47 protein-coding genes, 1 tRNA gene and 2 pseudogenes (1 of these 50 running past the window's edge) are annotated in these 57,671 nt (G+C 43.2%); 34 read left to right on the top strand and 16 right to left on the bottom strand.

Translation table 11 applies throughout. The annotated features are described in order from the left end of the window. The 20 genes and pseudogenes from infB to CH373_RS11815 form a co-directional block, all read left to right on the top strand. Nucleotides 1–2,213: pseudogene (gene infB, locus CH373_RS11720) on the top strand (translation initiation factor IF-2); the annotation flags it as partial. 12 nt (nt 2,214–2,225) lie between these two features. Then, nucleotides 2,226–2,579 carry a 30S ribosome-binding factor RbfA gene (gene rbfA, locus CH373_RS11725; protein ID WP_100713335.1) on the top strand — a complete coding sequence of 118 codons (354 nt, stop codon included), beginning with the start codon at nt 2,226–2,228 and terminating at the stop codon, nt 2,577–2,579. Beyond that, nucleotides 2,536–3,462 carry a tRNA pseudouridine(55) synthase TruB gene (gene truB / locus CH373_RS11730; protein WP_100713334.1) on the top strand — a complete coding sequence of 309 codons (927 nt, stop codon included), beginning with the start codon at nt 2,536–2,538 and terminating at the stop codon, nt 3,460–3,462. Before rbfA ends, truB begins: the two co-directional genes overlap by 44 nt. A gap of 52 nt (nt 3,463–3,514) precedes the next feature. Beyond that, complete coding sequence (gene rpsO, locus CH373_RS11735; RefSeq protein WP_100713360.1) at nt 3,515–3,781, top strand: 30S ribosomal protein S15; 267 nt, start codon at nt 3,515–3,517, stop codon at nt 3,779–3,781. A gap of 11 nt (nt 3,782–3,792) precedes the next feature. Beyond that, a complete protein-coding gene (gene pnp / locus CH373_RS11740; RefSeq protein WP_100713333.1) occupies nt 3,793–5,880 on the top strand; it encodes a polyribonucleotide nucleotidyltransferase in 2,088 nt (695 codons plus the stop codon). Between the two features lie 13 nt (nt 5,881–5,893). Then, nucleotides 5,894–7,204 (top strand): M16 family metallopeptidase, encoded by a 1,311-nt coding sequence (locus tag CH373_RS11745; RefSeq protein ID WP_100713332.1) that lies wholly within the window; start codon nt 5,894–5,896, stop codon nt 7,202–7,204. Further along, nucleotides 7,201–7,635, top strand: coding sequence for a dUTP diphosphatase (gene dut / locus CH373_RS11750; RefSeq protein ID WP_100713331.1), 435 nt, complete (start codon nt 7,201–7,203; stop codon nt 7,633–7,635). The genes CH373_RS11745 and dut overlap by 4 nt, the downstream gene beginning before the upstream one ends. A 70-nt stretch (nt 7,636–7,705) precedes the next feature. Further along, nucleotides 7,706–10,600: a DNA translocase FtsK gene (locus tag CH373_RS11755; protein WP_100713330.1), complete on the top strand. Its 2,895-nt coding sequence runs from the start codon at nt 7,706–7,708 to the stop codon at nt 10,598–10,600. 252 nt (nt 10,601–10,852) lie between these two features. Beyond that, nucleotides 10,853–11,581 carry a LolA family protein gene (locus tag CH373_RS11760; RefSeq protein WP_100713359.1) on the top strand — a complete coding sequence of 243 codons (729 nt, stop codon included), beginning with the start codon at nt 10,853–10,855 and terminating at the stop codon, nt 11,579–11,581. A gap of 23 nt (nt 11,582–11,604) precedes the next feature. After that, a complete protein-coding gene (locus tag CH373_RS11765) occupies nt 11,605–12,741 on the top strand; it encodes a helix-turn-helix domain-containing protein (protein WP_100713329.1) in 1,137 nt (378 codons plus the stop codon). Nucleotides 12,742–12,749: 8 nt separating this feature from the next. Next, a complete protein-coding gene (rimO, locus tag CH373_RS11770) occupies nt 12,750–14,075 on the top strand; it encodes a 30S ribosomal protein S12 methylthiotransferase RimO (RefSeq protein ID WP_100713328.1) in 1,326 nt (441 codons plus the stop codon). Beyond that, nucleotides 14,072–14,806, top strand: coding sequence for a CDP-diacylglycerol--glycerol-3-phosphate 3-phosphatidyltransferase (pgsA, locus tag CH373_RS11775; RefSeq protein WP_100713327.1), 735 nt, complete (start codon nt 14,072–14,074; stop codon nt 14,804–14,806). Before rimO ends, pgsA begins: the two co-directional genes overlap by 4 nt. Continuing rightward, entirely contained in the window at nt 14,796–15,806 is a 1,011-nt protein-coding gene (gene trpD / locus CH373_RS11780) for an anthranilate phosphoribosyltransferase (protein ID WP_100713326.1), read from the top strand. Before pgsA ends, trpD begins: the two co-directional genes overlap by 11 nt. 56 nt (nt 15,807–15,862) lie before the next feature. Then, nucleotides 15,863–16,210 (top strand): preprotein translocase subunit YajC, encoded by a 348-nt coding sequence (yajC, locus tag CH373_RS11785; RefSeq protein ID WP_100713325.1) that lies wholly within the window; start codon nt 15,863–15,865, stop codon nt 16,208–16,210. A 47-nt stretch (nt 16,211–16,257) separates the two neighbouring features. Beyond that, nucleotides 16,258–16,980 carry an SRP-less Sec system protein gene (locus CH373_RS11790; RefSeq protein WP_100713324.1) on the top strand — a complete coding sequence of 241 codons (723 nt, stop codon included), beginning with the start codon at nt 16,258–16,260 and terminating at the stop codon, nt 16,978–16,980. 9 nt (nt 16,981–16,989) lie between these two features. Then, nucleotides 16,990–18,942 (top strand): protein translocase subunit SecD, encoded by a 1,953-nt coding sequence (gene secD, locus CH373_RS11795; protein ID WP_100713323.1) that lies wholly within the window; start codon nt 16,990–16,992, stop codon nt 18,940–18,942. Beyond that, on the top strand, nt 18,935–19,873 hold the full coding sequence (gene secF / locus CH373_RS11800; protein WP_100713322.1) for a protein translocase subunit SecF: 939 nt from the start codon (nt 18,935–18,937) through the stop codon (nt 19,871–19,873). Before secD ends, secF begins: the two co-directional genes overlap by 8 nt. Beyond that, nucleotides 19,870–21,123, top strand: coding sequence for a bifunctional diaminohydroxyphosphoribosylaminopyrimidine deaminase/5-amino-6-(5-phosphoribosylamino)uracil reductase RibD (locus CH373_RS11805; protein WP_100713321.1), 1,254 nt, complete (start codon nt 19,870–19,872; stop codon nt 21,121–21,123). The genes secF and CH373_RS11805 overlap by 4 nt, the downstream gene beginning before the upstream one ends. Then, nucleotides 21,108–21,719: a riboflavin synthase gene (locus tag CH373_RS11810; protein WP_100713320.1), complete on the top strand. Its 612-nt coding sequence runs from the start codon at nt 21,108–21,110 to the stop codon at nt 21,717–21,719. Before CH373_RS11805 ends, CH373_RS11810 begins: the two co-directional genes overlap by 16 nt. Before the next feature lie 93 nt (nt 21,720–21,812). Next, nucleotides 21,813–23,018 carry a bifunctional 3,4-dihydroxy-2-butanone-4-phosphate synthase/GTP cyclohydrolase II gene (locus tag CH373_RS11815; RefSeq protein ID WP_100713319.1) on the top strand — a complete coding sequence of 402 codons (1,206 nt, stop codon included), beginning with the start codon at nt 21,813–21,815 and terminating at the stop codon, nt 23,016–23,018. Nucleotides 23,019–23,042: 24 nt separating this feature from the next. On the opposite strand, the gene pdxH is transcribed toward CH373_RS11815, so the two are convergent. The 3 genes from pdxH to CH373_RS11830 all read right to left on the bottom strand — a co-directional run bounded on the left by pdxH (nt 23,043) and on the right by CH373_RS11830 (nt 25,832). Further along, nucleotides 23,043–23,684 carry a pyridoxamine 5'-phosphate oxidase gene (gene pdxH / locus CH373_RS11820; protein ID WP_100713318.1) on the bottom strand — a complete coding sequence of 214 codons (642 nt, stop codon included), beginning with the start codon at nt 23,682–23,684 and terminating at the stop codon, nt 23,043–23,045. A gap of 132 nt (nt 23,685–23,816) precedes the next feature. After that, complete coding sequence (locus CH373_RS11825) at nt 23,817–24,701, bottom strand: prepilin peptidase (RefSeq protein WP_207761455.1); 885 nt, start codon at nt 24,699–24,701, stop codon at nt 23,817–23,819. A gap of 6 nt (nt 24,702–24,707) precedes the next feature. Continuing rightward, complete coding sequence (locus CH373_RS11830; RefSeq protein WP_100713317.1) at nt 24,708–25,832, bottom strand: pyridoxal phosphate-dependent aminotransferase; 1,125 nt, start codon at nt 25,830–25,832, stop codon at nt 24,708–24,710. A 217-nt stretch (nt 25,833–26,049) separates the two neighbouring features. Between CH373_RS11830 and CH373_RS11835 the strand changes: the two genes are divergently transcribed. The 6 genes from CH373_RS11835 (at nt 26,050) to CH373_RS11860 (ending at nt 32,702) form a co-directional block, all read left to right on the top strand. Beyond that, nucleotides 26,050–29,082 carry a vWA domain-containing protein gene (locus tag CH373_RS11835; protein WP_100713316.1) on the top strand — a complete coding sequence of 1,011 codons (3,033 nt, stop codon included), beginning with the start codon at nt 26,050–26,052 and terminating at the stop codon, nt 29,080–29,082. Between the two features lie 36 nt (nt 29,083–29,118). Further along, complete coding sequence (gene smpB, locus CH373_RS11840; RefSeq protein ID WP_100713315.1) at nt 29,119–29,604, top strand: SsrA-binding protein; 486 nt, start codon at nt 29,119–29,121, stop codon at nt 29,602–29,604. A gap of 4 nt (nt 29,605–29,608) precedes the next feature. After that, nucleotides 29,609–30,988, top strand: coding sequence for a ribosome biogenesis GTPase Der (gene der / locus CH373_RS11845; RefSeq protein ID WP_100713314.1), 1,380 nt, complete (start codon nt 29,609–29,611; stop codon nt 30,986–30,988). Beyond that, complete coding sequence (gene plsY / locus CH373_RS11850) at nt 30,985–31,629, top strand: glycerol-3-phosphate 1-O-acyltransferase PlsY (RefSeq protein WP_100713313.1); 645 nt, start codon at nt 30,985–30,987, stop codon at nt 31,627–31,629. The genes der and plsY overlap by 4 nt, the downstream gene beginning before the upstream one ends. A 72-nt stretch (nt 31,630–31,701) precedes the next feature. Continuing rightward, a complete protein-coding gene (locus tag CH373_RS11855; protein WP_100713312.1) occupies nt 31,702–32,418 on the top strand; it encodes a hypothetical protein in 717 nt (238 codons plus the stop codon). A 71-nt stretch (nt 32,419–32,489) separates the two neighbouring features. Continuing rightward, on the top strand, nt 32,490–32,702 hold the full coding sequence (locus tag CH373_RS11860) for a hypothetical protein (RefSeq protein WP_100713311.1): 213 nt from the start codon (nt 32,490–32,492) through the stop codon (nt 32,700–32,702). Nucleotides 32,703–32,822: 120 nt separating this feature from the next. Here the strand turns inward: CH373_RS11860 and CH373_RS11865 are convergent, their stop codons facing one another. After that, nucleotides 32,823–33,188 carry a hypothetical protein gene (locus CH373_RS11865; RefSeq protein WP_125169945.1) on the bottom strand — a complete coding sequence of 122 codons (366 nt, stop codon included), beginning with the start codon at nt 33,186–33,188 and terminating at the stop codon, nt 32,823–32,825. Between the two features lie 201 nt (nt 33,189–33,389). Between CH373_RS11865 and CH373_RS11870 the strand changes: the two genes are divergently transcribed. After that, nucleotides 33,390–33,920: an LIC20153 family lipoprotein gene (locus CH373_RS11870; protein WP_125169943.1), complete on the top strand. Its 531-nt coding sequence runs from the start codon at nt 33,390–33,392 to the stop codon at nt 33,918–33,920. A 27-nt stretch (nt 33,921–33,947) separates the two neighbouring features. On the opposite strand, the gene CH373_RS11875 is transcribed toward CH373_RS11870, so the two are convergent. The 3 genes from CH373_RS11875 to CH373_RS11885 all read right to left on the bottom strand — a co-directional run bounded on the left by CH373_RS11875 (nt 33,948) and on the right by CH373_RS11885 (nt 38,288). Further along, nucleotides 33,948–35,150, bottom strand: a complete 1,203-nt coding sequence (locus CH373_RS11875) for an MFS transporter (RefSeq protein ID WP_100713357.1) — start codon at nt 35,148–35,150, stop codon at nt 33,948–33,950. Between the two features lie 227 nt (nt 35,151–35,377). Then, the gene (locus CH373_RS11880; RefSeq protein WP_100713308.1) at nt 35,378–36,421 is read right to left on the bottom strand and encodes a serine/threonine protein kinase; all 1,044 of its coding nucleotides are present in this window, start codon (nt 36,419–36,421) and stop codon (nt 35,378–35,380) included. Nucleotides 36,422–36,464: 43 nt separating this feature from the next. After that, nucleotides 36,465–38,288, bottom strand: coding sequence for a motility associated factor glycosyltransferase family protein (locus CH373_RS11885; RefSeq protein ID WP_100713307.1), 1,824 nt, complete (start codon nt 38,286–38,288; stop codon nt 36,465–36,467). Nucleotides 38,289–38,364: 76 nt separating this feature from the next. On the opposite strand from CH373_RS11885, the gene CH373_RS11890 reads away from it, so the two are divergent. Genes CH373_RS11890 through thiH form a run of 3 tightly spaced genes read left to right on the top strand, consistent with a single transcriptional unit; the run spans nt 38,365 to nt 43,098 of the window. Then, complete coding sequence (locus tag CH373_RS11890) at nt 38,365–41,157, top strand: chromosome segregation SMC family protein (protein ID WP_100713306.1); 2,793 nt, start codon at nt 38,365–38,367, stop codon at nt 41,155–41,157. Between the two features lie 8 nt (nt 41,158–41,165). Beyond that, complete coding sequence (locus CH373_RS11895; RefSeq protein ID WP_100713305.1) at nt 41,166–41,987, top strand: thiazole synthase; 822 nt, start codon at nt 41,166–41,168, stop codon at nt 41,985–41,987. Then, on the top strand, nt 41,968–43,098 hold the full coding sequence (thiH, locus tag CH373_RS11900) for a 2-iminoacetate synthase ThiH (protein ID WP_100713304.1): 1,131 nt from the start codon (nt 41,968–41,970) through the stop codon (nt 43,096–43,098). The genes CH373_RS11895 and thiH overlap by 20 nt, the downstream gene beginning before the upstream one ends. Before the next feature lie 7 nt (nt 43,099–43,105). Here the strand turns inward: thiH and CH373_RS11905 are convergent, their stop codons facing one another. The 3 genes from CH373_RS11905 to CH373_RS11915 all read right to left on the bottom strand — a co-directional run bounded on the left by CH373_RS11905 (nt 43,106) and on the right by CH373_RS11915 (nt 44,816). After that, the gene (locus tag CH373_RS11905; RefSeq protein WP_100713303.1) at nt 43,106–43,399 is read right to left on the bottom strand and encodes a Cys-rich protein; all 294 of its coding nucleotides are present in this window, start codon (nt 43,397–43,399) and stop codon (nt 43,106–43,108) included. Between the two features lie 20 nt (nt 43,400–43,419). After that, nucleotides 43,420–43,493, bottom strand: a tRNA-Met gene (locus CH373_RS11910). An 81-nt stretch (nt 43,494–43,574) separates the two neighbouring features. Further along, nucleotides 43,575–44,816 carry a hypothetical protein gene (locus CH373_RS11915; RefSeq protein WP_100713302.1) on the bottom strand — a complete coding sequence of 414 codons (1,242 nt, stop codon included), beginning with the start codon at nt 44,814–44,816 and terminating at the stop codon, nt 43,575–43,577. A gap of 312 nt (nt 44,817–45,128) precedes the next feature. On the opposite strand from CH373_RS11915, the gene glnA reads away from it, so the two are divergent. After that, nucleotides 45,129–46,550: a type I glutamate--ammonia ligase gene (gene glnA, locus CH373_RS11920; RefSeq protein ID WP_100713301.1), complete on the top strand. Its 1,422-nt coding sequence runs from the start codon at nt 45,129–45,131 to the stop codon at nt 46,548–46,550. Between the two features lie 121 nt (nt 46,551–46,671). Here the strand turns inward: glnA and CH373_RS11925 are convergent, their stop codons facing one another. Further along, entirely contained in the window at nt 46,672–47,433 is a 762-nt protein-coding gene (locus CH373_RS11925; protein WP_165778821.1) for a hypothetical protein, read from the bottom strand. A 221-nt stretch (nt 47,434–47,654) separates the two neighbouring features. Here CH373_RS11925 and CH373_RS11930 point away from each other — a divergent pair, with 221 nt between their 5' ends. After that, nucleotides 47,655–49,619 (top strand): alginate export family protein, encoded by a 1,965-nt coding sequence (locus CH373_RS11930; protein ID WP_243393372.1) that lies wholly within the window; start codon nt 47,655–47,657, stop codon nt 49,617–49,619. A gap of 245 nt (nt 49,620–49,864) precedes the next feature. Beyond that, a complete protein-coding gene (locus CH373_RS11935; RefSeq protein ID WP_243393373.1) occupies nt 49,865–51,277 on the top strand; it encodes a cytochrome c biogenesis protein CcdA in 1,413 nt (470 codons plus the stop codon). A gap of 103 nt (nt 51,278–51,380) precedes the next feature. Here the strand turns inward: CH373_RS11935 and CH373_RS11940 are convergent. Together CH373_RS11940 and CH373_RS11945 are read right to left on the bottom strand one after the other, a co-directional pair. Continuing rightward, nucleotides 51,381–52,289, bottom strand: a pseudogene (locus tag CH373_RS11940) (prolipoprotein diacylglyceryl transferase); the annotation flags it as partial. Between the two features lie 124 nt (nt 52,290–52,413). Beyond that, nucleotides 52,414–53,430: a M23 family metallopeptidase gene (locus CH373_RS11945; protein ID WP_100713298.1), complete on the bottom strand. Its 1,017-nt coding sequence runs from the start codon at nt 53,428–53,430 to the stop codon at nt 52,414–52,416. A gap of 54 nt (nt 53,431–53,484) precedes the next feature. On the opposite strand from CH373_RS11945, the gene pcnB reads away from it, so the two are divergent. After that, complete coding sequence (gene pcnB, locus CH373_RS11950) at nt 53,485–54,981, top strand: polynucleotide adenylyltransferase PcnB (RefSeq protein ID WP_100713354.1); 1,497 nt, start codon at nt 53,485–53,487, stop codon at nt 54,979–54,981. A gap of 45 nt (nt 54,982–55,026) precedes the next feature. Here the strand turns inward: pcnB and recJ are convergent, their stop codons facing one another. From recJ to CH373_RS11965, 3 genes are all read right to left on the bottom strand, one after another. Then, entirely contained in the window at nt 55,027–56,931 is a 1,905-nt protein-coding gene (gene recJ / locus CH373_RS11955) for a single-stranded-DNA-specific exonuclease RecJ (RefSeq protein WP_100713297.1), read from the bottom strand. A 3-nt stretch (nt 56,932–56,934) separates the two neighbouring features. Further along, on the bottom strand, nt 56,935–57,255 hold the full coding sequence (locus CH373_RS11960; RefSeq protein WP_100713296.1) for a bactofilin family protein: 321 nt from the start codon (nt 57,253–57,255) through the stop codon (nt 56,935–56,937). A 369-nt stretch (nt 57,256–57,624) separates the two neighbouring features. Beyond that, nucleotides 57,625–57,671, bottom strand: partial view of a NarK family nitrate/nitrite MFS transporter gene (locus CH373_RS11965; RefSeq protein ID WP_207761454.1) — the 3' end only. The gene runs 1,282 nt beyond the window's last position; 47 of the gene's 1,329 nt are visible here — the last part of the coding sequence; its start codon lies off the right edge, out of view; it ends in the stop codon at nt 57,625–57,627.

Here is a 57,671-nt window from a genome sequence, read left to right on the forward strand (position 1 = left end):
TGGTCAAGGCGGCCAGGGCGGCGGATTCCGTGGAGGCCAAGGCGGACGGTGGAGGATATCGTGGCGGTCAAGGCGGCCAAGGCGGAGGATTCCGTGGAGGCCAAGGCGGACCCGGTGGAGGTTATCGTGGTGGTCAAGGCGGCCAGGGCGGCGGATTCCGTGGAGGCCAAGGCGGACCCGGTGGAGGTTATCGTGGTGGTCAAGGGGGCCAAGGCGGAGGATTCCGTGGAGGCCCAGGTGGCGGAGGATTCCGACCTCAAGGTGGAACTGGTAGTCCAGGCGCAGGTGCAGAAGCAGATTTACGCGGAGCTTTAGGTGCTGCAGGTGCGGCCGGTAAGAAAAGGACAGAGAAAGATAAGACTGGCAAACCAGACGATTTTTCCGGAATGGAGAATTCGAAGTTCTTCAAACAAGCTTATAAAAAGCAAAAACAAGCTGGTCCTACTGGAGTTTCCGTACCAAAAGAAATTACATTATTAGAAAATGTTCAAGTAGGCGAACTCGCCAAAAAAATGAACCTGAAACCCGGAGAAGTCATCGGTAAGCTGATGAAGATGGGAATGATGGTTACTATTAACAACATCATCGACGCAGAGACTGCAGGAATTCTCGCAGACGAATACGGATGTAAGGTGAAAGTTGTTTCACTCTATGAGGAAACTCTCATTGAGGAAGAGAAGGATAGTCCGGATGATTATATCCACAGACCTCCTGTCGTAACGATCATGGGACACGTTGACCATGGTAAAACGAAATTGTTGGATACGATTCGCAAGTCATCGGTCATCGAAACAGAATCCGGTGGAATCACCCAGCATATTGGAGCGTATCAGGTCAAAACTGTCAAAGGTGAGATCACCTTCTTGGATACTCCTGGTCACGAGGCATTTACCTCCATGCGTGCCAGAGGAGCAAAAGTTACGGATATCGTTATCTTGGTAGTCGCGGCAGACGACGGCGTTATGCCTCAGACTTTAGAAGCAATTGCTCACGCAAAAGACGCAAAGGTCCCGATCATCGTTGCAATCAATAAAATCGATCTTCCGTCAGCAAATCCGGATAAGATCAGCCAGGAATTAGCTAATCATGGACTCCAATCCGAAGACTGGGGTGGAGATACCATGTATTGCAAGATTTCTGCGAAAGAGAATATCGGAATCGATAAACTCTTAGAAGCTGTTCTGTTGCAAGCAGAGGTCATGGACCTGAAAGCAAATCCAAAACGCCGGGCAAAAGGAACCATCGTAGAAGCCAAATTGGATCCGGGTCGCGGAGCAGTCGCTACTGTATTAATCCAAAACGGTACTCTCAGAGTTGGGGATCCTTTTGTCGCGGGAATTTATTCCGGTAGAGTAAGGGCCATGTATGATGACTACGGTCATCTTATCAAAGAAGCCGGACCTTCCTTTCCAGCTCAAGTAACTGGTCTGGACGGAGTTCCAGATGCAGGCGCACCTTTTGATGCGATGGCGGATGAAAAAGAAGCAAGGAACATTTCTCAGCACAGGATAGAATTCGAAAGAATCGGAACTGCTGGCGCTACCGGAACCAAGGTCACCCTGGACAATATGAACGAGTTCATAAAACAGGGCGCATTGAAAGATCTGAAGGTGATCATCAAAGCGGACGTTCGAGGATCTGCGGAGGCAATCAAAGAAGCTCTGGAGAAACTTTCTACTGCGGATGTAAAACTGACCGTGATTCACTCAGGAACAGGCGCGATCGTAGACACTGACGTAATGTTGGCGTCTGCGTCCAACGCATTGATCATTGGATTCCATGTTCGTGCAAATCCAAAGACTGTTTCTCTTGCGGAGAAAGAACAGGTTCAAATCAAATACTACAGCATTATCTACCAAGTAGTAGATGAAATCAAAATGGCGATGGAAGGCTTGCTCGAACCGGAACGCATCGAGGAAGTAATCGGAACTGCGGAGATTCGAGAAATCTTCAAGGTTTCCAGAATCGGAAGTATTGCCGGCTGTATGGTTACGTCTGGAAAAATTACCAAGAGCTCTGGAGTCAGAGTCATTAGTGACGGTGTGATTGCTTTTGATGGCAAGATCAAATCACTTAGAAGATTCAAGGACGAAGTCAACGAAGTGGTCAACAATTTCGAGTGCGGTATTCAGTTAGACGGGTACAACGAGTTTAAGGTAGGTGACACGATCGAAGCTTATACTGTATCCGTGATCAAGAGGAAGCTTGATTAAGGATCCGGAACTTTGAATCCGATCCGAAAAAGGAAAATCGAGGCGGAGACGGTGAGAACCGTCGCCTTGATGATCCTAAATGGCAAGGTAAAAGACCCGAGAATTCATATGGTTTCCGTGCACAGAGCGGAGATGTCCGATGACGGAAAATACATGCGAGTGTATGTGACTGCGATTTGCACTGACAAGAAAAAGGAAAAGTTGCTCGCAGGACTCAATAGTGCTTCGGGCAGATTTCAAGCGACTTTATCCACGAAAATGGGGCTTAGGGTAATGCCTAAAATGAGCTTTGTTTGGGATGAAGAATACATTCAGAGCCTAGATGAATCCCTCAGACTTACAAGAAAGCCTACAAGCCAAGATTAAGTCAGGTTTTCTGCTACTGGATAAGCCGGTAGGAATGACTTCCTCTGATCTTGTACTCAAAGCAAAGAAAACATTAAATCTTCATAAAGTAGGTCACACCGGGACACTGGACAAGGCCGCTTGCGGTTTGATCATTCTCCCCATAGGCTCTTCGACCAGTTTTTCTCAAATATTTTTGACCAAGGAAAAGGAATACTTGGCGGAAGTTCAGTTTGGCTTTTCCACTGATTCAGGAGACCGCGAAGGAATCGTACTCGAAGATTGGGAAGACCAGCGAATTCGAAACTGGTACCAAGAAAAGAAAGCACAGTTGGATAATATCTTGGCGACTGTGACTGATTGGGAAGACCAGGTCGCTCCGGAGATTTCCGCCTTGAAAGTCAGTGGAAAAAGGAGGGCCCAACTCTTTCGTGAAGGGGTTTCCGTTCCACAGAGCGTCAGGAAGATCAAGATTTATGAATTCGAGGTTTTGGAACTAGACTACAAAGGATGTAAAATTCGCACAAAGGTTTCTGCTGGAACTTATATTAGAAAACTAGTGATGGATATTGGAGAAAAAGCCGGAATTCCGATGAGCCTCCAATCTCTAACAAGAACAAAGATCGGTAAACTGGGATTAGACAAAGCTGATACCTACGATGCACTCCTTTCCGGAACCGCAATCGTCCATCCTCCCGAAGAGATCGTAGACGTTCCGTCGGTAGAAGTCCCTGGGACTCTGGTAAAAGACATTTTTCATGGAAAAAAACCGCGCTTAGAATGGATCCCTGCTCAGGAGTTCCTACTGATTTCTCCGGAAGGCCAAATACTTGCTTGGTGCAGAAGGGACGGACTTCCTGGCAGCTTCAATTACAAATATTTGAAGGTGTTCCCCAAAAATTAGCTTTATACGGGGGCTAATGCCCCAAAAACTGGCATTTAGGTACAATCAAAGTATGATAACTACGGAAGCAAAGAAGCAAATTATCTCTACATTTGCGAAAAAACAAGGAGATACTGGATCAACTGAGGTCCAAGTTGCCATTATTGACGCTCGCATCAAAGGTTTGAACGAGCATTTTAAATCACATAAGAAAGATTTTCACTCTAGAACAGGACTTCTTAAGCTCGTTAGCAAACGTAAGAAGCTACTAGAATACTTAAAACGCTCAGATCTAGATCGCTACAAAAAGTTAATCGAAACTCTCGGACTCCGTAAGTAAGGGAATCCGTTATGGCACAAAAAATCACCGGCCAATTTGGTCGTGACACCATCACTCTCGAGACAGGGGACTGGGCAAAGCAGGCCCACGGAGCCGTAGTTTATAAAACTGGAAACCTCGTATTACTTGCAACAGTTTGCGCTGCTGACGAAGCAAAAGAAGGTCAGGACTTTTTTCCACTCACTTGTGAATACACCGAGAAGTTATATTCCGTAGGTCGCTTTCCGGGCGGTTATTTCAAGAGAGAATCAAAACCTTACGAACACGAGGTTCTGATTTCCAGAATTATCGATCGTCCGATCCGACCTTTATTTCCAGAAGGCTATTTCTGCGAAGTGCAACTTCAAGTGCAGGTTCTGTCTGCTGACAACGAAGTTTCTACAGCCGGACACGCTTTGAATGCTGCGTCTGCTGCATTAGCAATTTCTGATATTCCATTCAACGGTCCGATTGCTGGCGCGAGAATCGGTAGAATTAACGGCGAATTAGTAATCAACCCGAGCACTAAAGAAATCGTAAATTCCGATTTGGACCTGATTGTGGCAGGAACCAAAACCCATATCGTAATGATAGAGGGAGAAGCAAAAGAACTCTCCAATAAAGAAATGTTGGAGGCTCTTAGATTTGCACAGGGTCATATTGCTAAATTCGTAGATTTGCAGACTGATTGGGCAAAAGAACTATCGGTAACTAAGAGAGAAGTCAAACTCAAGCAAAAAGACGAAGCTTTGTTAAGCGAAGCACGCGGCTTTGCTCTTGAAAAACTTTCCGCTGCAAATAGAAATCCTGACAAACAAGCTAGAGCGAAAGAAATTTCACAGATCAATAAGGATACTGTGGAGTATTTCAAAGCTAAAGTAGAGGAAGCGGATAAAATCAAGGATATCAAAAGCTTTCTGCACGAGTTAGAGTACGAAATCGTACGCGAACAAGTGTTGCAGGAAGGTACACGCTTTGACGGAAGAAAGTTAGACGAAATCCGTCATATCGGTGTGGAAATGAGTCCTCTACCTGGAGCTCATGGTTCGGCGGTCTTTACCAGAGGCCAAACCCAATCCTTGGGCGTAGTAACTTTGGGAACTGCATCGGATAACCAGAGATACGAAAACCTGGAAGGTCCGAAAGAAAAGAATTTTATGCTTCATTACAACTTCCCTGCGTTTTCCGTAGGAGAAGTTCGTAGATCCAGCGGTCCAGGCCGTAGAGAAATCGGACACGGAAATTTGGCGGAGAGAGCTCTGAAGCTTGTTCTGCCGAAAATGGATGATTTCCCGTATGTGATCCGCGTTGTTTCTGAAATTTTAGAATCGAACGGTTCTTCTTCTATGGCTTCCGTTTGCTCCGGATCCCTTGCATTGATGGCTGCTGGAGTCCCTATTCGTTCCGCAGTCGGTGGAATTGCGATGGGATTATTCTCCGACGAGAAAGGACGCTTTGCGGTCCTTTCCGATATCGCAGGTTTGGAAGACCACTTCGGAGATATGGACTGCAAGATTGCGGGAACTCGTTCAGGAATTACCGCCTTCCAAATGGATTTAAAGGTAACTGGAGTTGGATTCGAAGTTCTGGAAGCTGTATTTGCTCAGGCAGAGAAAGCACGCTTTCATATTTTGGATATTATGGAGAAACATATTTCCAAAGCAGCCGATTCTGTCTCTAGGACTGCACCTAGAATCATTGTCCGTCATATTCCTCGCGATCGCATCGGTGAATTAATCGGTCCGGGCGGTAAGAACGTTCGCGCGATTATCGAAGCGAGTGGCGCAGATATCAATATTGAGGACGACGGTCGAGTCACGATTGCAGGTTCCAATATGGAGTCCGCAGAGAAAGCCGCAGGAATGGTAGATGCTTTCTTTATGGAAGTAGAGGTAGGAAAAATCTACGAAGGCAAGGTGAAGAGAATCACCGACTTTGGTGCCTTTGTGGAAATTCTTCCAGGTAAAGAAGGTCTTTGCCATATTTCCAAGCTGGATTCTAAAAGAGTAAATTCGGTAAAAGACGTCGTGAAAGAAGGCGAGATGATCCGGGTTCGTGTATTAAATATCGATAAAACTGGAAAAATCGATCTCTCTCGCAGGGACGCCCTCGAAGTATAACTGAATTGAAGCTTTGGTCGGAAGAGAAGAGCCAACTCACAAATTAGTACTGCCGAACGGCTTAACTGTCGTATTTCAAAGAGCGCCTTACACAGTAAGTGTCTCTATAGGTGTATACGTAAAGTTAGGATCTCGTTCGGAGTCCGAGTCAAGTGCAGGTTACTGTCATTTCCTGGAGCATATGCTCTTTAAGGATACGGAAAAAAGAACCGCAAAACAACAAGCCGAAGATTGGGAAAGAGTCGGCGCTTATTCCAATGCCGCCACTTCCAGAGAATTTACGTACTTTTACGGAACCCTGGCCGCCAAGGATTTGGAGTTAGGTCTCGAGCTGCTTTCCGAAATGATGTTCCTACCTGTTTTCAAAGAGCAGGATGTCAAAAACGAAGCCGAAGTTGTCCTGGAAGAAATGAAAGGCTACGAGGATTCTCCTGAAGATGCGGTTCACGATTTCTACTATAATAATTTCTTTCCGGGAAATGCTCTGGGCCGAGATATTATAGGCACTGAGAAAACGATCAAGGCAGTCACTCCGACTTTATTAAGAAATTTTTATGAGTCTTACTACTGTCCTGACAATATGGTTCTTTCTCTTTCAGGAGATTTTGATCCGGAAACCATCCTTTTGACGGTTCAAAAATATTTCTCGGTTCCTCATAAGAAAGGATTGGTCGCCGCCTATGAAACTCCGATCAAAAAGTTCGGATATTTCAGAAAAGGAAACAAAGAAACCGAACAGGCCTATTTTGTGTTAGGTGGCAATGGGCTCCCCAGAAATTTTAGGGATAGCACAAGGCTTTCACTTTTGACTCACGTATTGGGAGGCGGAATGTCCTCACGTTTGTTCCAGAAAGTGAGAGAAGAGAGGGGGTTGTGTTACCATATCACTGCTTATCCTTCCTCTTACAGAGATTCCGGAATTACTTCGATTGTGTGCTCATCTTCCAGAGAAAGATTTCAGGAAAGCTTGACCGTGATTTTGGACGAATTAAAACATTTTGTCGAAGCGGGAATTACTGCAAAAGAATTGCAAGATGCAAAAACAAATCACGAAGGTAGTCTTTCTATCGGGTACGAACAGACAGACAGCCGGATGACGAATATCGCTTTGCAGGAAATTTACTACGGAAAGTATTTTACCTTCGAAGAGAGAGTGAGGGAAATCCACTCGGTTAGTCTGGAAGAGATCAACGAATTATCCAGGCAAGTATTCGCGATTCCGGAATTGCATTTATCCGTACTCGCAAAGTTAGGCGAAAAAGAAGAGGCGTCGATCCGAAGATTGATCGAATCATTTTCGTATCCAGAGGGGGGAAGGCGATGAATATTTCCGTTAAAAAAATTCGGGAGAATGCGATGCTTCCGGACAGAAAAACTTCCGGCGCCGCAGGATACGATCTTTGCACTTGCTTGGACCAGGCGATCGATTTGCCTGTGGGAGAAGTGAAGCTTGTCCCGACAGGATTGGCGTTTGCTATTCCGGAAGGATATCATTTTGAGATTCGACCTAGATCCGGATTCTCTACAAAGTTTGCGATTTTAGTACCAAATTCTCCTGGGACCATAGATTCAGATTATCGCGGTGAACTCTTTGTTCCGCTTCTGAATCTGGGAAAAGAACCATTCAGACTCGAGGCAGGGATGAGAATCGCACAACTACTGATTCGTAAAACTGTTGTGGCCGACTGGGACATCGTAGAGGAACTCCCCGAAACTGAAAGAGGTGCCGGAGGGTTCGGATCCACGGGGATTTGAAGTCAAAATTCACCTTTCATCGAATTAAGTCTCTTTTTCTTTCCTAAAATACGGCCGATTCTAAAGAAGTATGAATCGGACGGAAAATGAAGCCCTAAAAATCTGGACTTGGGAAAGAAGCAGAGCTGCCTTTCCTTACTTACTTTTATTCGCGGGCATTTTCCTTACTCTTTCTCTTGGCTCTTTTGAGTTCAGCGAGACCGGAATCAAGGCCAATCTGTTCGGCCGTCTCGGACATTTTTTGTCCTGGGGATTTTTCTATCTTTTCGGAAACGCATCTTTTGTTCCAGGTATCATGCTTTTACTTACTGGTGGAATTCTTCTAGCGAAGCCAAACCAGGATATTACTCCGAAAATACTCACGATTCCGCTGTTTTTGTTAGCGGTTGCAGTAAGCTTGAATGTATTCGGGAATCCGTCCTCTGTTCCATTTGCTGCAAACGGAGGAGTTTTGGGTCAGGCACTTGCCGTGGCCATGGAATATTTGTTCGGTGCAACCGGGCGACTGTTGCTTCACTTTGTAATATACTTTTATGGAATATTAGTTTTTATCAATGAATCTCCTCTTCATTTTCTGGGGAGAATCATGAACCAAGGAACCATATCGATCGGCGACTGGAAAAATCAGTGGACCGCTGGAGTAAATCAGGCGAGAGAAAGATCGAATGTGAATTCAGGAAGCCAGGTAAACCCCGAAAAATTGGGCTTGGAGACTATGAGCAATTTTCCTAAGGCGATGCACATGTCCTGGAAAGAGAACTTGAGTAAGTTCAGCGACACGTTTCAGTCGTCTGCGCCGGAAGCAGTTTCCGAATCTGAGATTCCACCTTGGTTCCAAAAGAGCAAAAGCGAGCGTCGAGAATCCCAGCTAGAATCTTACATACAAAGTGAAAGGGAAAAGAGCTCCAAGGTGACAAAGGTCTTGCCTTCTAAAAAATTTGTGAATTCAGGATTACTCGAAGGCTTTTTTGAAGAGGAAAGAAAGATTTTCCGATTCCAGAACGCTCCTGCGTCTCTCGTCGAAAAAGTCCATGCAGATAAATCTGAAGATCTGAATCGAAAATCCTTTGCCTGGGAAATTCTGGACCTTCGTACAAAGTCCGATCTTTCAGAAGAATTGAATTTGCACAAACAATCTGAGCTGCCGAACTACAAGGCCAGTCAGACAGATTCAAAAACAGAAATAGTACAAGAGGATCTTCGGCCCGTTGCTTTTCAGGCTGATCCTAAGGATTTGATAGAAGACTTTGAAGATTCGAACGAAGTAGAAGAAGATTCTGCTTTTGAGAATATTCAACTCTCCGAAGACGGTGCTTCACTTGTGGAGAGCGATACTGAGGAAGATATCGAAGAAGAGGATGAAGATAGCATTGAGGATGAAAGGGAATTTGAGGACGTCCAGAAAGGATCGACCTTGCAGGTTCAAAGTCCTAAGGAAGTCCTTTCCGCCTCTGACTTGAAAATCGCGGAACAGCAAATTGCAAGTAGAGAAACAGAGCAAAAATCGAAACAAGAAAACCTGCCGTTTCCTCTAGTGTCCATGATTCCAAAATTCAGATCCAAGCGTTCTGTATATCATATTCCGTTGAATCGGCTTCGCTCCAATCCTACGAAGGTGCAGGATGCACTCTTTAAAGTTGAATCTGAAAAAGTAGCGATGGAAATTCAAAACGCTTTGAAAGTGTACGGATACGATGCAAAAGTCGTCGCTTGGGAACGAGGCCCGATCATTACTCGTTATGAATTGACTCCACCTCCAGGCGTAAAATTAGGAAGGATCACATCACTTACGGATGAGCTCAGGATGTATTTGGCAGTCAAAAATGTCAGGATCGTCGCACCCATCCCCGGAAAATCTACGATCGGGATTGAAGTTCCGAATAAGCTCAGAGAAGACGTGTTTTTGGGAGATATATTAAGATCTTCTTTAACACCAAAAGCTAAAAAAGATCTAAATATTGTGATCGGAAAAGATATTTCAGGAAAACTAGTTTCGATCGATTTGAATAAACTTCCGCACTTGCTCGTTGCCGGAACCACCGGCTCAGGAAAATCGGTCTGTTTGAATGCGATGATCGCCTCCCTCGTTCTGCATCTTTCCCCTGAGGAAGTTCGCTTCATCATGATCGATCCTAAGATGGTTGAATTGACCTTATTCGAGGATATCCCGCATCTACTCATGCCGGTGATTAAAGACGCAAGAAAAGCCACAAAGGCACTTGCTTGGGTCATTCAAGAGATGGAAGCACGTTATGAGTCTGTCTCCCAATTGAAATGCAGAGACTTTAGATCTTATAATGAAAAAGTGGAAGAGCACTATCACAAAGAAGGATATTCCAAGATGCCTTATGTGGTGGTTTTCATTGATGAGCTCGCAGACTTGATGATGGTTTCCGGAAAAGATTTGGAAGATGCTATTACTCGAATCAGCCAGAAGTCAAGAGCAGTCGGAATCCACCTAGTCATGGCAACCCAGAGACCTTCCGTCGATGTGATCACTGGTTTGATCAAGGCGAACTGTCCTGCCAGAATCGCATTTCATGTGGCTCAAAAGATGGACTCTAAAATCATTCTAGATATGAACGGTGCGGAATCCCTCTTGGGTAAAGGGGATATGCTTTATAAGTCTCCTACGTCTGCCGATTTGGCCAGAATTCAGGCTCCATACATCTCTGAAGAGGAGATAGAAAAGATCGTGGAGGAGGCCAAGAGATTTGGAGCTCCAAACTACGTGGAGATGAACTTCGAGGAAGACTCTCCTTCTGAATCCATGGAAGAGATGGATGAAGAGCTGTTTGAAAAGTCTTGGGAAATTGTTAGGACAGAAAGGAAAGCGAGCGCTAGTTACCTGCAACGAAAACTAAAAATCGGCTACAACAGAGCCGCCAGAATCATGGAACTAATGGAAGAAAGGGGCTATGTAAGCGCTATCCTGGGTTCAAAAGGGCGCGAAATACTTAGATAAAAAGGTAATTCCTTTTAGTTAATTCTGCGTGTACTTTTTAGTGAAAGGCCCCACCCGATTTGGGAGGGGGCCGGAGCGGCAGCGGTGGTACCCACCCCCATTTCACAAAAATCCGATTCCGACAATCCTTTTTAGGCGGAATTCCGCCGTAGGAACTCCTTCAAATTGAATTTTCCCCTTAGAAAAAGAAACCAAGTGACAGGGAACCCGACGGGCTCCATTCTGGAAAAAAATCCCGGCTTTTTTAAGAAGATGACTAAACGTTCTCCCGTTGGAGTATTCCAGGCACTTTTCACCATTATTCTATTTTTATCTTTTCCGTTTTCTGCAGGATCCCAGCCCTCTCATAATTGGAATTCTCCTTCGGAAGTAGTAAAACAGGTTCGAAAAACTTTTTCAGAGATTCAATCGTACAAGGCGGATTTTCAGATCCAGACCGAATCTAACAAGAAGGTTCGGAATATGAGAGGAGTCTGCTATTACAAGAAAGGCGGAAAGATTCGCTACCAGTTTTCAGATCCAGCAGGAGATGAAATCGTTTCCGATGGAAAAACACTTTGGATATTTATCAAACGCCTGAATGCTGTCGGAAAGCAAGATCTTACATTAAATAAATCTAATAAATCGGGTCCTATATTCTCCACCTTTACGGAAGAGGGTCTATCTAGAATTTTCCGAAAATATCATTATAAGTTTGATTCGATTGAACAACCGCAAGTGTCCCCGAAAGACAATCGGAAATACTTCGTATTGGCTCTGGAACAAAGAGAAAAAATCGGCGGGTATGAGACGATGACCCTTTATGTTGACGCAGAAAATTATTTCATAAAGAAAGCGGTTGCCAGTGACGGAAGGGGTAAGACCACAACTGTAGAATTTTCCGGAATCGACAAGAATGCGGATCTGGAAGACGGGCAGTTCAACTATCGCCCGGATGGAAATGCAAAAATCGTAAATAATCCTTTGGTATCCGAAGAATAATTTCCCAGGAAAGGAGAGAGGAATTGAACCAGAAGCGTGTCGGGCAAATCCTTAGGGAGGCTAGGGAAGAAAAAAAGCTAACGGTAAAGGATGTTTCCAAGGACACAAACATCTCCGTGAAATATATTTTAGCTCTGGAAACGGAGGATTATTCCCAATTTCCAGGAGAGACCTTTACTATTGGGTTTCTCAAAAACTACGGCTTATATTTGAAGTTAGACACTGGAACTCTTGTAAATTTATACAGAGGAGAAAAGATCGAAGAATCTCAGGCGCCTCTAGAAGAACTAACCAAGCCTACTTCCTCTTTTTATTACGATTTCAATTTTAATTTTGATAAAAATAAGATTATCACCGCGATTTCGATCGTGATGTTGCTTGTCGCAGGCTATATCTTTTTCACCTTCTTGGACGATTCGTCTAACAGCGATGAGGAGATTGCCGAAGAAAGCCGTCGCAAACTAGAAATTCCGGAGAATATAGATTTTGTGAATCGGTCTGTTCCGGAAAACCGTCCAGAAAGTTTTATTTTGACTACTGATCAGGGTGTGAGCCTCAGCGTCTCTAATCAACAATGCAAACTCTTTATCATTGGTGTGGACCAAGGTAGCGAATCGAACACCGCACTCTTGGGATTCAACGTATATCCTGAACTGACAGTCTACAAATTCAAGTTGGGTCAAGGTCAGGAAAAAATACTGAGTTATTCTATTCCTGAAATTTCTTCTCTTCGCAGAAGCGTTAGAATCACAGCACAAAGCGTAACAGGAAGTTCCGCGAAAGTGCTGGTCGCGCTGAACGAAGAGGAAACACCTAACAATAACGGAAAGACCCAGGCTCCTTCGGGAGATAGCATGAAAACGCTCGGGGATGTTCCAATCCAAGTTACATTATATTTTTCTAAACCAAGCTACGCAGAATTCATGATCGACGGTCAGATGGGTTTCAGAGGCTTGGTACAGTCAGGAGAAACCCGCAGCTTAGAAGGAAAAGATCGCCTTGAGCTGAAAGTGGGCGACGGCTCTGCAGTGGAAATGATTCAGAACGGAAAACCAAAAGTTGTTTTAGGTCGTCCGGGAAAACTGGTCAAAAAAGTGTTCGTAAAAACTCCGAATCCGTACGATAGCACTCAGTTTATCATCAAGGAGTTGGGTGAGTAAGACTTTCGTTGGATAAGAAGTTCTTCATCACTACGCTCGGATGTCCGAAGAACACAGTGGACTCCATGAGCATGCACCATTCTCTCTTGGACGAAGGATTCGTTCCGGCTCAAAATCCGGAGGAATCTGATTTTCATTTAATTAACACATGTACTTTTATCCGATCTGCCACCGAGGAAACGATACAGACCATCCTCGGAGCTGCGAATTCTAAAAAGCAAGAAGGGCAGAAATTGGTGGTCGTAGGATGTTTTGCAGAGAGGTATCCCAAAGATATCTCCGCCGAAATTCCTGAGGTTGATCTCGTTTTTGGAACGGGCAAATATTCTCAAGCAGGTAAGATCTTAAAGGAAGCCTTTCGGAGAGATTTAGAATCTATCTCTAAGGAAGAATTCAATGCAGATCTTCTGGAGAGAATGAAACTTTCTCCTCACATAGAGAATTATTCCAAACCGTACGCGTATGTAAAAGTTTCCGATGGTTGCAACCGTGGTTGCGCATTCTGCATTATTCCTTCTCTACGCGGAAAATTCCAAGACTCCCCATTAGATTCGATACTGAGCGATACAAAAAGGGCTTTGTCAGCAGGAGCAAAGGAAATCTGTTTAGTTTCTCAGGACACCGTTTATTACGGAAAGGATAGCGATCTTTTGTTGGACATGATTCAGAAAGTGTCCGAAGTAGAAGGTCTGGAAATATTAAGGTTACTGTATTTATATCCGGACAAGAAAACGGAAAAGATTTTGAGATTGATGGGTCAAATTCCGAAAATCGCTCCTTATTTGGAATCACCATTGCAACACGTTTCTGAATCTGTACTCAAGTCCATGAATCGAAGCGGAAATTATTCCGCATTTCGTGATCTCTACAAGTTCGCCAGGGAAGTGCGTCCTGATTTGGAAATCAGGACCTCATTTATTTTGGGATTCCCGGGAGAAACTCCCGATGATGTAGATTTGATTCTGAAATTTATCGAGGAGACTCGTCCAGAAAAAGTGAACTTGTTTTCTTATTCTCCTCAAGACGGAACCAAGGGCGCAGAGTTAAAGCAGACAGTTTCCGAAAAAGAAAAGGCAAAACGAATCAACCTGGTCAGAGATTCCCACTTAAAAATCCTGCAGGAAATCCACGAGTCTAGGATAGGAAAAACGTATCCTGCGATTGTGGATGCAATTGAAGAAGGAACTGCAGTTGTGAGAAGGTTGCAGGACGCTCCGGAGATTGACGAAGTGGTTTACGTCGAAGATCCTAGTTTAAAACCGGGGATGATCGGAAAGGTGCAAATTGAATCATTTTATGAATACGATATGATAGGAACTTGGGTGACTCAGTGAAAGAAAACTTTAATCTTCCAAATACCCTCACTGTATTAAGGGTGGCATCCCTTCCTTTCTTCATTTGGTTTTTGTACCAAAAAGAACAGATTTATTATATCGCCGCGCTTGTTTTGTTTTCTGCGGCCTCGATCACTGATTTTATAGACGGGTATCTCGCCCGCAAATGGAAACAGGAAACCGAATTCGGAAAATTCCTGGATCCTTTGGCAGACAAGATCATCGTGATCGGATGTTTTGTTACCTTCATTTTTCTTCACCAGCAGATAGAACTGTGGATGGTGGCTTTGATCATCGGTAGAGATATGTTGATCACCACCTTACGATATCTTGCGATCAAGCAAGGTAGTTCCGTTCGCACCACGATGCTCGGAAAAGTAAAAACAGTATTTCAAATGGGTGCGATTTTGCTGATTCTGATCTTTTTCGTATTAATTTCTTCTAAAAAAAGAATCTTAATCAACGAAGTATATGCAAATGGCAAGGCAGCGGGGGAGAGTACGTTCAGCATAGCCACTCAGAACGCGATCGGATTTACTCGTGCCTGGACAGAGCAGGGAGTTCCTTCCTGGAACGATCTAGTCTTCGGGCTTGGCGGGTTTGTACCTTATTTCGGGATGCTCTTGACCACTTTCATTACTGTTCTCTCCGGAGTACGTTATCTCATTACAAATCGAGACGTACTGCGACTACAAGCGATCCGAAAGGTGTTTCGAAAAAATGGAAATTAGACAGGCAATTCTAAAAGCATTAGACAGAAAACATTTAGCGGTTCACGAAGCAGAAAGCGTCATGAATAGTATCATGACTGGCGAGGTCTCCGAAATCTTGCTTTCTTCCTTTTTGACAGCGATGCGTGCTAAGGGAGAGACAGTGGACGAATTGCTCGGATTTTCGCTAGCGCTTCGAAAGAATGCTCTCAAACCAAAGACAGTGTTCCCTTTCGATATGCTCGACACTTGCGGTACCGGAGGAGACGGGAAGGGCACAGTCAATATTTCCACTCTTTCCGCAATTACATTGGCTTCCCTAGGATTGAAGGTTGCCAAGCACGGAAACAGATCCGTTTCTTCTCATACAGGTTCGAGTGATATTTTGACTCGCTTGGGCTACAACACGGAAAAGGATCAGATGGATGTAGAAGCTCACCTGCTGTCCCATGGATTTACTTTTCTATTTGCTCCGATGTGGCATCCTTCTATGAGGTTTGCAGGACCGGTTCGTAAAGAATTAGGGTTTAGAACCTTATTTAATATGATTGGTCCTCTGAGTAATCCATTCGCTCCACAATACCAGGTCATTGGGGTTTATGAACCAGAGTTGATGGAAACATTCATTCGGGTATTGCAAGGACTTGGCCTAAAAAGGGCATTGGTTTGTCATTCCAGAGACGGTTTGGACGAATTCTCGGTTTTTGAAACCACGGATTTCACTTTGCTCGAAGACGGGGTCATTTCTAGAAAGGACTTCGATCCTAAAAGTCTCGGCCTAGCTAAATTGGAAGAATCAGAGGTATTTGCTAGCGGCCCTGACCAGGCCGAGGCCCTCGCCAGGAGAATTCTAAAGGGTGAAAAAATTGCAGGAACTCATGCAGTTGCCCTAAATGCGGGGGCTGGCTTATTCGCTATGGGCAAGGCGCATACTATTGCAGAAGGTTACAAAATGGCGCTGGAGCAGATTGTTTCCGGAAAAACAGGGGCCTTCTTCCAAGATTTAATTTCCAAACAGTAAGAACGGAAAATATTGGTACTAAAATTCGCTAAAAACAAAGCCAGGAAGATCAAATCATGCAGTTCGACTTAAATCATCTTTTTCTACTCGCGCAGGCAGCAGACGGCGCAGCCCCTACTTCAGGGAACCCACTTTCGCTTTTAACTTCCTCTCCTTTCGCAATGGTCGGAGTGATGTTTATTATCATGTATTTTCTCGTGATTCGCCCACAAAGAAGCGAAGAGAAAAAGAGAAAAGCAATGATAGAGAATCTTCAAAAGGGCGATCAGGTAGTTACTTCTTCTGGAATCCATGGCAAAATCGTGGAGTTTAAGGAGAACAACGAAACTGTAGTGATCGCAATCGCGAAAGATACAAACGTCACATTCAATACTAGTACCATTTTGAAGAAGAAAGAAGGGTGAATCTGTCCATCCCTTCCGATAGGTATAGTTAGAATAGCGTGTGTTATATGAATCAGATCAGGGCGTGCCTACTTTTATTTTCTTTCGTGGCCGGCTTGTCCATTTTTGGGCAAGACGGAGAAGAGCTGAATTTCCTAGACAAGGTTGGAGAACCTAAGAAAACTAGTGTCTCCAAAAAATCCTCCAAATCATCTAAGAAAAAAAGAGTAAGGAAAGGATATAAAAAGAAAAAATCTCAGAGTTCGATTGAGAAGCAGGAGAGCAGCGAGCGTCCTGATAGCGAACAAAAGAAGAAAATAGAACCGGAAAACTCCGGGATTTCTCCAGAAGATACGAACGGAAAAAACGGATCTTCTACTTCGAATTCTAATAACACGAGCCAGTCCGAATCAAGTTCGAACGGGACCAACAAAGAAGAGTCGAAGGAAACCTCCAAGCCGTATTGGGTGAACGAGGAAACTGTACTGACTTCCAGAAATCTGCCCGGATATACTGAAACAAATTCAGCCAATGCTGAAAAGGAAATCTCCTTTAAGGAAAAGTTAGGAGAGATCCTAAAAATCGGTCAGGATAAGAAAAAGGAAGAGGAAAAAAGAAAGGCAGAAGAGCGAAAGGACCAAGGTGGATTCGTCGGTTTCCTTTCCGAATATAGAAAGCCTTTGATCATACTCGTACTTGTCGTACTATTTGCATTGTACCGCTTTAGAGCAGGCGGACCAAAAATCAACCGGAGATCTCCGGTGACCATTAACAAAGTGAGAAGAGACTAGGAGCCAAAATTGAAATCCGTCCAATGGATCATTGTCCCCGTATTAGTAGTAGCAGTTTCGATTACTCTACTCTATCCTAATTTTGCAGAAAGGGAATTAGAACTCTCGGTGCGTCCCGAGTTCAAATCTCTACCAGAGGAAAAACAAAAAACTGTTTTGAAAACGTTCGAGGAACGTTGGAAGAAAGATTATAATCCAAACCAAAACTGGAAAATAGAACCGAGTCCGGCCGCCCTTCCCGAAGGATCCAATTTTTATTTGGTCAAAGGTAGATTTGTTACTTCCGCAAAAATCAATCAGATCTCTCAGGAAAACCAGGACCTGATTTTAGAACCCAAAAACAGACTGAGACCAACTCGGGTGGAAGAATATATTTTTGGCGGAAGACCTCTCGCGATTCGTCTTGGTTTGGATTTGCAAGGTGGGATGAGGGTCGTACTAAAAGGCGATTTCGAGGACTATGCTTCTAAATTGAAAGAAAGCTACGCAAAAGAAATCGAGAAGTTAAATCATACGATTTCTGATCCTAGCTCTTCTGATAAAGAGAAGAAGGAAGCAGACGACAGATTAAAAGAAATTAATAGTTATTTCGAACTTACTGCTTCTAGAAAACTCATAGAATTAGAAAAAGCGAAACTCATCATAGACAACCGTCTTACGAATCAAAACTTGACCGAGCCTCAAGTCAGGATCCAAAAAGAACAGGATTCGATAGAAGTTTCTCTGCCCGGTGTAAGCAATTCCGCTCAAATCTTGGATATTATCCGAAACACCGAAACTGTGGAATATAGACTGAAAGAACCTCCTAAAAATCCGAACAGTCAGTCGGATACTAGAGGTGTGTATCAAACCATTATCGATACTGAAGAATCCAGATTGCTCGCCGAAGAAAAGCGTGATGAAACCGATATTATCAAATTTCAGAATATTGTAAAACAGAAGCTAGGTAAATCCGAGCAAGATAACTTTTTGGCAGCGCTCGAAAAGAAATACAATATTCCGGAAAAATTTAAGTTATACGCAAGCTGGGGAAGGGGCGCAAATCCGAAAGCTCCTTTGCTTCCGAGAGAATTTATCGTATTGGAAAGAGCGATCTCCTTGGACGGAAAGGACATGAGGGACGCGCATCCTTCCTACGATAACAACAGACTTACCTATTTCGTTTCCTTTACCCTGACTTCGTCCGGAGCAGAAAAATTCTTCGAGATCACATCTAAGAACGTAGGAAGACAACTCGCGATCGTTTGGGGAGATAAGGTGATTTCTGCACCGGTGATCCGCGGGCCGATCGCAGGAGGTAATGCTCAGATCGACGGAGATTTTGGAAGAGAAGAAGCAGTCGATCTTTCCAACGTGATCAGTGAAGGTGCGCTTCCGATACCTCTTTCCGTGCTGGAAATGAGATTTATCGGACCTACTTTAGGGATCGAATCGATCGAAGTAGGTATGAAGTCCGTATTACTTGGATTCTTACTTGTAATCGTATTCATGATGATCGTCTACAGACTCTCCGGTTTGGTGGCGAATATCGCTCTACTTGTGAACATCATAGTCTTGACGGCCTTACTTTCGTTAATGGGCTTCACTTTGACTCTCCCTGGATTTGCGGGGATCATTCTCACAGTGGGTATGGCCGTGGACGCGAATGTGATTATTTACGAAAGGATTAAAGAAGAAATCCGCGACGGCAAGCACGTGACTGCGGCCGTGGCGCAAGGATTCGAGAATGCCTTCTGGACGATCATAGATAGTAACGTGACGACTTTGATCTCTGGTATCCTAATGATCAAACTCGGAAACGGTCCGATCAAAGGATTTGCAATCACCCTCTGCTGGGGTATTGTGACCTCCTTGTTCACTTCTCTCTTCTTGAGCAGATTGATTATGGATCTGCTGGTAAATAAATTAGGAGTTTCTAAACTTCAGATCGGATTCAAGAAATTGGAGTCCCAAAATGTTTGATTTTATAAAATATAAATACGTATCTATTAGCGTTTCGATCCTGCTCATCATTTTAGGATTTAGCGTAACTTATGGAAAATACGGTGGCTTTGCAACTTCCTTGGACTTTGACGGAGGGCTTCGGACAGTAATCGACTTCGAAGATTCAGTAGATCGAAGCAAACTGGAAGAATATTTTTCCTCCAAGGGCTTAGAAGCAGTTCTAGTTCTGATGGATAAGGAAAAGAATCACTACCAGATCGATATCGGTTTAGGTTCTGTAGAGAAAATCAAACAGCTTTATACCGAGAAAAAAGGATCTGTGGGAGTTGATTCCAAATCGGTACCTGCGATTGACGCTCTGATCTCTCTTGTTTCTGAAGATTTTCATCTTACAAAAGAGCAAATTCTTTCTGCAAACCAAGTGGGTTCCGTAGTAGGAGCCGAATTGACCGAGACCGGAGTAACACTTTTAGGTTTGACCTTGTTAATCATTCTGGCGTATATCAGCTTTCGATTCCAGTTCAAGTTCGCGTTGGGTGCTAGCGTCGCACTCGTGCATGACTTGGTGATCACTGTGGCTTTTATCGGTTTCTTTCAAATCAAACCGAGCATTCCGATCATTGCTGCACTTTTGACTTTGTTAGGATATTCGATTAACGATACGATCGTGATCTTTGATAGAATTCGTGAAAATGCAGGAAATCTGAAGGATACTTTCGCTCAAGTGATCAATATTTCCATCAATCAGACCCTGAGCAGAACGTTTAACACTTCTTTTGCGACTTTGATTTCTGTGGTTGCATTGATTATTGGTGGCGCAGTGGAACTCTACGACTTTGCTTACGTGCTAACATTCGGTATCGTTCTCGGGACCTATTCGTCCATTTTTATCGCGGCCCCGTTAATCGATATCTACGATACTTTGCACAAAAGGTTCAGAACCGCGTGAATTCTGCCCTCCCGACAATCGTTCGGGAGGAGCTCCTCCGACTGTCCTTTCTTTCGACCGGATTCACTACTCCGAATCCTCCGGTAGCCTGTGTAATTACAGATACTTCAAACTCTAAAATTCTTGCTCTCGGTAGAACTCAGATAGCGGGTGGGAACCACGCAGAAAGAGAAGCTTACTTAGAGTTTAGATCCAAATTCCCGAAGCTTCCTCCTCACAATGTTTTTGTGACATTGGAACCCTGTACTCATTTCGGAAAGACGCCGCCTTGTCTAGATTTGATTCTAAAAGAAAAACCTGAAACAGTATATATAGGTTGGGAGGATCCGAACCCCCTCCTAAAAGGAAGAAACGGAAACTTAGAACTGGAAAATGCAGGAATCAGAGTGGTCTTTCACCAAGAATTGGCAAAGATCGCGTCTAAATTTATATTCGGTTTTCGTAATAGAATACTGACTCGAAAACCAGCCATCTTACTAAAAGCTGCAGTAACTAAGGAAGGATTTTATACTAGTGGCACTGGACTTCGTGAAAAAATATCTTCGACCGATTCTGATTTTTTTCTCTCTTATCTCAGAGCCAAAGTGGATGCGATTTTAGTCGGCTCAGGCACAGTGCAATTTGACCATCCAGGGCTAGACTTTAAGCTACCCTCTGCCAGACCGTTGAGCGACTTGCATGGTCCAAAAAAAACGGGTGCCAATCTTGGCGCAGAGGGATTCTCCGGATTGATTTCTGAAATCCTGGACCAAGGTGCATCGGAGTCCTGTATGAAAGTTCACTTGGAAAAACTCTCCGAGTACCAACCACTTAGGATTTTTTTGCTTCCGGAGGAATCTAGAGTGAGTTCCTCTTTTTTAGAAAAACAGGAAAAGCTGAATTTGCAATATGGTAGATCTTTAGCGAGATTCTTTATCCGAGGTTCTGGAAGTACAAGTTACTTGGATCGTCTTCACAAAATTGCAGAAGGAAATGTATTTTCTTATTCCCAAAAGCTAGATCATAAAAACATAATGAATCAGTTGGAAAATTGGGGAGTGAATTTAGCGTTGGTCGAGGGAGGAAACTCTCTGTATCGCCTTTTTTCCGAAGCACTGGAAAATGAAGATAGAATTTTACGGATCCAGTCTAATCAAGTAAGCTTTCTCGAAGGGATCAAGCCGGATTGGGGAAAAGATCACATGTTAGAGTATAGAGTCGAATTAGGAACAGATTGTTGGGAGGTATTCCAAAAATGTTCACAGGATTGATTGAAGCCACCGGAGAGATCGTTCGAATCGAAAATACCGAGGACGGCAAACTTTTTTCCATTCAAACGAAATGGACTGAGCCGGATCTCAAAAAAGGGGATTCAATTTCAGTCAACGGTGCTTGTCACACTGTAACATCCTTCGAAAACAAGGGGGATCTTTTCACGTTTTATTCTTCCTTTAAAACCTTGGAACTGACGAATTTTGGGAAATTCGTCCTAGGATCCAGAGTAAATCTAGAGAGGTCTGTGCAACCCCATACTAGAATGGGGGGACATATGGTAACGGGACATATAGACACTACCGGAGAAATTCTAAGTGCGGAAAACAAGGATGAAGGAAAGGTGAAAAGGTTTCTGGTTCGCCATGATCCTGAATTCTCGAAATATCTAGCTCCTAGGGGAAGTGTCACGGTGGACGGAATTTCCCTGACAATCGTGGATTCTTCTCCTGGAGAATTTGAACTAGTAATCATACCGGAAACTCTGGAAAAAACCAATGCAGGGATTGCCTGGAAGCCAGGTGCGCGTGTAAACTTAGAAATAGACATAGTGGCCAGATACTTGGAACAATTACTGAAATCGGGGACTCGTTAGTTTTCTAACCCAATCTTTCCTTTCGTTTTTCCTAGTTGTCACCATTTATGAATGGAAAATATCCAGTCCAAGAAATGAGGTGGAACGAAGACGATGATCGGATCAATCGAACAAGCAATCGAAGATATTAAATCCGGAAAATTGATCATCTTAGTCGATTCCGAAGACCGGGAAAACGAAGGTGATTTGGTATTTGCAGCCGAATTTGCGGATAAAGAGAAAGTAAACTTTATGGCGACCCACGCCAGAGGGCTCATTTGCATGCCCATGGAATTGGAGCGTCTCCGTAAACTGGGTCTGAATCGAATGGTGGACGACCTGAGCCTGGGAGACAAGCACGGAACCGCTTTCACAGTATCTGTGGATGCGAAGCATGGTACTACTACCGGAATTTCCGCCCAAGATAGGGCGATCACCATACATGCGTTAATTAATGAAGCGACTACTTCTCATGATTTGATGAGACCTGGACATTTGTTTCCGTTGCAGGCAGTCGCGGGAGGAGTTTTGCGAAGGGCAGGTCACACTGAGGCCTCGGTGGATCTTTGCAGACAGGCAGACTTATACCCGGCCGCGGTGATTTGTGAAATCATGAACGAAGATGGAAGCATGTCTCGGCTTCCGGACCTGGAAAAATTCGCGGCGACTCACGGACTCGGAATCTATACGATAGAGGACCTGATTCGTTATCGCAGAAAAAAAGAGAATCTGATCCGGCTAGAAGTGGAGACCAAGCTCCCCACAGAGTACGGGGATTTTATTATCAGAGCGTATTCTACCATTATCGACGACAAGATTCATGTGGCTCTCGTAAAGGGAGACATCAAGAGAGACGAGCCTGTTATGGTTCGAGTGCATTCCGAGTGCTTGACCGGAGATATTTTCGGGAGTGGGCGCTGTGACTGTGGTCCTCAGCTGCATTCTGCACTCGCAATGATCGCGAGGGAAGGAAAAGGAATTTTGCTTTACATGCGCCAAGAAGGTAGGGGCATCGGGCTGATTAATAAATTAAAAGCTTATAATATGCAGGATGAAGGCTTGGACACCGTAGAGGCCAACGAAAAGCTCGGGTTCGCGCCTGATCTGAGGGACTACGGAGTCGGAGCACAGATTCTAAAAGATATAGGCGTAGAAAAAATGAAGCTGCTCACTAATAATCCTCGCAAGATCGTTGGATTGGACGGGTACGGAATCGAAGTAATAGAAAGAATTCCGATCGAGATACAGCCTACTGGAAATAATCATCATTATCTGATGACCAAGAAAATCAAGTTGGGGCATCTTCTCGGTTTAAACTGAGAAGAAAAGAATCGTAGGCGATCTTTAAGGCTGCAGTCTTACTTTTTCCCAGGTAGACTCCGATTTGGTGAAAACGATCCGATCGTGGAGTCTTCCTGTTCTTCCCTGCCAAAATTCAATCTCTGAAGGAAGAACATCGTATCCTCCCCAAAACTCAGGGATCGGAACTTGAATGTTCCTATACTGGTTGGCCAATTCTTGGAATTTGTGATCTAACTCTTCTCGCGTGGCAACCGGTCTGCTTTGCATGGAAGAAATTGCTCCGATCTGATTCTCAAAAGGTCTAGACTTGAAGTAAGCTTCGGAAATAGAACGGTTTGACTTTTCTGCCTTTCCGATAATTCGAACCTGTCTCTCTAATTCCGGCCAGAAAAACAGCAAGCACACACTTGGAAATTTCTCGATTTGTTTTCCTTTTCTACTTTCATAATTGGTAAAAAACCGAAATCTTCCGTTCTCGAATCCTTTTAAAAGGACAATCCTTGCATCAGCGCCTCCCTCTTGGGTAGCAGTGGCCAGAGTCATCGCATTCGGTTCTCGGACCTTGCAATCCAGAGCTTCTTGAAACCATTTGCCGAAAAATTCCAAAGGATCCGATCCCACGAGTTTGTCGTCCAATTCGGCTCTCGCGTACTCGCTCCTTAATTCAGAAAGATTGCGTGTCATTTTACCATCCTATCTATGCGAGACCAAAGGTTCTAGATTCTTCGCAGGATACTGAGCTAGATTTTAACGCCGGTAATTTTCTGCGCGCGAAAAAAACTAAGGTTAACTTGCGAAATATCAACTGGAATGGATCTATTCCTTTCCCTCTTCGAGATTCCAGATCGAAGGCAATTCGATCGAAGGCAAAAGCTCGTTCTTGAAAGCAATTTTTGCCAAAAAAGTAAGAGCTAAACCGATCGAAAAATATACTCCCATCGGTATGGGTTTTCCTCTTAGACTTTCTCCTTTGTTTCGAGTTCCTACAGTGATCGCAAGAGCAAGTGCATACGAAGAATTCAAAAAAACAATCCACCAAGGGTGTCCTAACAAAAAAGCGAAGGACGGAGCAAAAACCGCGTCGGCAAACCCCATCCCATTTGGGAATAAAAAGTGCAGTGCGAAAAAACCGAACAAAAAGCCGCCTAATACAATCCAGTTCGATTTTTCCGGAAGTGAAGAGTCCAAAAGATACGAAAGCAACAGACCGAAAAATAGGATAAACGGCAGATTTTCATAATCCAAAGAAAATTTTACAGCGTCGGTTGTGCTCGCGATCAGGAGATGCCCGCATAACAGAACAAATACGATCGAAGCTAAAAAGTTTCCGGAAAGCACATAAGCAACAGCGAACAAAAATCCGAAAGCTGCTTCGCAAAATGCATAGAGCGGATTAATTTTTGCCCCGCAATTTTTGCATACTTTCCCAGAAAGCCAGTAACCGATTGCTGGAAGGATTGCGATTCCGGTGATTTTTTGTCCACAGGATTCGCAAGCAGAAGGCTCGACTAGAATCTTGAACATTCGAGTCGTTCTGCTATATTTCTTTCTCTCCTTTCCGTAAAAGAACTTTAGAATTCTGTAAGATAGTGTGGAGTAAAAGCTTCCCAAACTTAAGGAAGCCAAAAAGCCACCCAACCAAATCAGAGGGAAAGTGAACGCGGGTGTGAATTCAGCAAAGGATTCCGGGAAAAATTCCAAGCTGTCCTATGCTCCCTTTCCAGAAAGCTCTTTCAAAGCTTGGATTCCTCTTTTCAGATTTTCCCATTCCGAGGCAAAACTAATTCGGATAAAGTTTTTGGATTCATTAAAAATGTACCCAGGAACTAGAATCAGTCCTTTCTCCTTTACCGCCCTGACAACGAAGTCTTCGTCCTTTTCCGCGATCTTAAAGAAAAAGTAAAATGCTCCTTGGCTTTTTTGAATTTCGTAATGGTCCTTTAGATTTTCGTAAACAAAATCCCTTTTTTCCCTATAGTCCGCGATGTAGGAACTCATATCTGTTTTTAGCGCTTCGATTCCCATCCACTGAGTGACCGAAGGAGCGCACACAATCGTGTATTGTTGTAGCGTAGTCAAAGTCTTGGTAATCGGAGCCGGCGCGAGTATGGAAGAAAGTCTCAAACCAGTCATACTATACGTTTTAGAAAAACCGGATAAAGTGATTGCCCTCTCGTAAAAAGAACCTACGGAAACGAACTTCTTATCGTAATCGAACTTCTCATAGATCTCATCCGAGATCAAGTAAGCTCCTGTTTTTTCCGCGAGGTCCGCGAGAAGCGTCAATTGTTCTTTGGAAAGTATTTTTCCTGTGGGATTGGAAGGAGAGGAAAAGATGATAATTTTGAGTTTTTTATTTTGAAATGCTGCAAGATCTTGCGCACCAAAGTTTTCGTTTACGGTGTGCATCTTGCCGCCGTAAATCTTGATATAAGCGGGATACATTAAGAAGTGAGGGGTAACGACTAAACATTCGTCTCCTTCGTTTAATAATGCATTGAATAAAAGTAAGAAAGCAGAGCTGACTCCGGAAGTGATCAGGATTCGATCTGGGTTCGCATAGGGAATCGAATTCTCTTTTTTGTATTTTTCTACGAGAGCTTCCTTTAACTCAGGAATCCCGGCTGTGAGAGTATAGGCAGTCTTACCTTTTCTTAGAGCAGAAACTCCTGCCTCTATAATATTTTCCGGACAGGGAAAATGAGGTTGTCCGATGGAAAGGTTGATCGGGTCTTTCAAGCTAGCCGCGAGCTCAAATGCCTTCCTGATCGCGGATGTATCTAGTCCTTGGATTCTGTTTGCCAATGCAAATTCGAGCGTACTTTGACTCATACAGGAACCGTAACGTAAAATGCGCGCTGAGAACAAATGTTAATTGGGAGAATCAATCGAAATTTTGTCCTATTTGAAAGTTGGGGAGTCCAACCAAAGAGACCTCGGGAACACGAGAATTGGATTGATTAGGATCACAGATCTTTCAGTCTGGAACAGAGGGTAAGGCCGATTCGGTTTCGATGAAACCACCGAAAATCGTACCTTACGAATACAGATGGAAACAGTAGATATTGCAGGTATTAAAGTGCCGATCTCCAAGATCGGGAATAATTCCGGAGGCCTAGGCGCCGATCTTGTAGAAACAGATTCCACAATACGCAATTTGCAAAATATACTTTATCCGATTTTAGAAGGACGTCCTGTTTTGCTCGTAGGGGATGCCGGAGTCGGAAAGAATGCACTATTATATTATATCAATTTTAAACGTAACCATCCTACTTCCAGGTTTAGCTTCAACGAGGACACTCTTCCCGAAGATTTGATCGGGTCCTATCGATTATTATTGGATGGAAAAGGATTCGCTTGGGCAGATGGACCTCTGACTTCTGCGATTCGAAGCGGTTACAGTTTCGTCGCGGACGAAATGAACCTTTGCCCGCCTCATATCATCAAAAGATTTTCTACGATCTATGAATCTAGTTATCTGGAGTTGATTGAAGGGGATGGCGCCCGGATTCCTGCATTTTCCGGTTTCAACTTTATCGGAACCCAAAACCCTTCGGAGGGATTCGAAGGAAGAAAGCCGCTTCCGTTTGATATCACTCGCTATTTCTCAGTCGTTTATATCGATCCTCACACTCCGGATGAAATTCTATTTATTTTAAGAAAACTCTATCCCCAGATGAAAGAGGAAATCCTAAAATCGTGCATTCGAATCTCTCTAGAAACCGAAAACAGAGTTCTTTTGGGTACGATCGGAAAGGGAGACCTGGAAAAATACCATTTCAATATCCGTAATTTAAAAAAGCTTTGTAAAAGAATTTTAGATCTCAAAGCGGACTCTCCGGAGTTCAGATTTAGAGAATTATGGAATTTTTATGTAGAACCTTTTCGTAAGCCGGAGGATAGGCAACAACAGTTAGAGCTCCTACTCAAAGAGACAGGACTTTCATCGGCGCCAGAGTTTGCAGAAGGTAAATTTCAAGTACATAAAGGTTTTCTATATTGTAATGATAAAAAAATCCATGTGGTAAATGAAGAGAACGCAAAGAATATTCTCTCGAGCGTGCCTTTGCCGAATAAGTTAAGAGAATTTGCGGAGAAGGTTTATACAGCGATCGAATTTAAGGAAAACGTACTGATTGAATATTCGGAAGAGCAGGATCCACAATTCGTGCTACCTCTGTTTACCGAAATCAGTGGAGTTCCGTTAGAGACCGTTCACCTTTGCAAAGGAATTCATACTTCGGATATCATAGGCGCTCTGAAACCGATTTCTGGATCCACTGTAGGATGGGTGGATGGTCCGCTCACAAAAGGAATCCGGGAAGGTGGAAATATCTTAATCACAAATCTCGAAGCAGCCGGAGCGGAATTAGTAGAAAAACTAAATATGTTAACCGACGACGCAAGGTCCTTGGTGCTCCCGCCAGAGAGTGGAGAGACTACTCCAATTGGACTTCAGGAAGATTCTAGAGTCATAGCAATGAAATTATTCCGAAAGACGAAATCCACGCCTACGATTTCTAGAGCTTTTAGAAACAGATTTACACCGGTACTTTTCCCTGAATTAGAAGATAAGGAAACTCTAATAGAGATTCTGAACTTCTATTTACCTGAAGGCGATTTGGTTTCCAAAATGGCGGAATTCCATGTCAAGATCAAGGATCTGGCAAAAAAACGTACGATCGGATCAGCCAACCTAATGCCTTATCTATTCGGTCTTTCTAATTTACTCCAATGGAAAGATCATATCTTGAGATATGCGGATTCCTCTTCAGGGGGAGAAGGTCTCAGGGCGATCGCGATTCGAGGTGGAAGGATCTCCTACTCCAACCAGATCGCCGATCCAGGAGAAAGAAAGGAATTAGAGAGAATCTTAGAATTCCTTCTTTCAGGAATAGAAATAGTCTCCGAGTTCTTTACCGAACTCGAGGAGAAGAAAAAAAAAACTCTCACACCTTCTTCCGAAATAGAAAAGAAGCGCTGGTGGGATCCAGAGCTACATAAGAGAGATCCGGTTACCGGAAAAGCAAAACTGCTGAATTCCGGTAATCAACTCAAGCAAGGGATAGAGATCAATACTCCAGAAACCGGGGGCCAAACCAAGGAAGGTCCGGACGCCTGGTATGGAAAGGACACCCGGGGAAATATGGGCCAAGGTGAACCTGCCGGAGGCGGAGGCGCATGGGGCTATCGTACCGAAGAATTATACAAAGCATTCTTAGCAAAACGAAGAATTCTCTGGGAGTACACTGTACAGGCGAGTTTAAAAGAATTCAAGGAAGTGTTTGGTGCGAGCCTTGACGAAGTAGAACTCAATCTAGAAAGATTATTCGATCCAGAAATAGATATACACAGAAACTATCGAAGCGAAGGAAATCGAATCGATACTAGAAAATATATTTCTTTCCTATCCGGAAAGGGAGATTCTAAAGTATTCGATAAAACAACGATCGAAAAAGATGAAGAGAAACTGAAAGGAGTGGAGGTAGTATTTCTAGTCTCCAAGGCGAGAAGGATCTTCAATTTTGAATATTCGGTAGCAACTCTCTCCGCGATGCTTTCGAGCGCGCATATCTTGGATGAACACGACGTAAGTTTTTCTGTCATCGCTTACTCCGATAGACAGAACAAAAAGGACAGAATCGATTTAGTAGAAATCAAGAGAATGGACGAGTCCTTTGATGCCAAAAAAGAGGAGCAGATGTTCGATGCCCTTAGGACCGACTGGCAGGGAGATTCCATAGAGGAATACCAGCTACTCGATAAGATCGAATCCTACTTTTCCCCAGAGGCACAGACTAGAATCCTGGTCATGATCTCTGATTTTCGGGGCCAAAGAGGCAAGACGGAAATAGAGAAGGAAATAGACTCTAAGGACAATCGTAAACTTAGGGCAGAAGTTCTAAAGCACTCCAACAAAAATTACGTATTTTTGGGAGTTGGGTTAGGGCGCAGATTCATAGCAGAGCATATCTTTCCGGATTCGATTCAGATCACATCGGAAAATTTCTACAATATGCCTAACTTGATCGGAGCGGAATTGGGGAGAATCATACTTACCCATCATTCGTCCCGCAACTAACAAAATAGAACGGCAAGGAGCCGTAGAACCGATTCAATGGGAAAGAAGAAGGAAGCGGAAAATCAAGGTCCTCAACCTCTTGTAAACAAGAAGGCAAGGTTCAATTTTGAACTGATCTCTTTTATAGAGGCGGGCATAGTATTATCCGGTTCGGAAGTAAAAAGTCTGAGGGAAAAAAAGGCAAACCTTACAGACGCATTTGCCAAAATAAAAAACGGCGAAGTCTTTTTGGAAAGCTTCTCAATTACTCCCTACAAAAACGGGGGATATGCGAATCATCCGGAAATTCGACCCCGCAAATTGCTTTTACACAAAAAGGAAATAGATAAGTTAGAACGCCAAGTAAAAGAGAAAGGTTTGGTATTGGTCGCAACCAAAATCTATTTCAAAGATCGCAAATGGGTAAAGGTGGAACTTGCACTCGCAAAACCTAAGAAACTGTATGATAAGCGCGAAGACTTGAAAAAGAGTGACGCAAAAGTAGAAATCGCCAGGGCTTTAAAAGCCAAAAATTATTCTTAAAATCATGTCATTAAAAAATTCTAATGTTCCGGTGGTCAGCATAGTCGGCCGCCAAAATGTGGGGAAGTCCACATTATTCAACGCCCTACTGAAAAAGAAGCTCGCGATTACGGAAGATTATCCGGGAGTTACTAGAGATGTATTGCAGGCTAGGGTTTTGCATCCAGAAAAGGGCCTGGACTTTTTTCTTTGCGATACTCCCGGTTTGGATATAGAAAATCCGGACAATCTGAATGAGGCTGTTTTAGAGAATGCTTTTCGACAGTTGAGAAAATCTGACTTGGTAGTCTTTCTCTTGGATTTTAGAGAAGTGACTTACTTTGATTCCAAGCTCATTGAAATATTCAGAAAAGATGAAACGTTAAAGGATGTTCCTGTTCTATACTGCGTGAACAAAGTGGACACCCCCGAAGACGAAGCGGATTTAGAGGAGTTCTATAGAATGGGACTTCCTGAGATTCTGCCCATTTCCGCAACAGGGCGTCGGAACCTGGCCTTGCTACTCGAGAAGATTGCCTTTCTGCTTCCAAAAGCTATACGCATTATTGGGGAAGTGCAAGATCCAAAAGATTTGGAAAAGAGCGAGTATGACATTCGGCTTGCGATTGTTGGTAAACCCAATTCCGGAAAATCAAGTTTATTGAATGCAATCTGCGGCTATGAGCGTGCTGTTGTGAGCGAGGTTGCTGGAACAACTAGAGACTCTGTGGACACACTTATCCAATTTGATGGAAAGAAAATTTCAGTGATCGATACGGCCGGAATTCGCAAGAAATCAGATAAGGCCGAAGCATTAGAATTCTACTCGTACCAAAGGACAAAGAAGTCGATCCAATCTGCGGACGTAGTCGTTCACTTGTTAGATGCTTTAAAAGGATTCGGGGATTTTGACAAAAAAATCGTCTCATTATTGCAAGAGGAAGGTAAGCCTTTTCTAGTCGCCGTGAATAAATGGGATCTTTTGCCGGAAAAGGATTCCAAATCCTTTGTAGTATATAAGAAAAGATTGGTTGAAAGGCTTCCATTACTCAAGGAAGTTCCCATCATTACTCTCAGCGCGAAAGAGAAACTAAGAGTGCATAAGCTCATGGAATTAGCATATGACTTGGCTATCCGATCTAAATGCAAGATCTCCACTTCGGAATTGAACCAATCTTTGCGCGGATGGATGCAGGAAGCAGCGCGTTCCTTTTCTGCGAACAGGCCTCCCAAGTTGTTGTATTGCACGCAAGTATCTGTTTCTCCCTTTCATTTGATCCTGTTCGTGAATCATACTGAAAATTTTAAATCGAATCTACTTTCCTTTCTTCGAAAGAAACTGACTGAAAAATACAACTTACAAGGGATTCCGATCCGATTCGATTTAAGGTCGGATCGAAAATGAACGGAATCTGGCTGGCCTACTGGGCGCTCTCTTTTTTTGTAGGAGCGATTCCATTCGGATATTTACTCGCAAAGCTATTTGGCGGAGTGGATATAAGAAAGAAGGGCAGCGGAAACATCGGTGCGACAAACGTGACCCGCTTGTTAGGATGGAAAGTAGGACTTCCTGTTCTGCTTTTAGATATAGGAAAAGGTGCGATCGCACCGCTGGTCGGAATCTACTTACTAAAAACCGAATTCGCATTTGTCCCGTTAGTCGCCGGAGTGCTTTCCGTTCTTGGTCACATGTTCTCTCCTTTTCTTCTTTTTAAGGGGGGAAAGGGGGTTGCTACTAGTTTCGGAGTATTTTTAGTCCTAACTCCTTTTCCGGTTTTGGTAAGTCTTTTTGTTTTTCTAGTTTTGAAAAAAGGATTTGGATTCGTTTCTTTAGGTTCTATCGGCGGAGCGATTGTACTTCCTATTTCGTATTATTTGTTTTCTATATATTCCATAATAGAATATGAGGCAATTACGTTTTACGCGATTTGTGCAGTGAGTTGTGCGATTCTATTTTTACATCGAACGAATTTGGTTAGGCTCTTTAAAGGAAGAGAATTGCTTTCCAATAAAGAAAAGTACGGGGACCAGAATCTAGACGAGTAAGGATAGAAATCCTACTCTTTTCATCTTGTAATCTAGTTAAGTCCGTGATAGGATTTCTTACGTTCGGCGCTTATGATTCAAAAAGAGATCGATGAGAATAGAACCAGAGAAGAGAAAATTCGGAGTCTAGACGAATTTCTGACCTGGCATCCGAAATTAGAAATCCAAGATTTTTACAAATGGCTCTACTTCGGTGAATTCGGAGAAATTGCTGTCCAAGAGTTTTACTCCGAACGCAAGAACGCTCCTACCCTTCACTCTATGTTGCAGGAGCTCCAAAACGAGTTAGAAAGCGAAAGCCTGAGAACAAGGGTCTGGGAACCCTTGGGATTCAGCCAAAGATATATCAAGGTCTATCTGACTCCTTATTTCAAATTGGAATATCCTCTGATGAGGATCGTGAATCTGATGCAGAGATCCTCTGCGTTTCAGGGATATCGGATGAGATTCAAGTTGGATTGGATTTTGTTAAAGGACGAAATCGTTTCCAGAAACATAGGATTTACCAAACAAGAATTCATCAATTTCGAAGATAGGATCCAATTCCACCAATTACCTGAACTGGACTTCTCTGATACTTTCAAAAAGGAATATCCCGCCTCCAATCGGATCGTTGCGGCCAAGCTGTTTTTCGAATATTTTCCTGAGTTTGCTCAAGAGAATAAAGGCTTTCGGTTATTCGATGACGTATTGCCGAGTTCTGTGGAGAAAAAAGAAGATGAATTGGAGATTTTGGCGGCAGAAGAAGACGAAAAGAGCTATTCCAGATGGGAAGGCGAAGCTCTATAAACTACGAAATTCAGGCTTTACAATCCTGCTAGAATGCGCTAGACTTTGCGAAAAAGGAAGATTCGCAGAATATGATGAACGAAATTAATGCAGCAGGGCAGGATAACCGAGCTGCAAGACAATTTTCGCAGTCTGAATTTACTGTCCGAAATATGCCGGATCGACTGCACCCTCTTACGAATTTAGAAAACGTAGTCACAGGACCGAAAAATATAGCGAAGGTGGGAGTAAACACCGACGATCAAAAGGTCAGACGAGGTTATCTGATCGATCTGAACGCTTAATACAAACTCTGTTACAAAGTTTTAATATAGTTCAATTAAATTCTCTAGTTTTCTCAGATGTTACCCTAGTTTGTCCTTCGGTAACATCTGAGTTTCAGTTCAAACTCCGATTTCTCTCTCCTATTTGTTTTTTCCAAACATCTGAGCAACTTTTCCGCCTAGAAGAGCAAATCCAGGAAGAACGATCACCACTGCTATCGCTAACCAGATAGGATGCTTAAAACTGAGTAAATTCATAGCGCCTGCTGCGAGAAAGATTCCTGCTAAGATCGCTGCATTTCTGATTCCTGTACTGGAATCCAAGAAGACACCTAAGAACCCACCGACAAACGGTCCGACTGAATAAGAAACGATCAACATAACAAATGCACCTGCCGAAACAGAGGAAATAAATGCCTCCATTTGGGTCGGGTTACTCATATCCAGTCCTGGCGGAGGAGGGAACATCATCATACTAAGATACTGAACAGCGGATATTAAAATCATTCCGACTATCAGTGATCCGATTAAAACTAAAATTGAACGTACTATAGGAGGCATGCGACTAAAATTAAGAAAGCATTCAGTTTATCGCAAGCTTGAAATTAATCTGGATCAATAAAGTTCGGCAGGAACCGCTTTGGAACGAAATAAAACTCGAGAGGTCTACCTTTGTATCCATCGCAAAAGGGTTGTTAGATGCTAAGAGTGCGATCAATACTAATTCCTGTTTCCATTGCAATATTAATTGGAAATTGTAAAAAAGAGGAACCTGTAGTAGATAACGGTTTGTCCCAAATATTACAGATTGTCGGTGTAGGAAACTGCTTGGTGCAACTTCCTCAAATGCCGATTACGGCAGTCGATCGTACTTTAGCAGTAAAAAACGGAGGCAAAATTCCGTTTATCTGGAAGTCAATGCCAATGGCAGATCATCCGGTTGCATTGATCGAAGTGCAAAATGTTCAGGATGGAGATATTATTACTTTTAACGAAATTGATGTTGTCAATAATCCGATCTTTAACGACCAATCTCCTACTATTTATGCGGCGAGTGATTGTCCTTTAAGCCAAGATTCTACCTTTGATAATTCCGTGGAGGTAAGGTTTAATAAGTCCGGATCAGATTCCGGACCTTATGTTTATACGAACAATCAATCCCCCGGAACCTATTTCTTTTTGTTTCACATTTATGTAGAGGGGACGAAGCCTGCCAACGCAACTGTAGAATTTCGTTAAGTAGACTCTAGTAACTCCAGACTCCCATTAAGAACGAGAAGTTGCTTCAACAGCATGCGGTAATTCTTCTGCTTTTACCAATTTTCTCCAAAATGGTAAAATGAGGATGACCAAGAGAATTTCCAGAAACCCGAAGATGAATGCCGTCGCTTCCAATCCTGTTGTTCTTCCGTAACTTGCCGTAAAATTTCTTTCTATTGCGACCGAAGCAATCGGACCGAGTAAGAATCCGAACGACCCAAAGCCTGTGAATCCGGTCATTACAAGCGCAGTCAGTCCGCTAGGGCAAAGTGAAGATGCCAATCTCATTGCAGGGACATACATGATTCCGGCTCCGATCCCGCATCCTACGATTGAAAAAATAAGAAGAGATTGGTCCGAAACAAATCCTGTCATCGCTTGGAATGCTCCGTACACCAAGGAACCGATCGCAACGAATAAAATACTGCCCTTCTTCCTAGACAAAATTGCAGAAGGGTAAGAGAGCGCGCTCATTAATAAAAACAGAATGCTAAAGACCAAGCCCACTTGCCCTGGCGTATAACTTAGGTCTTCCCTTAGATGAAGGTTGAACGTACTTAAAAAATATCCTACAGTGAATCGATCCAAGAAGTGAAATAAAAAAGGAATCATCAGTAGCGGAGAAAGTCGAATAGCAGCCCGAATCCCAGAAAATGAAAAATCCGGACTTTGGACAAGTTTCCAGTCCTTTAAAAATAGAAGGGCAGCGATTCCTAAAAATACGAAAATAATTGCGCCTAAATAAAAAGGCAAAAGCGGGTTCTTGTTTCCGAGAAACCCGAGCCCTTGACCGACTCCACCGCCTAACGTGAGTAACATTCCTCCTAGTCCGAAAAGGATTCCTCTTCGAAAGTAGTGGCTATTCGGATCATTTTCTCGATCGGAAAGTGAAGAAAGTAATAATCCGATTACGAAAATGTGAGCGCCGCCTTCAAGAAATCGAATTAAGAAAAGCGAGCTGAGGTTTGGCGCAAGTGGAAGTAAGGCTAAGAGAATGCCGTCCAGTATCGCAAAACCACCGATCAAATATCTTCTTGTTCCAAGTCGATCCGATAAGTATCCTGCAACTGGAGAAAAAATAAAAGAGCCGAGCATTGCGGCGCTCTGAAACCAGGCCACGCCATAGTTGGTTCCACCTAGACGATCCTTTACGATTTCCTTAAATACCGGCACGATCATAGTGACCGGAAGCATCGCAAAAAAGATCATGCAAAGATTTGCGATTGGAAGAGAATGTGCACCCGAAAATTTTTCCCGAAAGAGTCTGTAAGAGCTTCGTATAGAATTTGGCAATCTATCCTCTTGGCATTGAATTCAATGTCTTTTCAGAAAACTAGATTCGATTTTTCGAATCCTTATTCGTCAATGTTTCACTGAAAGAATTGAGAGTCAATCTCGATGGAGGACTAATGTGGGGATTTACCCCTTGGAATCTTTTATTCCATGTCCCAAAAAAAATCTTTATTCGTTAGTTCTTCTTTCTTGTGTTCTAGAAATTCTTCCATCTGCATAGGGATTTCTTTTTGTATCTGCGCATTCAATCTTTCCAAGTCGGCGGTTTCTTTTTCCCAATATTCATCTGTACCAAAATGAGGAAATGCGTTTGGAAAAGAAGGATCATCCCAGCGTTTTGCGATCCACGCCGAGTAATGGATGTATCTGAGTCCTCGCAAAGGTTCTACTAACCGAAACCAGGAATCTGAAAATTCTCTAAATTCTCTGTAGCCAGCTAAGAATAGACCTCTCTCATAATCCGCCCTTGCATCTCCAAAGGGAAGAAGCATCCAGAAATCTTGCACTGCAGGCCCGGTTACGAAATCATCAAAATCGATAAAGCAGAAACTATCTGGAGTTTGTATCAAGTTTCCTTTATGACAATCTCCATGAATTCTATGTATCGGAACTTCCTTTGAGTGTTCGTAGTATGTCTGGAACAATTGATTCGCAGCAGATTTATACCGGTCTTGCAGCGATTTCGGAATCCACTGATCACCAAGTAGGAACTCCAAAGGAATCCGACCGAAGTTTTGCAGATTTAATTCTAACCTATGCCTACACGGCTTTACTTCTCCCACATTGTGAATTCGGGCTAACAATCTACCTAAGATTGGAAGATCTGGTTCTGAAAGTTCTTCGGTCAGTCTTCCATTTTGTGCGGGCCATAACGCATAGTAAATCCCATTCACTTCTTGAAGTGTCTCGTTATTCTGAAATGGAATTGGGCAAATTACCGGAATTTCTGCTTCGGCTAGTTCCCGTAGAAAAAAATGTTCTTCGAGTATTTGCTCTTTGGACCATCTTCCAGGACGGTAGAATTTTACGATGAGTCTGCTTCCATCTTCTGTGCCAACGTCGTACACCCGATTTTCCAAGCTATTGAGTGCAAGGCATCGCCCGGTGACAGAAAATCCTGCGAGTTCCACAGCAGTTAGCACTGAATCAATATTCAGGCGATTGTAAAATTCCTTTCCGAGTTCCATGGTCCTAGCCTTTTCGCACCTTTAGAAATTGCTGAGAATGATTTTAACAGGCCAAAAGTTTTCGTCTCAAATTGCTCGATTCTTTGAGTACAGCCCCAAGGAATAAGTCCCTTTTTCTAGAGTCTTCTAGCTTATCCTTGTGCCTCAATATATAAACTTCCGTCTTTCTGACTAAAAAACGTAAATCTTCCCAATCCTGGATTAAATCTAGAAAATTTTCATGGATAGAGTCGTAGCTCTCTTCTTTTCTCTTTGGGTCAGAAAAGTAACTTCTTAGCTTTTCTAAAAATTGGGTGAGATCGGAGCGGAAATTTTCCGAAGTTTGGCTCGGGTTTTTTTCTGAAATCGTCCTCGGATTCCAAGGAGGTAGTTCCTTCCAAAACCATCCGTGATTCGGGAACTGTTCCAAAATAGCACTGGCATCCTGTGCGCTAATGTTTTGAACGTTCTGAATCCTTGCTCCCTGCGAATTTACGTTATACACAGGGTAGTCTAAACTTTTTGCGGATTCTTCGAACCAATGTCGATAGAGATCCAATACATAGTCGGTCAATACATTTCCACCGCTAACAGAGGGAACGAACCTAGTGTCTCTTTTTCTGACAATTGATTCATTAATCTTTTCTAAACTGTTTTTTCGAGATAAGAGGGTCAGCCATTTCTCGTTATGATGTGTTCCTGTAGAGTGAATCTCTCTTCCTGAATAGGCTAGGTCCTGACCGACTAAAAAGCAAGGTTGGCAGCCTAAAACCCTTAGCAGATCAAAAGCAGTGGTGGCTACGCTTCCACCTGATTGCACATCTCCGATTGCACCCAATATTCTTTCGGCGGTTAGACTTCCCGCAGTGGCCTCCCTTCTCAATTCTCCAGAAGCGTCCAGAATGTATTTCGCGGTCAAGCTATGTACTATGGATTTGAACTTTAAGTTTCGCAGGATAGGCGGAGAACTGACCAAGTCCGCAAATAGAGGAATTTCACTACAATTTTCTCCGAGAAAATGAAAGACAGAATGTGTCTGCGCGTCTAGAGTCATGACGCCGTCCGGGACGATTCCGTATTTTAGAAGTACTTTCAGAGAAGTATCGCAAGAAAGAAGGAAGACCTTCTCTCTGATAGAAAGAATCCAATCGCATTGCTTTCTGAGATCAGGTCCGGCTGATACAAGAAGAGAAGGCACTCCGGAAAATTTCCCTTTTAGGTGTTCTACTCTAGTTCGCGGAGAAGATTCTGAGAAAAAATTTGCAGTATTTACTAGACTATTCTTTACCCAAATCCTCTCGAATTCGAATTTCGTGAGCAAGTCGCTCATTTTAGAGGAAAGTATTTTTCTAAGCTTAGTATCAACTTCCGAGTAGAATAACTCGTCGATAGAAATGTTCGCCGCATTTCTCAAGATCCGAATTCCGGAGACTCTTTCCATCGGAAGAGATTCTACATAGTTCCAAAGAAGAGAGAGAGCTCCTTTCCCCAAGAAAAGATGTCTACCTGGCTGCTCTAAAATTGGCTCCAACCAATTTTCCCAAAGTGGAAAAATGGATTCTGGTTCGTTATCGATCAGTAAAAGAATCTGTCCTTCCGCGAGTTTGGAGTTCACTTCTCTTAATAAATGGGGATTTCCAAGGCCAAGAACCGCGACCAAATCGGTTGATAGTATTTTTGTTCCTTCCACTTGGCGGATTGCTTGGGTACGTGGTGAAACGGAACTAGCAAGTGCTCTTTCTCCGAAGGAAAGGAAATACTCATCCTGGGTCTTGGCCCGTCCTAACCTGAATCTAAGATGGATCGGAGGTTCTTCTCGGAAATACAGAGAAAGATAGGGCTTTTTCGCGAATATTTCTCTTGTTTTTTCCGGGAGATCGTGAGACATAATACTCCTAAGCATTCCAGGATCCGCCCGATTCTGGTCACTTGCAATCAATTTCCCAAAGCTACTAAAAAATAGAATGTACTTAAAAAGCCTGAATATTGTTGGATTCAAGACTTTCGCGGATGAGACGGAAGTTCTGCTGGACCCTGGATTTACCGCAGTCGTAGGTCCTAATGGTTCTGGAAAATCGAATATAGTCGATGCATTAAAATGGGTTTTCGGAGAAAAGTCCGCAAAAGGACTCAGAGGTGAAAAGATGGATGACGTCATCTTTCACGGTTCCGAAGCCAGAAAGCCCGCCGGATACGCCGAAGTCAGCGTAATCTTCGATAACGCCTCCAAGCTGATCAAGATGGATTATCCTACGATCAAAATCACTCGGCGTTTGTACGCAGACGGTAGTAATGAATATTTGATCAACGACTCCAGAGTGCAAAGAAAGGATGTTGAGAAAATTCTAATGGATACCGGTATCGGAAAATCCAGCTACTCTATTATGGAGCAGGGAAAAGTGGACCGAATCCTTCACTCCAAGCCCGAGGAGAGAAGGCTGATCTTTGAAGAAGCTGCTGGAATTTCCAGATTCAAGATGGAAAGGCAAGAAGCCCTCAAAAAGTTATCCGACACAAATCAGAATCTTCTTAGAATCCAAGATATCATTAATACGATGAAAAAGGATATGGAAGTAAAGGAAAAGCAGGCAGAAAAAGCTGAGCAATACTTCCAGTACAAACAAGAGCTGGATGAAACTGATAAAATTATCCGCTTCTTGAAATTCGATAACCTTACAAGAAAATTATCCGTTTCCGAAAACGAACTCCAAGAGATCAAAGAAAAAAACAGAGTGTTATTGGAAACGATCTCAGACGAAACCGGAAGGATAAACCAGCTCGAATCCGAAAAAAGCGACCTGGAAAAGAAGGTCGCAGAAATTGATAAGAAGTTATTAGATCATCTCACACAGACCCAAATACAAAAGGATAAGGTTGAAAATAATAAAAGAATCATACACGATTATCGAGACCGGATTGGAGATATTAAAGAATCCTTAACTAAGGAAGAGTCTTCTCTGACCATTCTACTTCTGGAAAAGGAAAATCTGGAGAGAGAAGCTGTAGAACTCGAGGTAGAGATCAAAAATCTGGAGAATTCTATATCCGGTCTTTTGAATGGAAAATCGGATCTGGAATCCAAGATCGAAAAAGAGAACGGGTCGATCCGGGAAAAAGAATTAGGGATTCAATCCAATGATAAGCGACATGTGGAATTGCGCGAAAGGTTAAAGGAAGTCATTTACGACCTAATTTCCCAGCTGGAATCCAGAAAAAGAGAAGCTTTGGAATCCGAAGAAAAGCGCAAGCAACTGAAGGAAGCCCTACTTTCAGCCGCAGATAAATTGCATTCTGGAATACTCTCTTTTCAAACCGGTCTTGGGATTGCAAAAGATTCCGGTGTACCTTCGGAGCTGGATTGTTTGTTAAGCGAAGTGGAAGGTCTGGAAACAGAAAATTTCAGACTTAGATTATCAGAATACTTCGAACTGGAAGACAGTCTTCGTAGCATGCTTTTTGACCGGGACGGATTCCTTTCCCAGAAAGAGGCTTTGGATCAAGAAATTGAAGATCTGATTTTAGAGAACGAAAATCACACTAGATCCATCAAAGAATCAGGACTGCTCATAGGGTCTATCCGTGAAGAGTTGGAGGAAAACCGAGAGCGGACGGTTTTTTTAGAAAAAAGAACCCTGGAATTAACTTCGGAAAGAAACGGAAAATTAGAAGCTTCTAAAACGTTTTCGGCGCGGATCACCGAAGCTGAGGATAGAATTCGTATCTCTAAGGAATCCATTCTGAATCTTGAAAATAAGAAATCGGAATTCGAAAAGGAAGTATCTGAATTAGAGCAACAGATCGAAACCAGATATAACGACTTCCTGCAGATGAGTAAGGCTCTAGACTCAGAAAAAGAGGCCCTACGCCAGATCGTAAAAGAAATCCAAGGTTTAAAGAACGAAATCCAGAAAAACCAGGACGACTATAAGAACCTTTTTCCGATTCTGACGGAAAAAGAAAAAGCAGTATCTATTTATAAGGTTCAACTCGAATCCTTCTCTGAGGAACTATACAACGACTATTCCATCTCGGAACAGGAACTCGCGGACGAATTCAAGGACAAGAAGTTCGAAAAAGGCGAGAGCGAATCCAAGTTAAAAAGACTCAAATCGGAGATTCAGCTGCTTGGTTCCATCAATCCTCTTTCGATTGATGAGTACAGAAATATCAAGGAAATATACGAACACCATCGTACTCAAAAAGAAGATATAGAAAAGTCAAAAGAAGACATTACGGAAATCTTAAAGAATATCAACGATGAGTCCGAGAAACTTTTCCGAGAGACTTTCGAAAGGATTCGGGAGAATTTCCAAGAAACTTTCTCTACCTTGTTCAACGGTGGAAGGGCTATGTTAGAACTCGTGGACAATGAGGATAACTTGAACGCCGGGATTGAAATCATGGCGGAGCCCCCCGGAAAGCATGTGCAGAATTTAAGATTGCTCTCCGGTGGAGAAAAGTCTCTCACCGCAATTGCGCTGTTATTCGCGATCTACATGGTAAAACCTTCTCCTTTCTGCTTTTTGGATGAAATAGACGCGGCACTGGACGAGGCAAACAAGCTCAGATTTTGCCAGATTCTGGATAAGTTCAAGGATAAGTCCCAGTTCGTGGTCATTACCCATGCCCAGTCGACGATACATCGGGCAAATTCCATTTTTGGAGTAACGAACGAAGAGCCTGGAATTTCAAAGATTATCAGTTTGAGACTCGAAGAAGCTAGGGACTTTGCCGGTAAAGTCGTAGAGGCAGTCTAATCCTAGAAATGTTGGATGAGAAGAATACCTCCGAAGACGAGCTGATAATCGCTGGTCGGAAATTTCAATCGAGACTGTTCCTTGGAACCGGAAAGTTTTCTTCGGGGAAAATGTTGAAAGCTGCGATCGAGGCCTCCGGAACAGAAGTGGTCACGGTCGCTCTTCGTAGAGTGGATCTTGATTCTTCGGAAGATGATACTTTAGCGCAGATCGATCGGTCCAAGTATTTGTTGTTACCCAATACGAGTGGTGCCCGAAACGCCGAAGAAGCAATTCGCTTAGCAAAATTTGCAAGAGAGCTGGGAGCCGGAAATTGGCTCAAACTAGAAGTCACTCCGGATCCTGTATATCTGCTTCCGGATCCGATCGAAACCCTGAAGGCGGCGGAGATCCTCGTGAAAGAAGGCTTTGTAGTACTTCCTTATATCAACGCAGATCCTATTCTATGTAAGCATTTGGAAGAAGTCGGCTGTGCGACTGTCATGCCTTTAGGATCTCCGATCGGAACAAATCAAGGGATCAGAACCAAGGCCAATTTAGAAATCATCATTGAACAGTCAAAGGTGCCCGTAGTAGTAGACGCCGGATTGGGCCAGCCTTCTCATGCTGCGGAAGCAATGGAAATGGGAGCGGACGCAGTGTTGGTCAATACTGCGATTGCAATCGCCAAGGATCCTGCTAAAGTAGCTTATGCGTTTCAGCTTGCCACAAAAGCAGGTAGGTTGTCCCGTAGATTTGGTGGTTCTGGAAAAGGAAGGACTGCGCAAGCTTCCAGTCCTTTGACCGGATTTTTAGAAGAAGAAACTCGCAATGTTCACGGACCTATTTGATGCGATTCCATTTGCAGAAGGAGTTCAACGAGTAATTTCCAAGACAAAGAATGAAGTAGAGGCAGCGCTTCATACTTCTTCTCTGGGAAAAGCTTTGTCCTTCGAGGAATATCTCGCACTCGTTTCCCCGAGTGCAGACTCTTACTTGGAAGAAATAGCCAGTCTTTCTCTAGACTGGACCAAGAAGAGATTTGGGAATACAGTATTCTTGTACATGCCGATGTATCTTTCCAATGAATGCAGATCTTCCTGCGTTTATTGCGGTTTCAGCTACGAGAACAAGATTCCGAGAAAAACCTTAAGCGAAGAAGAGATTCGACAAGAAGCATCAGTAATCGCGGAAAAGGGGATTCGCCACCTGTTGATCTTAACGGGAGAAGATTATTCCAAGACCAATCTAGCTTATATCAAAAATGCAGTTCGGATATTAAGAGAATTCTTTGAATCTATCTCCATAGAAATCTATCCTCTAAATCAAGAGGAGTACGGTGAGCTCTCGGTGGAAGGTGTAGAAGGACTGGTAGTCTACCAGGAAACCTATGACCCGCAGGTGTATTCCCAGTACCACTTACGAGGAATGAAAAAAAATCTTCGTTATCGATTGGAAGCGCCGGATCGCGGAGGCAAGGCCGGAATGAGAAGGTTAGGTCTCGGAGCCCTTCTTGGTTTAGCAAATCCTTACGGTGAAATGTTCAAATTAGGACAGCACGCAAACTATATTACAAAAACGTATTGGAAGAGTAATGTTCAACTTTCTTTGCCTAGGATGAGGCCGGCTGAAGGACATTTCGATAAGGTCGTTCCAGTTTCCGACCGAGAATTCGTTCGATTCTTATTTTCCATGCGGCTATTTTTACCGGATTCTGGGATTGCGATTTCTACGAGAGAAACTCAAAATCTAAGAGATCATTTAGTCGGTCTTGCCGCAACTCATATGTCTGTCGAATCTAGGACAGATCCTGGCGGATACTCTGGGGGACATGAACTCAAACAGTTCGAAACAGAGGATACTCGCAAGATTCCAGAAATCACGGAAATGCTACGACGCAAAGGAATCGATCCGGTATTCAAGGATTTCGATTCCTCTGTATTGTCTTGGAGATCTAACTAAAGAAGAACTATTTCTTATCTTTAGATTTGTAGGATGATACCAAGCAAGAATTAAATTCTGTGCATTGGTTTGCATGTTGCTCATAACAAGCTGAAACCGAAGGAAAGTTTTTCCGACATGTGTTCATGCAGCCTGCTTTCACTTTTGCGGCTTCGTCTCCGGCCAGTTTTTTCTTGGCTTGTTGCTCCAAACAAGTGGTGTAAAAATCACAGATTTGACCACAAGCAGGAGATTGAGCAAACAGGTTGGAATTTGTAAGGATCAGGAATCCGAAAACCAGGAATGGAAGGAATTTCTTCATAAAACTACCTGTATAGAATCTAGCGACGCAGGGATTCGAACCCCGGACCTGCGGATTATGATTCCGTTGCTCTAACCAGCTGAGCTACGTCGCCATTGCTTCCGAAATTCATCAAAATTCCGGATTTCCACTGCCATTTTTTCCCGAATCGATCGGGTGTCAAATCCTTGCTAAGTTAGTAAGACCCGTAAGAGTCCAATTTGTTCCAGGCTTGCACGCTTCCTTCCTTCGGAAGGTCCTGAACTAATTCTCTTCTTTCCTTGAGCAAATTCTGTACTTTTTCTTCCGCGCGCTCTTTCCACCATTTCGAGTCTTCTGCCATAAGAGAGGAACTAGAATTGCGTGACTGAGCTTCGTGTAATAGCAGCGCATTTGGAAGGAGCTCCTCTTCTATCTTTCTTAATCTGGTGGACCTTTTTTGTAAAATCACCATTCTTCTTTTTTCGTATTCCTTTTCCAAAAAAAGGAGCAAGCATCGATCCGTTCTACCTGCAAATTTATCCACTAGGTGGATGGTCCTTTCTGCAAAGAGAGATTCGATTCCATTCGTAAGTTCTAGCTTTGTCTGAGATTGGGACCAGTTTTGAATTCTTTCTTCTACCTCTTTGGTTCCAGGCCTTTCCTCGATCAGGTGAGAAACCAGGGTCGACCAAATTTCCGCAAAGATTGCCGCGCCCAAGAGCAAGTGAAATCCGAAAGAGAATTGCCGCCTTGGTTCGTATTTTAAGATTCCCTGTTGCACTTCTTCAGAAGCGGAAAGTGCTCTAAAAATATCCCCGAATTTTCCGACTGCTCTGAGGTGGGCGAATTCTAGAATCGCCTTCGAGATTCCGGTGCGATCTAAATTAGGAAGGCACTCTTCCCATTCTATCGAAAGGATTTTTGAATGAGAGGAGGGGATTCCTCTGAAGTAAGATTCGGGCAATGGAAACCTTTTGGAGCGGATTTCATTTCCTTGGAAGGAAGACCATCCGGAATTCCAAAGCATACTGAACTCATTTTCAGAAACCGATTCTACCCAAGAAACAGCTGGAAATTGTCCTAGATCGAATCCCACAAGTTCAGAGGCTTGGGTCCTTAGCTCAGAGATTTGTTTTACGATTTGGAAGAATGCTTCTGAAATCGAATTCGGAGATTCTGTCCATAGAATGATCTTTTTTTCGTACAGGATTGGCGGGATCAGAAAGGATATTCTGGAAATGGGTTTCGGCAGTGATTCCACTTCGAGGGGAAAAACCAAAAAGTTACTAGAGCGATCCAATACTCTATCTAGTTCTGATTCAGGCGCAAAACAGTATTGTGTTGCTCCGTTTTGAATCGCCCAATCGAATACGGTTTTACAGTATTCTGCTTCCTCCGGAATTTCCTCAGATAAGCGAAGATCGGAAACATTCGGCCAAAGTATGTTCTGGTGCATATAGTCTCTCATGAGTACGAATTGAGCAGATCGTTGGTACCTTGTACATTGGGAGGAGAGAAAACTCTCCAGCGGCCATGCTTTATTTTCAACAGAATCTACAAGAGTGGAGTTTTTTACTGATTGCCTCCGCTTCAAGGATTTTTAGCCTGATCCGGAACGGGTTTCTCTCCAAACCTGCAAATTTCCTATGCTAAATGCTGGCATAGGAATTGCCTGCTAAAAGCTGGTACACCTTTTGCATAAAATGTACTAGGACCACGCCGAAGGCGTGTAAATTAGAGACCCAGAACAGAAACAGAGGAGATATCAATGGCTAAAACTGCCGCAGATGTGATCGCATACGCAAAAGCGAATAACATTCTTTTCTACGACTTCCGCTTTACCGACATCAAAGGAGCTTGGCACCACGTTTCCTACCATGCCGGAGCGATCAGCGAGGAGTCCTTCAAAGGACTACCATTCGACGGTAGTTCGATTCCAGCTTGGCAACCGATCGACCAGTCGGACATGGCCTTAATTCCGGACACCGATGCTTTCTTCATCGACCCTTTCACTGCAGATCCTACTTTAGTTGTTTTCTGCGATGTATGGGATATCTATAAGAACCAATCGTATGAAAAATGTCCTCGTTCCATTGCTAAGAATGCAGTGAAGTATCTCAAGGATAGTGGAATTGGTGACACCGTTTATTTCGGACCAGAAAACGAATTCTTCGTTTTCGACGATATGAAAGCGAGAGATGCGATCAATATTCAGTACTACGAGATCGACAGTAGTGAAGGTATTTGGAATTCCCACACCGACATGCCTGGATCCATCAACACTGGTCACCGCCCAGGAACGAAAGGTGGATATTTCCCAGTAGCTCCAGTGGATTCTCAAGTGGATCTTCGTGCAGATATCGTTAAAACTCTGCATAAGATTGGAATGGAAACCTTTGTGGTTCACCACGAAGTGGCTCAAGCTCAGGCAGAGATCGGAGTGAAATTCGGTACTCTCATCGAGGCTGCTGACAATGTTCAGAAATTAAAGTACGTCGTAAAAATGGTCGCACATAAATGGGGAAAAACAGCCACGTTTATGCCCAAGCCTCTCTACGGAGATAACGGAAACGGAATGCATTGCCACCAGTCCGTATGGAAAAACGGTGTGAACTTATTTGCAGGAAACGGATACCAAGGCTTAAGCGATATCGCGATGCATTATATCGGTGGAGTTCTCAAACACGGAAAATCCGTTGCAGCGTTTACCAATGCTTCTACCAACTCTTATAAGCGCCTATTACCTGGATTCGAAGCTCCTTCTATCCTTGCATATTCAGCGCAAAACCGCTCCGCGAGTGCTCGTATTCCTTTCGTAAAAGGAGATAAGGCAAAACGCGTAGAGTTCAGATTCCCTGATTCATCTGCGAATCCATACTTGGCATTCTCTGCGATGCTGATGGCAGGATTGGATGGAATTCAGAGCAAGATCGATCCAGGCCCACCTCGGGAAGAAGATTTATTCGAGCTTACTCTGGACGAAATTCGTGAGAAAGGAATCCAGCAAATGCCTCACACACTTCGCGAAGCAGTAGAATATATGCTTTCTGGACGTGAGATCTTTAAGAAAGGAAACGTATTCTCGGAAGAGTTCCTTCAAACTTACAAAGCGTATAAGTTTGAAACAGAAATCTGGCCTTGGGAAGGACGTCCGCATCCTTTCGAATTCTTAACTACTTATTCTTGTTAATAAGATTTAGAATTCGATGAATTTTCAAAAGCCTCAGGTTTACTCCTGGGGCTTTTTATTTTCTGTGGCTTGAATAGGAGTTGGAGATAAGGGAATGATCCCATGTCCTACACTGATATTTCTATGGAATCTGCTCTAGATTCGGCTTATCCGCATCCGGGTACTTGGAAAGGTATTCTTGTACGATCTCGCGCTTTTTGTCCAATCTGCTTCTGTGATCGGCAATGATTTTAGCAAAGTCCAACTTTCCAGTTATGATTTCGTATCTTTCGGATTCGATGGTTCCTAAATCTAAATCGTAATCTATTTCTGAGGCTTGGTCCGCGTATTTTTGTGCGGCTTGCCAATACGGGGAGGCTTCTTTATAGAAACTATCAGCGACTTCGAATGATTTCTTTAGTTCATGAGCAAAATCTAAATTATAAAAATATACATGTCGCTTATCAAATTGGGATGCGATTCTCATGTAAGAACGCATGATCTGAAGGTTCATATGCATAAACAATAAGTTTCTGTATTTATGGTATTCTTCTTCGTTCTTGATAAGGCAGAGCGCATTTCTCGGATGTCTAAATCTAGTCTTCAATCCCGCTTTCAAAAAAAATATATTTCTTCTGAGTTCGTTTTCCTTGTAATGAAGTTTGAGACCATAGAGTTCATAATAGTCTTCCAAAAACTTAGGATTCCATTTGTGTAGCTTGTAAGGAACCCAATCCGAGAACTTTGTGTAGGGTCCGTTTTTCTCGTACTCGTAATTGTAATCGATGTCTACTTCCGTGCTGACCGAAACCGGAACGGGGATAACCATTTGAGCCGGGTACAAGATAGCGAATATAAGGATGATTCCCGTAGATAGGCGGCTCCTGGACAAAATTTCACTCATCAAAGATTCTATCGGGAATATAGCACCTTTCCTTGAATTTGAAAAAGACCGAAAAGACTTTCGTTATTTTCTTTACAAAATCTGCTAAGAGAAATTTATTGTCTGCTATATTGGATATTTTCCAATATAGAGGACCGCCTATGTATAGAAAAAGAGCAGAGGCTTTTGAAAGCTCGCCATTCAAAAAACAAACTATTCTCCGTTTTTTAGGTGTTATACCAGTGATTTTCTACCTTTTTGCGCAAGAGAATATTTTAAGCCAATCTCAAGCTTCCACAGAAGATAGAACGATCCAAGCACCGAAGGCAAGCGGGCAGTCCAACTCAACTAAGCCAGACGAAAAGCTTGCGCAAACCGGAGTAGGTGAACCACTACAACCGCTCCGCTCAGAGGAAAGGAAAACGGAAGAAAAACCGAGTAATTCTTCTACGCAATCTTCTAACTCTTCAGGCACAAGTTCTAACTCTGGATCTAATCAAAGCACAAGCCAAAGTTCCGGTACTTCCGAAGCTGCAAAGGAGAAAGTACCTGGTGCTCCTTATAAGAGTCCTTGGAAGGGAAATATAGAAGGGGAACTTTTAAACAACCTTCTGTTAACGCCGGAACACCAAAGCTCTGTTAGAAAGAACACTAGCTTCTGGTTAAATGATAATATTCGAGTCGGTTTTCAAGTACGTCCTAGATTTGAAAGTTTTACGAATCGAGACTTTGACAAATCCACAAGCGATTCCCAAAATTACGTAACTCAAAACAGCCAGTTTTGGGCATTGGTGGATGTGAGTGAATCATTCGCGGGGAAAGTGACGATCCAAGATACGAGGCTCTGGGGACAGTACAAAGATCCTGCTGGTAGCGGCTATGGACCGACCACATTAACGAACTCTATCGGCACTACCTACGACACCACTAAGTCTCCGGACAATCAGGTTCCCGTAAAAAATAACACAGATATCAGAGAGGCCTATTTTATTTGGAAGGACTTCCTACCTTATACAAAACTGTATGCAGGTCGCCAAAGTTTCTCTCTCGGAGATTCTAGAATCATTGGAGCCAGGAACGACGGACAGATTGGTAATTCATTCGATATCCTGAGAGCTGTATTTGATACAAAGACCTGGCAAACTCAGGCCGGCTACGGGATTCTTGCGGAAGAAAGCGCGCCTAACGGATTCAATACGGCGAATAATCAAAAAGCAGGTGGTCCGAATGCACTGAACGACACTTACATCGCGTTCTTGTATAACACTTGGAAACCGTCTAGCGATCTAGTTGTAGATTTGTATGAAGTAGGAATCGCAAAAAAATATAATACAACTACTTCCAAAACTGTGGATCCAAATACACGCACAAACGGACGGGATAACTTATTTACAACCGGTTTCCGATTGAGTAATCGAACTGCTTCGGGCAGAAGCTTGCCGGAAGGGAAGTCTTGGGATTGGGCATTAGAAGCTGCTTTCCAAACCGGGAGTACCGGGCAGCAAATCAACGCAACCTGGGATCCTTTGCATCTCACTACGGGTGCCGGTGCTAAAAAGCAAGCGGTCTACAAGGAAACTGTACAGCACGATGCTTCCTTCTTCTTGATTCAATCGGGCTATACCTATAAAGGATTCAGAGTTGGAGCACAGTTTGCTCGTGCTTCTGGGGACCCGAATCGTACAGATGGCACTGCCGGTACTTGGGACCCAATGTTTGGAACTCGTTCCGGAGGATTTCCTTACTTTGACTCGGGCAATGGTATTACGAATGCCTCATTTTGGAGTAACGTAAAAACCACTTCGGTACATGTATCTTGGGTACACGAGGTCTTAGGAAGATTTATCTTTGCCGCCTATGATGTCAGAAAAGACAAAACGCAGGATGCTTGGTATGACGGTAACCGGGTCGCTGTATTAGGAAGCACCGGATATGACGCCAATGGGAATTTCGTGACCGGGAATGGGACAAGCGTAGGAGGAAGCACTGAAAACCTTGCAAACAATCCATTTCTCAAAAACTGGAAGCCCGGGCACAGATTGCTTCTGGAATACGATCTGATTTATATCAAGAAGATCAATGACTCCTTCTCCCTTTGGATCACGACTTCCCTTTTGAAAGCGGGGGATGCGATCAAGAACCAAAAACAATACAATTTCGAAAAGGAGAGCACTCACTTATCTGTGACTTTGCAATTTGCAATTTAGAAAGTCAGAGTGCCCTGTGCAATAGAGCGAGGTCCGATCGAGTGCGAGTTCCGCATCTTGGCCGGACTTTTTTCCGTCTATTTTACCGATCTCGAAGGTCAAAATAGTACGCTTTTAGAAAGCGGGATTCTAGGTTGACCCGGGTTCCATAGAGAGAGAATAGGTAGATGTGCCCTGGTGATCCAAAAAAGGAAAATTTACATTTGGTCCAGTCTTGGCCTTATCTATAATTAAACGAAATGGTAATGAGTAAATTGAATCGTTTGCCTTTTAATAGGCTTGTTTACATTCCCCTAATTACGCTTTTTCCATTTTCTTTGTTTGCTGAATCACTGCCTGCTCCGGAAGGAATCTTTGCGGGGTTGCATCGGTTCGTAGAGAACGGACTTTCGGTTTCCGAATTCAATGCGCAAGTAGGCTTGCTTCTTTTTACCGGTGGATTTCTTGCCAGCCTACTTCCCTGCGTGTATCCCTTGTATCCGATCACTGTGGGGATCATCCAAGGTAGAGGCGTCAGCGACAACAGATTGCTTCATCCTTTGATCTATTACTTCGGCCTTGCTTTCATGTATTTTTGCTTTGGGACGATCGCTGGGATTAGCGGTGGTGCTTTCAATTCTGTCTTACGATATCCATTCACGAATTTCTTTTTATCCATTTTGATTTTTCTTTTGGGTCTGACTTCTGTCGGAGTTTTGCATCTTCCCATTTTTAGAGGCAAAGAATCGATTCACTCAAAAGGCTGGAAGGGTACCTTTGCTCTAGGAATGGGAGCCGGTTTACTTTCTTCCCCTTGCGTCGGTCCGATCGTAGTTACGATCCTAATACAGGTGACTGCGGTTGCAGGAACAGTTTCGTTTGCTTCGATCGGGTTTGCCTCTCTGAAAATGTTGCTTTTCGGACTCGGATTGGGATTTCCATTTTTACTGATCGGAGTATTTGGACTCAGTCTTCCTAGATCCGGAAAATGGCTAAAGTGGGTTCAATGGGCATTAGGTTGTTTGGTCTTTTATTTCTCCTGGATTTATTATATAAAAGCAATGGATGCTTGGGGAATTCCAGAATCGGTTAGCGTATCGATCGCAGCCGCAGCAATTGCAATATTAATCTTTTCTTATCTATTACAAAATTCAAATCTTCACGTAACGGAGCGGATGAAAAAAGCTTTGCTGATTACCGGATTGATTGCATCCTCAGCGATCTTGATTCGATTGGCTGTTAGTTTTCCGGGAGAAATCAGCGAGAGCACTTCTACAGATATAGAATCCCATGCGAATTTGAGCTGGCACCGAAATCCGATTGTAGCGTTTAGAGAAGCAAGAGATAGCCAGAAAATATTGTTTGCAGATTTCTCAGCGGACTGGTGCACCAACTGCAAAGCCTTTGATGAATTGTCTATTGCAAATCTGGATTTGAATCGCGCTTTAGGAGATGCAGTTCTCTTAAAGATCAAAGACGAAGATGATGCATTTGCGAAATTTCAGGAAGATCCTAGATTTCCAGAATTGAAAATAGGACTTCCTTTTTTCGTGATCTTCTCTGCGGACGGGAAGGTTCTATTCAAGACAACGAATTACCTAAATACGATGGATATGATTCGCACCTTAAAGGGCGAATCAATCCAATCCATGTCCGAGTCTGCAATAAACAATTACTGATAAATAGCAATCTCTGTTCGACCAGAGGAGAAGTTACTGATCATTGCCGATTTTTATCTGAGCCAATAACGAAACGCTATTGAAAGCCAGCAGTTAATACAATCTAGGCTGGCTTGACTTCTCCGCTTGGAGTGCCTTCCCTTTCCCAAAGCTTCCATTTCCAGATAAAATAAACACCGACTGCGATTAATGCGAGAGAAACATATTGTGACTGAGAAAATCCGTGCCAATAATAACCGCTCAAGAACTCGGGGTTGCCATCCTTTGCAGGAATGTTTACAAGCTTAGGAGGATCTATAAAAGGTATCACTGCCTTATTCACTCTTAGGAACTCGATTCCAAGACGGGCAAGTCCGTGCAGAACTAAATACTGTGCGCCCAAGCTGAACTTTTTGAAATTCTGGAATCTTGCCCATTTCTGGAAATATAGAAAATACAAAAAAGAGATCGCCGATTCCATAATAGGAGTATTCCAGACTGGAACTCCAGAAGGATGAGCTCCTTCATAATTAAAAACTAATAATGGGATACGAACGTCGGTAGCAAATCCGTAGCAACCGTCCCCGGAAACGAAGCAACCCAAACGACCGATCGCGTAACCGATCGCCATGCTCGGTACTGCAGCGTCCAAATAATCCTTAATCGGAAGTTTGTGTCGCTGTATGTACAATATTACGAAAAGCAATCCGAACAGGAATCCACCATAGAAAACGAGACCGCTCCCTGAAAAGAAACTGCTCCATAGTCCCGGTCTTCCCGGAAATCCATTCCAATGAGTAAGTGGATAAGCATATTTTCCGTTAAAGCCCGGGGTCTCTGCAAAGATTTGGTCCCATATTTCGAAAATGAAAAAAACTTTCGCACCGATCAAAGTCCCCAATACCCCAAGGATGAGTAACCAATCGGAATGTTCTGGATTGAGTTTTCTTCGCTCGAGTTCTTTCGGAAGAAAATACGATGCAGCCAAGAACGCCGCAACAACAAGCAAGCTGAAGGTAGAAAATCCCTTCCAGTTTTCGACATATGGCAGAGCGTTTACAATTTTCAGAATAAAATCTGGTAGTTCGATTATTTCGTACATGTGTCCTACTTTAGATCTATTTTAATCGTTTCTGGTTCCAAGAGCGTTTACCCTTCTATTCCATGTTCACAAATTCAGCCGGGTCCATTGGCGGATCATATCCGATATGAACTTCGTAGTGAACGTGAGGTCCGGTCGCTTTTCCCGTGGACCCTACAAGTCCGATCAATTCTCCTCGGCTTACCACTTGCTCTTTGTTCACAAGAACTTGAGAACAGTGTCCGTAGACGGTATAAAATCCGTTCAGGTGATTGATTCGGATACTTTTGCCAAGTCCACCTGCAGATTGGCCGTTGTCTACGATTACTCCTGGTGCAGTCGCATAAATTGGAGTTCCTTCTCCAGCCGCAAAATCAATTCCGGAATGAAACTCGCCTAATTCTACTAAGCCGAACGGGTCTATTCTACCACCGAATGTAGATGTAACAAATCCGACACCAGGTTTCAGAGGACGTCCTCTCGGCATGGAATGCAAAATGGATTCTCTTTCTTCCAAATAATCGAAAGCATTTTGGAAGGCGTGCTTGATTTTGAATAATTCGATGTTTCTTTCGGCAAATCCTTCCACCGTCTCTTGGTACAAATCCATATTGGTTGAAGATTCAGGGACATCTTTTGTCAGTCGAAATTCTGGAACGTAGTCAAATGTAATGATTCTCTTCCACGGAACTTCATCCCAAGCGACTAAGTTGAGTTGCTCCGTCTTTGCTTCTAGTCCAGAAATTTCTTTCTTCGCGTCTTTCAAAAGAGAGTCGTAGTACAAAAACAATCCTACGTTATTGTCTACTTTCCTGTAAAGTTCCTGGTTCGGCTGAAAAAAGAAATTCATGTATACGATGAAACCGAAAGCTAAGAAAAATAGAAGGAGTGAAAGCAATCCGAGAAAAATTGCCATAAACACGCTCAGTTCCACATTTAGTACAGCTTCGTGATCATGAGGAACAAGTAGGAAAGAAATTTTTCTAGAACCCTTTTCCTTGAATCGGAGCCATTTGGATCTCCATTTTAGAAAGGCAATCCCGAGCCTCTCGCGGATGCTATGTTTGTCTTGGAACTTTGCCTGGATGTTCATAGATTTTTACTTGCAGGTAGGGTTACGAGCGAGATTATGGGACTATCCCATCATATGAAATTTTGGTCCAATCTATTCAAGAAAAAAATAGGATCCGTTGACGACATTCTCATTTATCCCGATGGCAAAAGATACTACAGAGATGCTCACCCGATTCGAAAGAATATGATTGATGAGGATGCCGTAAAGATCATCCACAGATTACACAAATTCGGATACAAAGCTTACATCGTCGGGGGCGGGGTGCGAGACTTGTTGCTCGAGAGAAAGCCGAAAGACTTCGACGTAGTTACGAATGCCACCCCGAACCAAATTAAGAAAATCTTTAATAATTGTAGAATCATCGGAAGAAGATTTAAGATCGTTCATATTTTGTTTCGCGGAAAAGTGATCGAAGTCAGCACTTTCCGTTCTCTTCCCGAACACCGTTTCGGAAAGCCTGTAGAAGATCAGGATTATTTAATAAAGAGGGACAATAAATTCGGATCCCCTCAAGAAGATGCCGCCCGCAGGGACTTTACAATCAATGCACTATATTATGATATTCGCAATGATTCTATCGTAGACTATGTCGGCGGTTACGAAGATATTCGGAATCGACAATTGAGAGTAATCGGCGATCCGGAAATTTCCTTTCGTGAAGATCCGGTTAGAATGTTGCGCGCAGTAAAGTTCGCAGTTTTACTTGGATTGAAAATTGATCGAAACACTTCCAAGGCGATCAAAAAACACGCGAATGAATTGGAAAAAGCCTCCTCGTCTAGAATGTTGGAGGAGTATAATAAGATTTTCCGCACCTGGAAGACCAGTCTCATTTTTCAGGGAATGGCCCAGAATCATCTTTTGAATATCTTGTTCAAAGAAGCTTTTGATCGGGAAAGAAAGAAAAGTCAGGATTTCGGAGACAGCTTTTTAGAAACTAGAATTGGAAAGAGATTAGTCGTCGCTGACAAACTTTTGTCCGAAAGAGAGGAATTGACTCCTCAGATTTTCTATGCACTTATCTTCTCCGATCTGATCCAAGACGCGCTTTCCAAGAAAGATAGCCACTTGGTTCCGGCATTGAAGTCCTCTCTCGATGGAGTTTTTAATAGACTCGGAACTCCTAAAAAAGATAAGGAAAGGCTAATACGCATTTTTGCTTCTCAGGATCGTTTTTATCATACCGAAGACGAGAAAGCTTCGCAGAATAATTTCTTTCGTAAGAAAGATTTTTTCTACGACGCATTTTATGTTTTTAAGATCAATGCGATCGCGGACAATAATGACCAGGCTCTGCAAAGCGCATTCTTTTGGGAAATATCCGTCCGAAAACGTCCAGTACTGCCTTCTGGAAAAAAAGAAGTTCGCTTTCGGAACAAAAAGGAACGTGAAGGAAGAGAGCCTCGAGAACACAGAGGTGGAGAATCCAGGGGCAGAAAACAGGATCGAGATAGAAAAAATCGATTTTCCGAGCGAGACTCTGAAAACTCCCAGGCAAGAAATTCGAATCGAGAAGATTCCGGAGAAGAATTCATCGATTCCGAAAACGGAGATTACGATAAGGACTGATCCAATATTTGGAATTCCTGATTTCTGTTTGAGAACGAACTGAATTTACTTAAAGAAAGTAACCACGAACTGTAAAGAGGTCTTCGACCTGTAAGTAGATTCTTCTAGGTGGCCCCAAAGGTCCAGTTCCCCTTTTTCCTTTAAAATATGGGAAAGTTCACGAGCGCTATTCCAGATCACACAATGAATAGAATCCGACGCGGTCAGTATCTTGAATTTGGCGTGTTTCCCGTCGGATAGAGGCCGATAAGAAAGTATTTTTGCTCCCTTGATGGAAAGTAAAGGAGTCGGGTTTTCTTGTCCGAATGGTTCGAAGATTCCCAATTCATCGTATATTTTTTCTTTTAATTCAGAAGGATTTAGACTTACCAAGCTTTCTTCAATCGAATGAGCTTCGATATCCTGCTCTTCTTTTAACCAGTTGTCTGATTCCTTTAGTATAACTGCTGCAAGATCTGGGATCTTATCGATGGCTAATGAGAAACCTGCGGCTTCTTTGTGCCCACCATACTGAAGAAATATTCCATCCGCTTTTTTTAGCAGATTGAGAACATTTTCGGAACCCCAAGCTCGAACGCTTCCTTTTGCGTGTCCGTGGTCCGGTGTAATAAATATTACGGGTCTCTTATATTGTTCTACTAGTCTGGTCGCAACGATTCCGGAAACTCCAGGTTCAAAATCCGGTTCATAGCAAAATAAAACCGAACGCTCCGTTCTCTCTTTTTTTCTTTTTAAGAATGCATCTACCTTGAATAGATTTCTTTGGGTTCTTTCCTTTCTCTCGTCGTTCAGTTTTAAGAGGTCTTTCGCAAGAGGAAGCGCTTCCTGGGAAGATTTGGATAATAGCAAATCTAAAGCGATCTTGGTTTGGTGCATTCTACCTGCTGCGTTCAATGCAGGGCCGATAGTCCAGCCTATGTCTTTCGATAATACTCTCTTTGGATTGATATCAGAAAGCTTGATCAGTTCGGAGAGACCGGGTCTATGTGTGAAATTGCCACTTTGTATTTTTTGAAGAGTGCGACAACCCTCCAGAACAATGATTCTATTTTCGCCACTGAGAGGCATCATATCGGTGATCGTGCCAATTGCAGCTAAATCAAGATTTTCTAATATTTCTTGTAGTACGGCTGGGTATTTGAGCAGTTGAGAATAAAAGACCTGCCTTTCTGGGTGAATCTTATCAACCGGATGCTGCCATTCGACGTAGTTTCCTGGATATAATATTTCGGACTGAGCTCTGTCTCCGTGAAATAGGTTGACTCCTTTTCGAACCAACCATCCGCTAAACAAGGTTTCTCCGTCTCCCACCCAGACTAAGTCTTTGGATTCCGGCAGAGAGTCATAGAGCCACGCGACGATAAACTTCCAGGCCAGGACAGACGTGCAAATTTTCTCGCCAGGATAAATCGAATCCTGGCGTTTGGGGGATACTAGGCAGCAGTTGGGTGCAATTGTCTGAGGAATTTCGTGGTGATCCAGAACGATTGTCTTGATATTCTCATCCGATAGTTCCTGTATTTCTTTGGCGTTGCTAGTACCAAAATCAAGCGTCACTAGTAGATTCGGTTGCGCCTCTCTTACGTTTCGCATAGCGTCAGCGCAAAGACCGTAGTCTTCGTCGCTGGAGGTTCTTATAATCAGAGTGCCCCTATGGATTTTGCGGAGAAAAGCACCTAATAAAGTGGTGGAGGAAACTCCATCACAGTCTCTATCTCCATAAAGTAATATAGTTTTTTCTGAAGAGATATGTTCTTTCAGAATTTCTAATGCATTTTCAAGATCTGGCAATAGGAAAGGGGAGGGTAGATCCGCAAGGCCTGAATCGAGTAGATGTTTTGATTTTGATTCGTCTCCGAATCTGTTTTTATAAAAATGAGATTGAAGGCTTGTTAATCCAGGGGTTTGCGCCTTCGGGAGATTGGAAAATGATTGTCCATGTTTCAGCATACTTTACATAATACTGTTACCGCTAAACTTGGCTCCCGATTCAATTTCTAGGTCCGGAGTACGAACATCACCCACGAGCTTCCCTGTTTTGCGTACGGAAATTTTTTCTGCCGCGTTGATATTTCCCTTTAAGTCCCCTTCGACTACGATCACTCCGGTTTCGATATCTGCTTCCACCTGCCCGGTTTCGCCTACGATCAAAGTTCCAGTTGTTTCTATGGTTCCTTTAAAGGCTCCCTTGATTTTGAGTGCATTGTTGAAGGTAAGTTTTCCGCGAAATTGGATGTCTTCCCCGATGACTGTGTCGATGGATTCTTCGTTCATGTGGTTCCATTCTTAGGCGGGACTAACCTCCTTCAAATGTTTTTTTCCGGCTTTTCCTGGGTTTTTTGGGTCGGTTCAACTTGGATCGGTACCTGTTCAGGGTTCTGAAATTTTGGAAGGTCCCCGCCCTTCGTGGGTGGGGGGCTGGTGGCGGGTACAACGCCCATAGCCGAGAACCCGGTTACCACGATTCGCTAAAATTGACAACTCTTTTCAGGGGATCGCATTCTTGTAGGACCTCCTACAAAGTTTCGTACCGGCTAAAGCTTCTTAGCCGGTACGGAGGGAAGTTTCAATTTCTATTTTCGCTTTGTCCTTTCAGTTCTTTGCACCCAAATTTTCAAATGATTGCTACAGTTCTCACAAATCTTATGCGCTAGCAGCGCCGGATACTAATTCCTCGCCTTTCGCACTTG

Source organism: Leptospira perolatii (assembly GCF_002811875.1).
Classification (GTDB): domain Bacteria; phylum Spirochaetota; class Leptospiria; order Leptospirales; family Leptospiraceae; genus Leptospira_B; species Leptospira_B perolatii.

Bases quoted from the DNA above. Each gene is read 5' to 3' on its own strand.
- glnA (WP_100713301.1), top strand. From the start codon at position 45,129: ATGGCTAAAACTGCCGCAGATGTGATCGCATACGCAAAAGCGAATAAC.
- CH373_RS11905 (WP_100713303.1), bottom strand. From the start codon at position 43,399: ATGAAGAAATTCCTTCCATTCCTGGTTTTCGGATTCCTGATCCTTACA.
- secF (WP_100713322.1), top strand. From the start codon at position 18,935: ATGTTTGATTTTATAAAATATAAATACGTATCTATTAGCGTTTCGATC.
- CH373_RS11815 (WP_100713319.1), top strand. From the start codon at position 21,813: ATGATCGGATCAATCGAACAAGCAATCGAAGATATTAAATCCGGAAAA.
- CH373_RS11835 (WP_100713316.1), top strand. From the start codon at position 26,050: ATGGAAACAGTAGATATTGCAGGTATTAAAGTGCCGATCTCCAAGATC.
- CH373_RS11880 (WP_100713308.1), bottom strand. From the start codon at position 36,421: ATGGAACTCGGAAAGGAATTTTACAATCGCCTGAATATTGATTCAGTG.
- pdxH (WP_100713318.1), bottom strand. From the start codon at position 23,684: ATGACACGCAATCTTTCTGAATTAAGGAGCGAGTACGCGAGAGCCGAA.
- smpB (WP_100713315.1), top strand. From the start codon at position 29,119: ATGGGAAAGAAGAAGGAAGCGGAAAATCAAGGTCCTCAACCTCTTGTA.
- truB (WP_100713334.1), top strand. From the start codon at position 2,536: ATGAATCCCTCAGACTTACAAGAAAGCCTACAAGCCAAGATTAAGTCA.
- pcnB (WP_100713354.1), top strand. From the start codon at position 53,485: ATGAAATTTTGGTCCAATCTATTCAAGAAAAAAATAGGATCCGTTGAC.
- trpD (WP_100713326.1), top strand. From the start codon at position 14,796: ATGGAAATTAGACAGGCAATTCTAAAAGCATTAGACAGAAAACATTTA.
- CH373_RS11915 (WP_100713302.1), bottom strand. From the start codon at position 44,816: ATGCACCAGAACATACTTTGGCCGAATGTTTCCGATCTTCGCTTATCT.
- CH373_RS11875 (WP_100713357.1), bottom strand. From the start codon at position 35,150: ATGATCTTTTTTGCGATGCTTCCGGTCACTATGATCGTGCCGGTATTT.
- recJ (WP_100713297.1), bottom strand. From the start codon at position 56,931: ATGCTGAAACATGGACAATCATTTTCCAATCTCCCGAAGGCGCAAACC.
- CH373_RS11760 (WP_100713359.1), top strand. From the start codon at position 10,853: ATGACTAAACGTTCTCCCGTTGGAGTATTCCAGGCACTTTTCACCATT.
- thiH (WP_100713304.1), top strand. From the start codon at position 41,968: ATGTTCACGGACCTATTTGATGCGATTCCATTTGCAGAAGGAGTTCAA.
- dut (WP_100713331.1), top strand. From the start codon at position 7,201: ATGAATATTTCCGTTAAAAAAATTCGGGAGAATGCGATGCTTCCGGAC.
- CH373_RS11925 (WP_165778821.1), bottom strand. From the start codon at position 47,433: ATGAGTGAAATTTTGTCCAGGAGCCGCCTATCTACGGGAATCATCCTT.
- CH373_RS11855 (WP_100713312.1), top strand. From the start codon at position 31,702: ATGATTCAAAAAGAGATCGATGAGAATAGAACCAGAGAAGAGAAAATT.
- CH373_RS11935 (WP_243393373.1), top strand. From the start codon at position 49,865: ATGAGTAAATTGAATCGTTTGCCTTTTAATAGGCTTGTTTACATTCCC.
- pnp (WP_100713333.1), top strand. From the start codon at position 3,793: ATGGCACAAAAAATCACCGGCCAATTTGGTCGTGACACCATCACTCTC.
- CH373_RS11885 (WP_100713307.1), bottom strand. From the start codon at position 38,288: ATGTCTCACGATCTCCCGGAAAAAACAAGAGAAATATTCGCGAAAAAG.
- CH373_RS11960 (WP_100713296.1), bottom strand. From the start codon at position 57,255: ATGAACGAAGAATCCATCGACACAGTCATCGGGGAAGACATCCAATTT.
- der (WP_100713314.1), top strand. From the start codon at position 29,609: ATGTCATTAAAAAATTCTAATGTTCCGGTGGTCAGCATAGTCGGCCGC.
- plsY (WP_100713313.1), top strand. From the start codon at position 30,985: ATGAACGGAATCTGGCTGGCCTACTGGGCGCTCTCTTTTTTTGTAGGA.
- CH373_RS11890 (WP_100713306.1), top strand. From the start codon at position 38,365: ATGTACTTAAAAAGCCTGAATATTGTTGGATTCAAGACTTTCGCGGAT.
- CH373_RS11810 (WP_100713320.1), top strand. From the start codon at position 21,108: ATGTTCACAGGATTGATTGAAGCCACCGGAGAGATCGTTCGAATCGAA.
- CH373_RS11790 (WP_100713324.1), top strand. From the start codon at position 16,258: ATGAATCAGATCAGGGCGTGCCTACTTTTATTTTCTTTCGTGGCCGGC.
- CH373_RS11895 (WP_100713305.1), top strand. From the start codon at position 41,166: ATGTTGGATGAGAAGAATACCTCCGAAGACGAGCTGATAATCGCTGGT.
- rpsO (WP_100713360.1), top strand. From the start codon at position 3,515: ATGATAACTACGGAAGCAAAGAAGCAAATTATCTCTACATTTGCGAAA.
- CH373_RS11860 (WP_100713311.1), top strand. From the start codon at position 32,490: ATGATGAACGAAATTAATGCAGCAGGGCAGGATAACCGAGCTGCAAGA.
- yajC (WP_100713325.1), top strand. From the start codon at position 15,863: ATGCAGTTCGACTTAAATCATCTTTTTCTACTCGCGCAGGCAGCAGAC.
- CH373_RS11865 (WP_125169945.1), bottom strand. From the start codon at position 33,188: ATGATTTTAATATCCGCTGTTCAGTATCTTAGTATGATGATGTTCCCT.
- CH373_RS11755 (WP_100713330.1), top strand. From the start codon at position 7,706: ATGAATCGGACGGAAAATGAAGCCCTAAAAATCTGGACTTGGGAAAGA.
- CH373_RS11945 (WP_100713298.1), bottom strand. From the start codon at position 53,430: ATGAACATCCAGGCAAAGTTCCAAGACAAACATAGCATCCGCGAGAGG.
- CH373_RS11830 (WP_100713317.1), bottom strand. From the start codon at position 25,832: ATGAGTCAAAGTACGCTCGAATTTGCATTGGCAAACAGAATCCAAGGA.